Here is a 54,644-nt window from a genome sequence, read left to right as displayed (position 1 = left end):
CGCGAACAGGTCCCCGTAGAAGGTCGAGTCCTCGGCGAGGAGGGTCTCCAGGTCGAGGTTGCCCTTGGTGGTGACCAACTGGTCGAGGCGGACCGGACGTGGGGCGACGTCCGCCCATTCACGGGTGCTTTTCCGGCCGTGGTCGGGGTACGGCCGCCCGCTTCCGATGCGCTTGAAGATCACACGGAAAGCCTACCGGGCAAGGGCGTACGGGCGCAGCAACGGCGCAGGAGTGCGATGGTGGGCAAATACGGTGATAGCGGGAGCAGTGGAGCAGCCCATGACCACGCCGAGCCCGCCCGGCGCCGCCCGGGCCATCGCCGAGGGGTACGCCTTCACGGGGCCGGCCCTCGAACTCGGCGCCCTGCTGTGGGAGGACCGGGTGCTGCCGGAGGCGCCCGTGCGCGTCCCGCTGGCGGTGCTCAACCGGCACGGGCTCGTCGCGGGGGCCACCGGCACCGGCAAGACCAAGACGCTCCAACTCGTCGCGGAGCAACTCTCGGCGCAGGGCGTGCCGGTCTTCCTCGCCGACGTCAAGGGCGACGTCTCCGGCATCTCCTCCCCGGGGGTGCCCGGTGACCGCGTCGCCCGGCGGGCCGCCGAGGTGGGCCAGGAATGGAGCCCGGCCGGCTGCCCCGCCGAGTTCTACGCCCTCGGCGGCATGGGCCGGGGCATCCCGTTGCGGGCCACGGTGACGAGCTTCGGTCCCGTGCTGCTGTCCAAGGTGCTCGGGCTCAACACCACGCAGGAGCAGTCGCTCGGCCTGATCTTCCACTACGCCGACACCAAGGGCCTGGAACTGCTGGACCTGAAGGACCTGCGGGCCGTGGTCACCTTCCTCACCTGCGACGAGGGCAAGCCCGAGCTGAAGGGGATCGGCGGGGTCTCGCCGGCGACGGCCGGGGTGATCCTGCGGTCGCTGACGGCCTTCGAGGCACAGGGGGCGGGGGCCTTCTTCGGCGAGCCCGAGTTCGACACCGCCGAACTGCTGCGGACGGACGGCGACGGGCGGGGCGTCGTCTCCGTGCTGGAACTGCCCGCCGTGCAGGACCGGCCGCAGCTGTTCTCCACCTTCCTCATGTGGCTGCTGGCCGACCTCTTCGAGGACCTGCCGGAGGTCGGCGACCTGGACCGGCCCAAGCTGGTGTTCTTCTTCGACGAGGCCCACCTGCTGTTCACCGGGGCCAGCAAGGCGTTCCTGGAGGCCATCACGCAGACCGTGCGGCTGATCCGCTCCAAGGGCGTCGGCATCTTCCTGGTGACGCAGACGCCCAAGGACGTGCCCTCCGAGGTGCTCGGCCAGCTCGGCAACCGGGTGCAGCACGCGCTGCGTGCCTTCACCCCGGAGGACGCCAAGGCGCTCAAGGCGACGGTGCGCACCTTCCCCACCTCCCCGTACGACCTGGAGGAACTGCTCATCGGGCTCGGCACGGGCGAGGCCGTGGTCACCGTCCTCGACGAGGACGGCGCCCCCACCCCGGTCGCCGCGGTGCGGCTGCGGGCCCCGCGGTCGCTGATGGGTCCCGCCGACCCCGCGGCGATGGACGCGGCGATCGGGAACTCGGCGCTGTACGGGCGCTACGCGCAGGCGGTGGACCGGGAGTCGGCGTACGAGCGGCTGGCCGGGCGGCAGGCGCCGGCGCCCGTGCGGCCGTCCGCACCGGGTCCTGCCGGGCGAGGGCGCGGGGAACGGCCGCAGGAGGGGACGGGTGTGGTGGAGCAGGTGATGGGCAGCGGTGTCTTCCAGTCGCTGGCCCGCTCCATCGGCACCCAGATCGGGCGGGAGATCACCCGGTCCCTCTTCGGCACGTCCAAGCGCCGCCGTCGTTAGGGTCAGGACTCCTTCGCGGCCTTCGCCTCCTTGGCGGCCCGCTTCTGCTCCTGCTTGAAGGCCCTCACCTTGTCCAGCGACTCCGGGCCGGTGATGTCGGCGACCGACCGGTGGGAGCCCCGCTCCCCGTACGCGCCCGCCGCCTCGCGCCACCCCTTCGGCGTCACGCCGAGCTGCTTGCCCAGCAGCGCCAGGAAGATCTGCGCCTTCTGCTTCCCGAAGCCGGGCAGCTCGTTGAGCCTGGTCAGCAGCTCGCGGCCGTCGGACACCTTGCGCCAGACCGCCCCGGCGTCACCGTCGTAGTGCTCCACGAGGTACCGGCACAGCTGCTGGACCCGCTTGGCCATCGACCCCGGGTAACGGTGGACGGCGGGCTTCTGCGAGAGCAGCTCGGAGAAGGCCTCGGGGTCGTAGGCCGCGATCTCCCCGCAGTCGAGGTCGTCGCGGCCCATGCGCTGCGCGATGGTCCAGGGGCCGGAGAAGGCCCATTCCATGGGGATCTGCTGGTCGAGCAGCATGCCGACCAGGGCCGCCAGCGGACTGCGGGAGAGCAGGGCGTCGGCCTCGGGCTGCTGGGCGAGGTGGAGTGTGGTCGTCATGCACCGATGATCTCGCCTGCCGGGGTTTGCCGCCCGTGGGTCACCCGGACGGCGCAGCGCGGATGGCCGTATGCACCGGCCGGGCGGACCGTGTGGAGTGTCCGGGCAGCGAGCCCGGGCGGCGAGGGACGGGAGCCATCTCATGAGCCAGCAGACACAGCCGGTCACCGGGCGCCCGCATTCGGGCCTGGCGTCGGGCGGTACCACCTTCGCCGGTGTGCTGCTCATCGTCTCCGGTGTCGTGATGATCTTCGAGGGCATCTCGGCCATCGCGCAGGACGACATCTGGGTCCGGCTCGGCGACTACGTCTTCAAGTTCAACCTGACGGCCTGGGGCTGGATCCACCTCGTGCTCGGGGTGCTCGTCATCGTGGTCGGCGCCGCCCTGCTCCAGAACGCCCCCGACTGGGCCCGGGTCGCCGGTGTCGCCCTGGCCGCGTTCAACATCGTCGTGAACTTCGCGTGGATGCCGTACACCCCGGTGTGGGCGATCATCGTCATCGCCATCGACGTCTTCGTCATCTGGGCGTTGTGCAGGAGCTGGGGGGAGCACCCGAAGCGGGCCTGACCTCCGCGGACGACGAGGGCCGGCCCGGCGCACGGGCCGGCCCCCGGCCGTTCCCGGGGGTGTTCCCGGAGTGTTTTCACCCGTTCGTATGGGTTGTCCGTCATGCCGGATAGCGCCCCCGGCCCCGGGTAGCGCTGAACGAGTGACGCAGCCATTTGAACTGCCCGACTTCTACCTGCCGCACCCGGCGCGACTCAATCCCCACGTGGAGCGGGCCCGGGAGCATTCCCGCAGCTGGGCACGGGAGATGGGGATGCTCGAAGGCTCGGGCATCTGGGACACCGGCGACCTCGACTCGCACGACTACGCGCTGCTGTGCGCGTACACGCACCCGGACTGCTCCGGACCGGCCCTGTCCCTGGTGACGGACTGGTACGTATGGGTCTTCTTCTTCGACGACCACTTCCTGGAGGCGTTCAAGCGCACGCAGGACCGCGAGGGCGGCAAGGCGTACCTGGACCGGCTGCCCGCCTTCATGCCGATGGACCTGGCGCAGGGCATGCCCGAGCCGCGGAACCCGGTGGAGGCGGGCCTCGCCGACCTGTGGGCGCGCACGGTGCCGGCGATGTCCATGGACTGGCGCAGGCGCTTCGCCCAGAGCACCGAGCACCTGCTCAACGAGTCCCTGTGGGAACTGTCCAACATCAACGCGGGCCGGGTGCCCAACCCCGTGGAGTACATCGAGATGCGCCGGAAGGTCGGCGGCGCGCCCTGGTCGGCGGGGCTGGTGGAGTACGCCGCCGGAGCCGAGGTGCCGGCCGCCGTCGCCGGGGCGCGGCCGCTGCTCGTGCTGCGGGACGCCTTCTCCGACGCGGTGCACCTGCGCAACGACCTCTTCTCGTACCAGCGCGAGACCGAGGAGGAGGGCGAGCTCAGCAACGGCGTGCTGGTCCTGGAGACCTTCCTCGGCTGCACGACGCAGGAGGCCGCGGAGTCGGTCAACGACCTGCTGACCTCCCGGTTGCAGCAGTTCGAGAACACCGCGCTCACCGAATTGCCGCCGCTGTTCGCCGAGCACGCGCTCGACCCGGAGCAGTGCGCGCGTGTGCTGGCGTACGCGAAGGGCCTGCAGGACTGGCAGTCCGGCGGCCACGAGTGGCACATGCGCTCCAGCCGCTACATGAACGGCGGCGGGGCGGGGGCCGCGGACGCCGGATGGTCGCCGTTCGCGCTGCCCGGCGGGCTCGGGCTGTCGGCGGGCACCGTGCGGACCACCGGCCGGGCCGAGGTCGCCCGCGCCCGGGGCTTCACCCATGTGCCGCGGCGCACCGGGCCGACGCCGCTGCCCGACTTCCTCATGCCCTTCCCGGCCACGCTCAGCCCGCACCTGGACGCCGCCCGGCGCCACGTCGTCGACTGGGCGCACCGGATGGGCCTGCTGCTGCCGCAGCCCGGGGTCCCGCACTCCCACGTGTGGGACGAGCACAAGCTGACCGCCTTCGACTTCCCGCTCTGCGCCGCCGGCATCCACCCCGACGCGACCCCGGAGGGGCTGGACCTCACCTCCGGCTGGCTCACCTGGGGCACCTACGCCGACGACTGGTTCCCCGCCGTGTACGGCCGCACCCGCGACCTGGCCGGCGCCCGCGCGGCCAACGAGCGGCTGTCGGCCTTCATGCCGGTCGACGGCTCCGCCGCCCCGGCCCCGGTCAGCGCCCTGGAACGGAGCCTGGCCGACCTGTGGGCGCGGACGGCCGGGCCGATGGAGCCGCAGGCGCGGCGCCGCTTCCGCACGGCCGTCGAGAACATGACCGCCGGCTGGCTGTGGGAACTGGCCAACCAGGCGCAGAACCGCATCCCCGACCCGGTCGACTACCTGGAGATGCGCCGCCACACCTTCGGCTCCGACCTGACGATGAGCCTGTGCCGGCTGGGCCACGGCGAGCGGGTGCCGGAGGAGGTCTACCGCAGCGGGCCGATGCGGTCGCTGGAGAACTCCGCCGCCGACTACGCCTGCCTGATGAACGACGTCTTCTCGTACCAGAAGGAGATCGAGTACGAGGGCGAGATCCACAACGCCCTGCTGGTCGTGCAGAACTTCTTCGACTGCGACGAGCAGGCCTCGCTCGCCGTCGTCCACGACCTGATGACCGGGCGCATGCGGCAGTTCCAGCACGTCGCCGCGAACGAACTCCCGGTCCTGTACGAGGACTTCGGGCTCGGCGCGGACGCGCGGGCGGTGCTGGACGGTTACGTGCGCGAGCTGCGGAACTGGCTCGCGGGCATCCTGACCTGGCACCGCGGTTGCCGCCGCTATGACGAGGAGGAGCTGCGCCGCCCGGTGGGGGGAGGCCGGCTGCCCACCGGGCCGACCGGACTGGGCACCTCCGCGGCGCGCCTGGCGGTCCTGGCCGCGCGCTGACCGCCGCGCGGGGGCGGGGGCGCCGGGCCCCGCCCCCCGTCCCGGCGCTGCGCGCCCCGGGCGTCAGTCCATCCAGGCCTGGTACGACATGACGTCGCCGGCCCTCACCCGGTACTCGGGCTGGTCCTGCGTGTACGTCTCCTCGATCCCCAGGACGCGCCCGTCGGCCGGGTCGAGGACGACCATGCGGCGCAGCCCGGCGGCGTCGTGGACGTAGGCCTGGCCCCGCCTGCCCAGCCGGTCGGTGACGGTACCGGCAGGCCGCAGGCCGGGGGCGGCGGCGAGGAGCTCGTCGACCGCGGCGGTGCCGGCGGGCCCCGGCGTCCAGTCCCGCAGCAGCGAGGCCAGCGCGTCCACCAGTTCCGGGGTGCCGGCGCAGGCGCAGCCGTACACCTGGGACAGGTACGCCCGCAGCTCCTGCGCGGAGTCCGGGGGCTCGGTCCCCGAGCGGCCGTACGGGGGGAGGGTGCCCGGCGGGTACGCGGCGCGGTGCAGCACCTCGCCGTCCGCGACGGTGTGCGGGGAGCCGCCGGAGTCGCTGATCACCGGCTCCCCGGGGTGCCGCGGGTCGGTGGCGACGACCAGTTCGGTGCCGCTGCCGTCGGCGTTCCAGCGGGTGAGGTGCTCCTCGGGCAGGGTGACGGGCGGGCGGGCGCCCGGGCCCGCTTCCATGCCCATGCTCCACATCATCACGTGGCTCCCGCGGCGGGTGCCCGGGCCGCCGCCCCGCGCCGCCGCCTCCCTGGCCGCGCCGGCCACCTCGGTCAGCGGGACCTCCCGCGACCCGGCCAGCGGACGCAGCGCCACGGGGGCGGCGACCGCCGGGGTGGTGCCGGCCCCGGAGAGCACGACGACCAGGACGGCCACCACGGTCGCCGCCACCGCGGCCAGGCCCGTGACGAGGCCGCCCACCCGGCGGGCGGTCCGTCGGGGCGCGGGGACGGGTGCCGCTCCGGCTGCTGCTCCAGGTGCCGGTCCGGAGGCCAGCAGCCGCCGCAGCCCGAGTTCGGCCCGCGCGTCCAGGGGGCGGTCGCGCCAGCGCGGATCGCCGGCAGGCACGGGATCGGCCCGGCGCAGCAGCTCCAGCTCCGGCTCCAGCTCGGTCATGGCCCCTCCTGGGTCACGGTCATCCCCATGCGGTCGATCTGCTCGCGCAGCCTGCGGCGCGCCCGGTGCAGGCGCATGGCGGCCGCGGAGCGCCCGCAGCCCAGGGCCACCGCCAGTTCCCCGACGTCCAGCTCCTCCCAGGCGGTCAGCCGCAGCACCTCCTGGTCGGCCGCCGCGAGCCGCCCCAGTGCCTCGTGCACCCAGGCGCCGGGCGCTTCGGTGCCGGGGCTCGGCACGAGGTACGCGCCGTGCGCCGTCTCGTGGTTCCCGATCCGGTCCAGCAGCCTGCGCCGCCGCCCCTGCCCGCGCACGCTGTTGGCCAGGCAGTTGCGGGCGACGCCGTACAGCCAGGGCAGCGCGTACGAGGGGAGCTCGGCGCGCCGCCGCCAGGCGACGGCGAAGACCTCCGCCACCACTTCCTCCACCTCGTCGTACGCCGCCCGCCCGCCCGTCCGCCGGGCGACGTAGCGGCTGACCGCCCAGTAGTGCTCGCGGTAGGCAGCGGCGAACGCCTGTGACCGCGTCTCGTCCGTGCTCATGACCGCTTGGTGTCCGCCATGGGACCGATCATCACACCCCGCCGCTGTGACGTTCCCCGCGTGACGCCGCGGGCGGGCCCGGACACCTACCGGGCATGAGGCTCACGTTCCCGCGACGCACGGCGTCCGCCGTGGCATGGCTGACCACGACCGACCACAAGGCCATCGGCACGCTCTACCTCGGTACGGCGTTCGCCTTCTTCTGCGGTGGCGGGGTGATGGCCCTGCTGATGCGCGCCGAGCTCGCCCGCCCCGGGCTGCAGGTCATGTCGAACGAGCAGTTCAACCAGCTCTTCACGATGCACGGCACGGTGATGCTGCTGATGTTCGCGACCCCGCTGTTCTCGGGTTTCGCGAACTGGATCATGCCGCTGCAGATCGGTGCCCCCGACGTCGCGTTCCCCCGGCTCAACATGCTCGCGTACTGGCTCTACCTCTTCGGCTCGCTGATCGCGGTGGGCGGTTTCCTCACCCCGCAGGGCGCGGCCGACTTCGGCTGGTTCGCCTACTCACCGCTGTCGGGCGCGGCGCACTCGCCGGGCGTGGGCGGTGACCTGTGGATCATGGGGCTGGCGCTGTCAGGCTTCGGGACCATCCTCGGCGCGGTCAACCTGATCACCACGATCATCTGCATGCGTGCCCCGGGCATGACGATGTTCCGGATGCCGATCTTCACCTGGAACGTGCTGCTCACCGGTGTGCTGGTGCTGATGGCCTTCCCGGTGCTGGCCGCGGCGCTGCTCGCGCTGGAGCTGGACCGCAAGTTCGGGGCGCACATATTCGACCCGGCGAACGGCGGGGCGCTGCTGTGGCAGCACCTGTTCTGGTTCTTCGGGCACCCCGAGGTCTACATCATCGCGCTGCCCTTCTTCGGGATCGTGAGCGAGGTCATACCGGTCTTCTCGCGCAAGCCGATGTTCGGCTACACCGGCCTGATCGCGGCGACGATCTCGATCGCCGGACTGTCGGCGACGGTCTGGGCGCACCACATGTACGTCACGGGCGGCGTGCTGCTGCCCTTCTTCTCCTTCATGACGCTGCTCATCGCGGTACCGACCGGGGTGAAGGTCTTCAACTGGATCGGCACGATGTGGAAGGGCTCGCTCAGCTTCGAGACGCCGATGCTCTGGGCGACCGGCTTCCTCGTCACCTTCGTCTTCGGCGGGCTCACCGGGGTGCTCCTGGCGTCGGCGCCCCTGGACTTCCAGGTCTCCGACTCCTACTTCGTGGTGGCGCACTTTCACTACGTCGTCTTCGGCACCGTCGTCTTCGCCATGTTCTCCGGACTCCACTTCTGGTGGCCGAAGTTCACCGGCAAGATGCTCGACGAACGCCTGGGGAAGATCACCTTCTGGACGCTCTTCGCCGGTTTCCACGGCACCTTCCTCGTCCAGCACTGGCTGGGCACGCAGGGCATGCTGCGGCGCATCCCGGACTACCTGGCCGCCGACGGCTTCACCACGCTGAACACCATCTCGACGATCAGCTCCTTCCTGCTGGGCCTGTCGTTCCTGCCGTTCCTCTACAACGTGTGGAAGACCGCCAAGTACGGCGAGCCGGTCGGGATGGACGACCCGTGGGGCTGGGGCCGTTCGCTGGAGTGGGCGACGAGCTGCCCGCCGCCGCGGCACAACTTCCTCACGCTCCCGCGCATCAGGTCCGAGTCGCCCGCCTTCGACCTGCGCCACGGCGCGGCAGGGGTGCCGGGGGCCGTGTCGGGAACGGTATCCAAGCTGCCGGATACGCCACTGCCGACGAGCCGGGCCGACGCCTAGCGTCGGTGCCATGACGACGTACGAGGCCGCCACCGCCACCCGTTCGCGCACCCACACCTGGGAGCCGCGCCCCGAGCCCACCCCAGAACTCCTGGCGCTGACCGGGCGCGAGGTCCTGCAGGGCGCGATCGACGGCCGCTTCCCCGAGTCCTCGATCATGAGCACCCTGGGCTTCCGCTTCGTCGAGGTCGGCGACGGGCGCGCGGTCTTCGAGGGCGACCCCGGCGACCACCTGCTCAACCCGATGGGCACGGTGCACGGCGGCTTCCTCGCCACCCTGCTGGACTCGGCGCTCGGCTCGGCCGTGATGAGCCGCCTCCCGGCCGGATCGGCGTACACCACAGTGCAGTTGGGGGTGCACATGATCCGGCCGGTGCTCCCCGGGACGTCCACGCTGCGCTGCGAGGGCGTGGCGCTCCATGTCGGCCGGACGACGGCCACCGCCGAGGCCCGGGTGACCGGCGCGGCCGACGGGAAGCTCTACGCGCACGGCACGACGACCTGCGCGGTGCTGCGCCCCCGCTGACCGCTCAGCCGGCCGCCCGCACCGCGCCCTCGCTGACGGCCAGGGCCAGCGCCATGATGCTGAGCTGCGGGTTCACCTCGGGGCAGCTGGGCAGCGCCGAGGCGTCGGCGATCAGCACCCCGTGCACACCGCGCAGCCGGCCCGCGGGGTCGGCCGGCGCCACCTCCGGGTCCGCGCCGAGGGCGACGGTGCCCGTGGGGTGGAAGGCCGACAGGTGCAGCTGCCGTGCCGTCACCCCCTCCAGGGCCGACGCGAACTCCCGTGGCGTACGGGCCCGCGGCGCGGCGGGGACGCCGGTGAGGACCTCCTCGGCCCCGGCGGCGAAGAGCAGGTCGCCCATCGCGCGGACGGCGCGCAGCAGTCGGCGGCCGTCGCGGGGGTCGAGGTCGTAGCGGAGCAGGCCGCCCTCGCGGCCGAGGACGCGTCCGCCGGGCCGGTCCGCGATCATCGCGCCGAACGTGGCCAGCCGTCCGGAGTCCTCCAGCTCGGCGCGCAGTTCCCGGCCCACGCCCGGCAGCACGAACGAGCCCATGCCGGGCGGCGGGGCGGTCGCCTCGACGAGGATGCCGTCCTCGTGCAGCTCCTCCACGCCGACGCTCTGCAGCACCGCCGGGCCGCCGTCCGTGACCGGCTCGGCGAACCGCCCGGCGACGCTGGTGGCGGGGTGCACGGCCAGGTTGCGGCCGGTCCGGGGGTGGCCGCCGAGGCCGGAGCGGCGCAGCAGCGGGGGAGTGCGCAGGGCGCCCGCGGCCACCACGACCAGCGGGCTGAGGATCTCCAGTTCGCTGCCGTCCGCCCGCCGTACCGCCACACCGCAGGCGCGCGGGCCGCCCGGCCGGTCGGGCTCGGTGAGCACCCGCCGCACGTGGGCGCCGGTCACGATCCGGGCCCCGGCCGCGCACGCCTGCGGCAGCACCGACAGCTGGACGCTCTGCTTCGCCCCGGACGGGCAGCCCACCACGCACTGGCACGAGCCCCGGCAGCCGGGGGCGTTGCGCCGCAGGGGCGCCGCGCGCCAGCCGAGGCCGCCCGCGCCGAGCAGGGCGAGGGCGCCGTTGCGGCCCAGCACGTCCTGCGGCTGGCGGGCCACGCGCAGGGTGCGCTCCACCTCGTCCAGGTACGCGCCGAAGGCCACCGGGTCCGCGAGGTCCCCGAGCCCGTGCTCCTCGCGCCACCGGGCCAGCACACGGTCCGGAGTGCGGTAGCAGGTGCCGGAGTTGACGACCGTCGTGCCGCCGACGGCGCGCCCGGTCGGCACGACCATCGGGGGGTTGCCGAGGGCGAGGGTCGCGCCGCCGTCCCGGTACAGCTCGGCGAACCGGTCGAGCGGGGCCCGCCGTCCGAACTCCGCGGTGATGTGCCGCCGGCCCTCCTCCAGGACGACCACCCGCAGTCCCGCCCGTGCCAGGGTGCGCGCCGCCATCGCCCCGCCGGCGCCCGAGCCGACGACGACGGCGTCCGCGCGGGAGCGGTCCGGCCACTCGCCGGCGGGCACGCAGTCCAGCGCAGGGTCCTCCGGCGCCACGGGCGCCGTGGCGCGGGGCGGCTGTGCCAGCAGCCGTTCGGTGCCGGCCGCCAGCAGCACTGGCACCTTCACCACGTCGAGCAGGGACAGCAGCGCGGGCCGCGCGGCGAGGCCCGCCAGCACCCGTTCCCGTTCCCCCGGGCCCAGCCGGTCCAGACGCCGCCCGGTGCGTGCCGCCGCGTAGACGTCCACCGCGGCCGCCGCGGCGCGGAAGCCGTGCCGGGTCCGCGCGGGCATCGCCGCCAGCAGGCCGTCCAGCCGGTGCGGCACGCCCGTGGTCCAGTCGCCGTCGCCCGCGTCGGCGAGCAGCGCCGCCACCAGGCCACGGACGGCGGCGCTCACCGGTCGCCCACTTCTGCGTGGGCGGTGCCGGCGAGCGTCCACTCCGCCTCGGTGCGCCAGCCGCCGCGGCCCCTGCGCTCCAGCACGACGTGGGCGTCGGCGGTCTCGCTGTTGCGGCACACGGCGGGGGAGCCGTCGGGGTCGGCGTAGTCGAGGGCGAGGGTGCGCTCGGCCGGCTGGTCGACCCGTACGGTGATCCGGCGCCCGCCCGCGCGGCCGGTCACCGTCCAGCGCGGCAGGCCGATCTCGGCGGTGAAGCGGCCGAGGCCGGCGCGCCCCAGGGCCGGGCGCAGGCCGCCGCGCGGCCAGTCGCGGCCGTCCCTGCGCAGCCGCAGGAACACCAGCGGAGGCAGCCGGTCCAGGCCCGGGCGGGTGGAGACGGCGGCGACGACCTCCAGCACGTCCCCGTCGCCGAGGTCGGCGTGCAGCCAGGCCCAGCGCCGGGCGTTGCCGTGGCCGTAGATGCGGGCCGAGGCCCCGGACGCGGCCCGCAGGCCGAGTTCGCCCCCGCCGTGGCGGACGGTGCCCGTGTACCGGGCGCGGGGCGACGGCACGATCTGCGCGGCGGGCAGCAGCGGATGCCGCCACGACCAGCGCGGGAAGGTGTACAGCGGCTGCTCGGTGCCGGCGTCCTCGGTGAGGTCCCAGGCGAGGTCGCCCGCCGTGCCGCGCAGCCGGCCGGGGACGGCCTCGACGCCGTCGACCGTGAACCCCTCGGCGCCCGTCGCGGGACGCCAGGGCGACGGGCCGAAGCGGGCGTGCTCCACCGGGCCCTTGCCGTCCGGGGGGAAGACGGCGGCCCAGCCGTGGGCGAAGGCGGGGGATCCGTCGGCGGGGGCGACGAGTTCGTGGTGGAGCCACAGGCCGGTGCCCGTCGCGGGGTCGGTGGCCGTGGTGTACCAGACCTCGGTGCGGCCCGCGGCGCCGTCCCAGCGCGGTGCCCACTGCGCCCGGGGGTCGTCCCGGCGGGGGAAGCGGAAGCTCGCCAGGAACGGCCCGAGCGAGGTCGCCGTGCGGAAGCGCAGCGTGCCCGTGCCGGCCGGTTCCGGGACGTCCCCGGCGGTGAGGGTGAAGGGCAGCGTGGTCATCGAGGCCAGCGGCCGCCGCGGGGTGACGGACTTCCAGCCCTCCAGGAGGCAGCGCTCGCCGTCGAGTGCGAACTCCAGCCGGTAGTGGATGCGCCGCCGGGCCAGCGGTGAGACCTCCAGCGTGCCGGTGGCGGCGGCGTCGGCGCGGCCCGCGATGCGCAGCCGACCGGTGGCGCGGGCCACGGTCGTACGGTGCGGCAGCAACAGGTCGTCGCTGCGCGCCGTCAGCTCCAGCCGTACCGGCCGCTCCCGGTCCTCGCCGCGCAGCCGTACGGTCCCCGTCATGGTCTCGGCGAAGACCGTCCCCCGTCCCGCGCTCACCGGGACTTCAGTCCCTCGCGCATGATCTCCTCGGTCGCCGTCAGATACGCCTCCGCCGCCGCGCGGGCGGCCGCACCGTCCCCCTCTTCCACCGCGGCGACCACCGGCGCCAGCCGTCCGTACGCCTCCTCCGCGTCCTGGAAGGGGCCGGCGAGGTGACGGCGCATCGGCAGGTAGGCGTTGAACAGGGTGTTGGTGAGGAGCACGTAGACGCGGTTGCCGGTGGCGCGGGCCAGCGCCCGGTGCACCTCGGCGTCCGCCAGTTGCACCGCGTCCGGGTCCCCGGCGGTGCGCACGGCCTCCACCAGGTCGCGCAGCCGGGTCCGTGCGGCGCCGCTCGCCCGGGTCGCCGCCGCGCCGGCGATCAGGGCGCCCACCCCGCGCCGCACCTCGAAGATCTCGGAGAGCCAGCGCGCGTCGTGCCGGACGAGCATGGGCAGCAGGTCGGCGCCGCCGAGGCGTTCGTAGTCCCGGACCCGGGTACCGACGCCGTGCCGCGTCTCCAGCAGTCCGGCCTGGACCAGCCGCCCGAAGGCGTGCTTGAGGGTGGTGCGGGTGACGCCGTACCCCTCGGCCAGGGTGCGCTCGGGCGGCAGCAGGGTCCCCGCGGGACGGCGGCCGGTGAGGATCTCCTCGCGGATCCGGTCCTCCAGGACGTCCACGATCGACGTGCGCGGCAGCGCTTCCATCACACCTCCATGGGTCAGTGGATGAGCCACTCAACCAATGACCCGACGCACCGTCAAGACCCGCCCACGCGACGGACGTCACCCGCTCGGCCGCGCGCCGCCCGCCGCCCGGTCGCCGCACCGCGGCCGGCGGCTTACGTTCGCGATGGCGTGCCCCCGCCCCGCCCCGTCCCCACGGCCGAAAGGCACTGACATGACGCACCCGTGCGCCCGTCCGCCCAGGCTCCGCGGCACCGTGCGCAAGGCCGTCGCCGCGGTCCTGGCCGCCGCCGCGCTCCCCACGGCCCTGGCGTGCGGCGAGCCCGCGGACACCACCCGCTCCCCCGAGGCCACCCGGACGGCGAGGTCGGCTCCGGCCTCGCCGCTCGCGCGGGCCGAGGAGGAGGACCGCACGGCGGGCCCGGCCCCCGCCTCCCCGGCGTCCGCGTCCCCCGCGCAGGCCTCCCCCAGCGGGTCACCGGGCGCCGGCGGGAACTTCCCGGCGCTCTCCGGCGACGTCGTCGAGAAGCTCGACGGCGCGATGGCGGACACCCTGAAGAGGACCGGTGTGCCCGGCGCGATCGTGGGGCTGTGGGCCCCCGGCAAGGGTTCCTACGTACGCGCCCTCGGCGTGGCGGACACGAAGTCGAAGGCGCGCATGTCGCCCGACCTCAACATGCGGATCGGCAGCGAGACCAAGACCTTCACCGTGACGGCGCTGCTGACCCTCGTCGACCGGAAGAAGGCCGGACTCGACGACCCCGTCTCGCGGTACGTGGACGGCGTGCCCGGCGGCGACGGCATCACCTTGCGGCAGCTCGCCGAGATGCGCAGCGGGCTCTACAACTACACCGACGACCCGAACTTCCAGAAGGCCCTCAAGGCCGACCCCAACCGGGGGTTCGTCCCCGCCGAGCTGCTCGCCTACGCCTTCCAGCACCCCTCGCAGGCCACCCCGGGCTCCCGCTTCCAGTACTCCAACACCAACACCGTCCTGCTGGGCCTGGTGATCGAGAAGGCGAGCGGCATGCCGTTCGGCGACTACCTGCGGCGCGACGTGCTCGATCCGGCCAAGCTGAAGCACACCGTCTTCCCCGCGGGGCGCGCCTTCCCGAACCCGCACGCCCGCGGCTACACCCGGCAGACCAAGGACGGGAAGGAAGGCGACGCCACCAACTGGGACCCCTCCTGGGCCTGGGCCGCCGGCGCGATGATCTCCGACCAGCAGGACCTGCGGGCCTGGGCCCGCATCGTCGCCGACGGCACCCTGCTCAGCAAGGCCACCCAGGCGCAGCGCACGACCTTCCTCCCCACCTCGTACCCGGGCATCGGCTACGGCCTCGGCCTCTTCGACAACCACGGCTGGATCGGGCACAACGGATCGCTGCCCGGCTACCAGAGCACCGCCGTGTACCTGCCCGACGCCAAGGCGACCATGGTCGTGCTGCTCAACACCGACACCGCCGTGGGCGGCAACGAGCCCAGCAGCCTCTTCGCCGAGGCGATGACCAAGATCGTCACCCCGGGCCACGTCTACGCCTTCCCGCCCACCAACGGCACCGGCACCAGCCCGAGCAGCAGCTGAGCGCGGGCTGCCCCGCTCGCGCGGGGAAGGGGTCAGCCGACCAGGAACGGCGGCCTGCGGTCCCGCCACGGGACGGCCTGCTCCAACTGCGCGGCCACGCCCAGCAACAGGTCCTCCCGGCCCTGGGCGGCGACGAGCTGCACCCCGACCGGCAGCCCCTCGCGGCTCTGGCCGAGCGGCAGGCTCACCGCCGGATGCCCCGAGACGTTGAAGGCCGCCGTGAACGGCCCGTACGCGAACAGCTCCCGCAGCCAGGAGCGCACCGTGTGCCGGGGGTCGTCGTGGCCCAGGGTGCCGTGCGGCGCGGGGAGCGCGCCGAGCGTCGGCGTGACGAGCAGGTCGTACGCGGTGAAGAAGCGGCCCGCCGCGCGGGTCACGCGGTGCTGCGCGTCGACCGCCGCCATCAGCCCGAGCGCCGTGCACGCCTCGGTCTCGGCGAGCACCGCCCGCGACACCGCCTCCAGCAGTGAGCGGTCCAGGCGCGGCGCCGCCCGCAGCAGCGCGCCGCCACTGGCGAACGCGCCCAGCGCGGTGGCCTCCACGAGGTCGTCCGCGTCCAGGCGCGGTGTGTCCTCGGTGACGCGGTGCCCGATCCACTCCAGCACCTTGCCCGCGTCGACGGTGACGGCGGCGACCTGCGGGTCCACGGGCGTGCCCGTCCAGGCGGCGGTGGTCAGGGCGATCCGCAGCCGCCCCGGGTCGGAGCGCGCCGCCCGCGCGTACGGCGACGGGGGCGCAGGGAGGGGGTACTTGTCGCCGTACGAGGGCCCGCCCACGGCGTCGAGCAGCGCCGCGGCGTCCCGTACCGTCCTGGTCACGGCGAACTCCACCTGGAGCCCGAACGCCGCCTCGCCCGCGAGCGGCCCGCACGGGGTGCGCCCCCGGCTCGGCTTGAGCCCGACCAGCCCGCAGCAGGACGCCGGGATGCGGATCGAACCGCCCGCGTCGTTGGCGTGCGCCACCGGCACCGCCCCCGCGGCGACCAGCGCGGCCGACCCGCCGCTCGACCCGCCCACCCCGCGCCCCGGGTCCCAGGGGTTGCGCGTCGGCCCGTAGCGCACCGGCTCGGTGGCGAAGCTCAGGCCGAACTCCGGCGCGGTGCTCTGGCCGAGCGCCACCAGGCCCGCCCCGCGGAAGCGGGTCATCAGATCGTGGTCGGCGTCCGCCACGGCACCCCGCAGGGCCCGGCTGCCGAGGGTGAACGGCACGCCCCGCACGAAGGGCCCACCGTCCTTGATCACGAAGGGCACACCGCCGAACGGCCCGTCCGCCCGGTGCGCGGGCGCAGGGTCGAACAGCGGCAGCGTCAGCGCGTTGAGCTCCGCATCCGCCGCCTCCAGGGCCCTGCGCGCGACGGCTTCGACCTCGCCCGCGCTCACCTCCCCGGCGCGGATCAGCTCCCGCAACCCCGTCGCGTCCCGCTCCGCGTACTCGTGCAGCTCCAGTGCTCCGCCCTCCCGTGCCCGTCCCCGCGGTCAGCCTGGCACGCGCCGCCCTGCCGCCACCACGGGGTTTGCGCGGGCGGACGGGGCGCGTGTCATGGGGGCGTGCGGGTCAGACGACCTTCCGGCGGACCAGCGCGCCCAGGACCAGCGCGCCGGGGACGAGGGGGAGCCACACCGTGACGATGCGGTAGCCGAGCACGGCCGAGGTGGCCGCGGCGAGGGAGGCGCCCGTGGCGACGAGGGTCACCACGAGGGCCGCGTCGACGGAGCCGACGCCGCCGGGGGTGGGCAGCGCCGCCGCCGCGACGCTGGCCACGAGGTAGGCGACGGCGACGTGGGCGAAGGGCACCGGGACGCCCAGGGCCATCGTGACCGCGACGAGGCCGGCGGCCTGCAGGGCGGGGAAGGCGAGCGAGCCGCCCCACAGCGCGAGGGCCCGCGACGGCCGGGCGTGCAGCGTCCGCGCGTCGGTGAACGCCGTGGCCAGGAACGTGACCACCACCCGCCGCAGCCGCGGTACGGCGACCAGCACGACCGCCGCGACCGCGCAGACCCCGGCGGCCGCCCCCGCCGTCGGGCCGACGGGTACGGAGATGCCGTCGGGCAGCAGTCCGTCGAGCCGCAGCGCGTGCGGGAACGCGGCCAGCAGCACGGCCAGCAGCGTCCCGCGGCCGACGCATTCGGCCAGGAAGTACAGCGCGATGGCCGCCGCCGACCGGGCGGGCGGCAGCCCGCACGCCCGCATGAAGCGCAGGTTGACCGCGCTCGCCCCGATGCCCGCGGGCAGCAGGTGGTTCGCGGCGCCCGCGGCGAACTGCGTCGCCAGCAGCCGTCCCGCCGGCAGCCGTTCCAGGACGGTGCCCTGCCGCATGAACGACACCGCCACCCAGGCCAGCCCGGTCGCCGCCACGGCGGCCAGCAGCCAGCCCCGGTTGGCGTCGAGCAGCCCGCGGCCCCCGTCGGCGATCAGCTGCCAGTGCCGGGCCACCCACCACCCGACCAGCACGATCGGGGCCAGGCAGGCGATCCGGCGCAGCGTGGCGCCGCTCAGGAGGTGTGGAGTCGTCGTGGTGGTGATGCCCATGGTCCGCTCGCCCCCGCGCGTCGCGCGCCTGTCCGCAGGTGTTGTCGCCAGGTGTTGTCGCCCCTTCATGCCCTGTCCGCGCGACCTGCGGGTGTCCTGCGGCTGACGTCCGTCCCGTCCCCGGATGGCGGAACGGCGCCGGGCCGGGCGCGGGCCGGGTGCGGGCCGGGCGCGGCGAGGCAGGGGTCAGCCGCGGAAGGCCCGCCGGTACGCGTGCGGGCTGGTGCCGACGACCCGCTTGAAGCGCTCGCGGAAGGCGGTGGGGGAGCCGAACCCGGCCTGGACGGCGATCCGGTCCACCGAGTGGTCCGTGGTCTCCAGCAGGTACTGGGCCCGGCGGACACGGGCCCGGTGCAGCCACTGCAGCGGGGTGGTGCCGGTCTGCTCGCGGAAGCGGCGGTTGAGGGTGCGGGTGCTCGTCCCGGCGTGCGCGGCGATGTCCTCCAGCGCCAGTTCGCGGTCCGCGTTCTCCTCCAGCCAGCGCAGCAGCGGCTCCATGGTGGTCCCGGCCGGCGCCGGGGGCTGCTCGTGGACGATGAACTGGGCCTGGCCGCCCTCGCGTTCCAGCGGCATGACGGACAGCCGGGCGGCGTCGGCGGCCACGGCGGAACCGTGGTCCTTGCGGATCATGTGCAGGCACAGGTCGAGCGCGGCGGCGGCGCCCGCGGAGGTGAGGAACTGGCCGTTGTCGACGTAGAGCACGTCCGGGTCGACGGTCACCTCCGGGTGGAGCTCCGCCAGCCGTCGCGCGCCCACCCAGTGCGTGGTGATCCGCAGGCCGTCCACCAGCCCGGTGGCCGCGAGCACGAAGGCCCCGGCGCAGACCGAGGCGATCCGGGTGCCGTTCGCGGCGGCCGCCCGCAGCGCCCGCAGCACCTCCCCGGGCACCGGCACCGAGGGGTCGGCCGTGCCCGGCAGGACGATCGTGTCGGCCTCGGCCAGCGCCTCCAGTCCGTACGGGGCGCGCAGTACGAAGGGCCCGGCGTCGACCTCGGGCGAGGGGGCGCAGATCCGCACCCGGTAGGCGGGGCGGCCGTCGGGAAGGCGGGTGCGGGAGAACACCTCGATCGGGGCCGCCAGGTCGAAGGGGATGACCTGGTCGAGGGCGAGGACGACCACCGTGTGCATGGCTCCACGGTAGAGGGGCGACGAATTCCGGCCAAGCCTGTGAGCTGGGCAGCGTCCCACATGTGCTGATGACAGGGCTGGCGGGAATCCGTCGGGAACTGGCAATCCGGCCACTTCTGGCGATGCGGTTCCGGGCCTAGCGTCGGGAGCGTCCCGCACCGCTCCCGGAAGGCCCCAGATGCTCGCTCAGTTCGTGTTGTACGACGGGTTCGACCCCCTGGACGTCATCGCTCCCCTGGAGGTGCTGACCGCCGGCGGCATCCGCGCCGGGCTCGTGTCGGCGGAGGGGGCCCGCGTGGTGCCCGCGGGCCTGGGGCTGCCGTCGCTGCGGGCGGCCGCCGCGTTCGACCCGGGCCGCGGCGGCCTGGTGGTCGTACCGGGAGCGGCGGGCCGGATCCCCGCGGCGGACGGCGACGGCGACGGCGAGGACGGCGACACGGTCCCGGCCGTCCTCGCCCGGGCGCTGCGGACCGGGCTGCCGCCCTTGCTGCGCACCGCCCTGGAGCGGCCGGACGTCACCGTGGCCACGGTGTGCGGCGGTTCGCTGCTGCTCGCCATGGCGGGCCTGATCGGCGGGCGCCCTGTGACGGGCCACCACCTCGGGACGGCCGGTCTCCGGGCGGCGGGCGCCACCGTCGTGGACGCCCGGGTGGTCGACGACGGGGACCTGGTGAGCTCGGCCGGCGTCACCTCCGGGCTCGACCTCGCCCTCCACCTGCTGGAGCGCGAAAGCGGCCCGCGCGTGGCCCACGTCGTGGAACGGCTGCTCGCCCACGAACGCCGGGGCGTGGTGTGGCGCGCCGAGGGCCCCGTCCTCGCCGGCCCGGCCGGCGCGTGAGGAGGGGGAAGCGCACATGACCAAGTTCCTGCTCGCCGTCCACGTCCTGGCCGCGATCGTCGCCGTCGGACCCGTCACGGTCGCCGCCAGCATGTTTCCCCCCGCCGTCCGCCGCGCCCCCGACACGGCGGGACTGCTGCACCGGATCTGCCGCGTGTACGCCGCCGTCGGCGTGGTCGTCCCGGTCTTCGGCCTCGCCACCGCGTCGAGCATGGGGGTGCTCGGGGACGTGTGGCTGATCGTCTCGATCGTCCTCACCGCGCTGGCCGCCGCCCTTCTCGCCGGGGTCGTCCTGCCACGGCAGCGCGCCGTCCTGGCCGGGCTCGCGTACGGGACGGCGCCCGCTCGCACGGCCGCCCGACTGGGCATGGCCACGGGGATGTTCAACCTGCTGTGGGCGACCGTCACCGTGCTGATGATCGTCCGCCCCGGCTCCTCGACGGGAGCGTGACCGTGGCCTCCTCCCCGACCGGTTCCCCGGCCGCGCCCGCAAGGACCGCGCTGCGCCCGCTGCGTGCGGCCGCCGCCGTCGAACTGCTCTCCCTCGCCGTGCTGCTGGTCAACCTCGCCACAGCGCACTGGAGGCCCGTCTCCTCCCTGATGGGCCCCGTCCACGGCTGTGCCTACCTCCTCACCGTCCTCGCCGCCGTGCGCGCCGAGGGCTCGACGACGGCGGTGCGGCTCCTCGCCGTGGTCCCCGGCGTCGGGGGCCTGCTGGCGCTCCGGCGGCTCGCCGCCCCCTGACGGCCGATCACCACCGGGCCACGGTTCAGGGGTTTGCGCACCGCCTCCTCGGGCAGGCGCTCCCCGTGCTTCGGAAGGGAGGCACGCACGCGCGGGGCGCCCCGGCCGGGCCCCGGAGCGCGGAGCGTGTCCTCCCGTACGGCACGCCCTGCGCGGCGCGGCTCCCGGACCCCCGCAGGAAGGCGCAGGACCAGCCATGGCCGCCCGACAGCCCCGTACCAGGCATCCGCACCCGCACCCGGGTGCCCGCCCGCGCCCGCATGACGACACCCCGGACACCGCGGAGGCGTTGCGGCGGATCGCGGCGCTCCCGGACGGCCCGGAGAAGGACGCGCTGCGCGAGCAGGTCGTGATCGCCTGGATGCCGATGTCGGATCGGCTCGCACGCCGCTTCCGGCACCGCGGCGAGTCCACCGAGGACCTCCGGCAGGTCGCCGCGCTCGGCCTGGTGAAGGCGGTGCAGCGCTACGACCCCGCACGCGGCAGCGCCTTCGAGAGCTTCGCCGTCCCCACCATCGTCGGCGAGGTGAAACGTCATTTCCGCGACCACCTGTGGGGCGTCCACGTCCCCCGCAGGGTCCAGGAGCTCCGGAGCCGGGTCCGTACCGTCCACCACGAACTCGTCGGGACGAAGGGGCGCACCCCGACCGTCGCCGAGATCGCCGCGCACGCCCGCATGAGCGAGCAGGACGTGCTGGTCGCCATGGAGGCCCTCGACAGCTTCGTCCCCGCCTCCCTGGACTCCGCCACCCCCGGCACGGAGGGCCGCACCTTCATCGACACCCTGGGCGCCGAGGACCCGTGCCTGGACTCCGTCGTGGACCGCGTGGCCGTCGCGCCGCGGCTGCGCGAACTCCCGCCGCGCGAGAGGAAGATCCTCTACCTGCGGTTCTTCCGCGACATGACGCAGACCCAGATCGCGGACCAGCTGGGTCTGTCCCAGATGCACGTCTCCCGGCTGATCAGCCGCACCTGCCGCCGCCTCCGCGAGGAGGTCGAGGCGGCAGAGGACCACAGCGGGAACAGCGGGAACAGCGGGAACACCCGGGCGGCCGGCGAGGCCTGACGCGGAACGCCCGGTCAGCCGGACGGACGCATGGCCCGTCCGAGGGCGTGCCGGACGTCCGCCGGCAGGGGCCGGCCCCCCGCGCTCGCCACGAGCGCGGCGGCGACGTCGCGGAGCTTGACGTTCCCGTACTGGGAGGCCCGGACGAGGACCGCCCAGGCCACGTCGCCGGGGCAGGGCGTCAGCGCCATCACCATGCCGACGGCCTGGTCGATGACCGACCGGCTGCCCAGGGCGCGACGCAGTTGCTCGTTCTCGGCGCGCAGCCGCCCGATCTCGCTCTCCGCGTCGTCCTCGGGACCGGCCGGCAGGGGGACCATCGTCAGCACCTCCTGAGGTCCGGATGCCCCGAATGTACGGTCCCATACGGGTACGGGAGGTGATGACCCGGCAGCCCGGGCTCAGGCGCGCAGCGCGATCCCGGACGAGGGCGCGACGAGGGTGCCCATGTTGCGCTCCATCATCCGCAGCGCGGCGTCCGCCAGGTCCCGGTGGATGTGCGCGACCGCGTCCGGCGCCACCGCGGTGGGCACGCGGCGGATGTGCGCGTCCAGCGCGGAGTAGAGCACGCACTGTTCGGTCACCTGTCCGCACAGCACCAGGCGGCCCACGCCCAACTGCCCCAGCAGGTACTCCAGCGGGGTCTGGAAGAAGATCGAGTGCCGGGCCTTCACGACGAACAGCGAGTCCGCGTCGGGCCGTACCGGCTCCACCAGGTCGGCGTGCGGGCCGTCGAGGGCGATGTCGAGGATCTCGTCGTGGTGCGAGCGCCAGCGGCCGAAGTTGTCGTTGACGTAGATGACGTCCACGCCCTCCTCCCGGGCCCGCGAGATCAGCCGCCGCACCCCGGGCAACGCCTCGCGCACCGCTGGGAGCAGCAGTTCGGCGTCCTCGTGCTCATAGGTGTTGATCATGTCGATGACCACGAGCGCGGTCGCGTCGCCGGTGTCGTGCATGCCTGGGCGTCCTCGGGTGCGGGAGGGGGCGCCGGGCAGCGTACGCCCGTTCCCGGCCCCCGCCGTGGAGCCCGCGCCGGGCGCGGCGCCCAGGTCAGGCGGGCGGTGGGGCCCGTCGGCGGGCGGCGTCCGGGGACCGTTGGGCCGCACGGGCGGCGCGGCACGGCGCGCGCGGCGTCGCGGGCCCGGGGGCCGGGGCCCGGCTGGTAGCTTCGCCAGCCTCGCGGGTCCGCCGGGTGCCGGCTCCCGCGCGCCATTCTTCTCGGGGACGGAGACCTGTGTGACGGGACCGGTGGACGACCAGGACAACGAGCACGGGACCGCGGTCACCCTCGACCGCCGGGGCTTCGTCAAGTCGGCCGCGGCGGCCGCCGTCAGCCCCGCCGTCCTCGGCACCGCCGCCCACGCGGCCCCGCTCGCACCGTCGCTGCCGGCGGCGGCGGTCCCGGCCGCGGCCGCCGCGGCACCGATGGCCGCCCCCGGCGTCGCGGCGGCCGCCGCCCACGGCATGGTCGCCCGTCTGCTGGCCGTCCCCGCGCCGTCCCGCCGTGACGACTGGCTGCGGCAGGCCCTGCAGGTGGCCGTGGAGCTGGAACTCGCCACCATCCCGCCGTACCTGTGCGCTTGGTGGTCGGTGCGGGACCGGTCCGACACGGTCGCCAACCTGATCCGCGGCATCGTCACCGACGAGATGTTCCACATGGGGCTGGCCTGCAACATGCTCGTCGCCGTGGGCGGGCGGCCGCGGATCGCCTCCGTCACCCCCGAGTACCCCGCGCCCCTGCCCGGCGGCGTGCGCAGCAACCTGACGGTGTACCTCTCCGGGCTCACCCGCGCGTACGTGCGGGACGTCCTCATGGCCATCGAGACCCCGGAGTCCCCGCTGCCCGAGCCGTCCGCCGGGCCGCCGACCATCGGCGACTTCTACGACGGTCTCGTCACCGCCTTCCTCGACCACCGCCCCGAGCTCAGCGTCCGCGGTCAGCTGGGCCAGCGCATCGGCCCCGACGAACTGCGTCCGATGCGGAACCTGGACGACGTCGTCGCCGCCGTGGAGATCATCAAGGAGCAGGGCGAGGGCAGCTCGGTCTCCCCCGAGGCGCCGTCCGGCGAGGCCACCGGGGGCCACCGCGACGTGGCGCACTACTACGCCTTCGCCGAGATCTACCACGGCCGCACCCTGGAGGAGGCCGACGGCGTGTGGGCGTTCAGCGGGCCGCCCGTCCCCTTCCCGGACGTCCACCCCATGGGCGTGGTCCCCCGGGGCGGCTGGCCCCACCCGCCGCGCGAGGCCGCGACGCTGCTGCGCCGCTTCGACAGCGCCTACGGCGAACTGCTGCGCGACCTGGAGGCCGCCTGGCAGTCCGCGGACCACGGCGCGCTCAACCGCGCGATCAAGACGATGGAGCAGCTGGAGGAGCCCGCCCTGGCCCTCATGGAGATCCCGCTCGGCGACGGGCGCCACACCTACGGCCCCCAGTTCCGCCCGGTCGCTCCGGATGCGGGGCAGCCCCCGTCCGCGGGCAGCGGGTCCCGGGGACGCCGGGCGTGAGCGCGGCGGCGGCGCCTGCCCGGTGCCCCGCCGCTACGGGCCCAGGAACTCGTGGACGAGCTCGATCCGGCCCACGATGTGCCGGTTGAACTCCGGGAGTTCCTCCGCCGGGACCCACAGCTCGAGGATCGTCCGGCCGCCCACCTGGCGCACCGGGTAGCGGGCGGCGAACCCGGCCTCGACCTCGAAGCGCGTCACGTAACCGGCGCCGGAGGCGGGGACGTTCCAGTCGCGGGCGATCCGGATCGCGTAGTCCTCGTCGAGCACCGGGTAGAAGACCGGCTGCTCGGGCAGCCGCGGCGGCCACTCCCGCCACCCCGACGCCTCGACCAGGGCCAGCTCCTCCGGCCCGGTGGGGCGCCACAGCGTCATCGTGTCCGTCATCGTTCTCCTCCCCGCTCGGTCCGGCCGTCCACCGTACGGGCCGCGACGGTCCCCGGCCCACCGGATTACGTCCCGGCATAGGATCGAGGACACGGCATCGCGTGCCGGTCACCGGCCGGGTGAGGCATGGAGGTGCCCGTGAGAATGCCTTACGGAGGCATCCCACCGTGTCAGTCGAGTTGAACCACACCATCGTCCACGCCCGGGACAACCGGGAATCCGCCGACTTCCTCGCGCACATCCTCGGCCTGCGGGCCGGCGAGGCATGGGGCCCGTTCGTCCCCCTGCAGCTGAGCAACGGCGTCACCCTCGACTTCGCCGCCGTCCCGGCGGAGACGATCGTCATGCAGCACTACGCCTTCCTCGTCCCCGAGGCCGCGTTCGACGGCATCCTGAGCAGGATCCAGGAGGCCGGACTCACCTACTGGGCCGATCCGCACGGCAAGCGGCCCGGCGAGATCAACCACAACGACGGCGGCCGCGGCGTCTACTTCATGGACCCGGCCGGGCACGGCATGGAGGTCATCACCCGTCCCTACGGGAGCGGCAGCACCACCGGCGAGAGCTGAGCGGGCGGCGGGGAGGGGTCGCAAGATCCCTCCCCGTCCCGGATCTTGATGGAGCGTCAGGGCCCCCGTACCCTGCCGACAGCGCGCCTCGCGCCCGTCGAGGGGAGTGGTCGTCATGGCCGAGGACCCGTCCGGTGCACCGTCCGACGACGAGATGCTCCAGGCCCTGGCGCGGCACCTGTCCGGGGACGGCGGCGCCGTCCGCCCCGGCTCCTGCGCCGGAGCGGACCTCACCTGGCACTCCCTCCTCGACTGCCGCATCCGCCGCACGACAGAGACCCGCACGGAGACCGCCAGGACCGAGAAGGGCCGCAAGGACCTCTCCGCGCTCGCCACCTACACGCACCTCGACGGCCACCGGCCCGGCCCGCCCGGGGAGCACGGCACCCTGCGCCGGATCGAGCTCGTGCGCGAGGGATCCGTACGCCACAACACCTGCGAGTGCGGCAACGGCGAATGGGCCTGCAGGCGTTGCGAGGGCCGCGGCCGGCTCCCCTGTGACCCCACCACGGCCTGCCCCGACTGCCGCGGACTGGAGTCCTGCGCCGAGTGCGACGGCACCGGCAGACCGCGGCCGCGTAGCAAGGACCGCGCCGGCGACCGCGCCGCGGCGGCGACCGCGTCCCGCACCGTCCCCAGACGCGTCCGCTGCGCCAAGTGCCGGCGCCCCGACGCCGCGTGCCCCACCTGTGCCGGGCGGGGCCGCACGCAGTGCGCCCAGTGCAAGGGGACGGGACTCGTCGACTGCCCCAAGTGCAGGGGCGGCGGCACCGTCGCGCACGACGCCTGCGGGGGGAGCGGGGTCGTCACCACCTGGGTCGGCGGCCTCATCGAGCAGCGCAGCCGCGAGGAACTGGTGCGCCGTCCCCGCAAGCGGCCCCCCTTCCTCGTCCGCCGCCGCACCCATCGGTCGGGCCGGTGGCGCAAGGAGGTGCTGACCGGCGACGACCCGCTGCCCGGCGACCTCGACGCCACGCACACCGAGGCGCTCGTCCCGCACCTCGCCCCGCGCGCCGGCGAGGCCCACCGCCGCGTCGTCCTGCGTCACTTGCCCCTCGCCCGCATCACCCTCCCCACCGACCCCGACCGCGTCTTCTATGCCTTCCCCGGGACCACCGGCATCGAGGTGCTCGGGCTGCCCTCCCGCAGCCGGGTCGCCCGCGGCCTGGCGGTCGCGGCGGGCGCGCTGGTCGTCCTCGTGCTGCTGCTCAGCCTCCTCGCGTAGCCGGCCCGGTCGCGCGACAGGACCCGGGCTCGCGGTACGGGATTCCGGATCGGGGCGGTGAGCATGACGAAGGCCCCGGCCTCGTCGGAGGCCGGGGCCCTCGTGCCGCCCGGGGCGGCCGCGAAGTGCGGTGGATCAGTTCATCACGGGCTTCCCGCCGATCTCGCAGGCCTGGCAGGGCGGCCTGCCGCAGGTGCACTGCGTGATCGCCTCGAGCACGCCGCGGTCGTGGTAGAGGCACTCGTCGCGGCAGGTGTGGCGGGGGATGAACCCGGCCTGGATCTCGCCGGGCCAGGGCTCGTGGCCCTCGCGGCAGCGGACGAAGCGCTCCGGGTCGGTCTCGTGCAGCTCGTGCATCGCGGAGCGGGCCCGGTCCTCCAGTTCCCGTACCCGGGTGACCAGGGCCTTGAGCTCGGCGGCGAGGCCCTCGTAGTGCTCTGCGCCGGTCCGCACGTGGGCGGCCCGCAGGGCCATGGCTGCGTTGCCCAGGAACCTGCCGGCGTCCTGGAGGTCGGTGACGTGGTGCATCTGGAGCCCGTTCACGCCACGGACCCACACGGCGTCCATGCTCATTGTCCACCTCTCCGGCGTTCGCCTTGTTCCGTGCGAAGCGTTGTGTGCCGTCCGATGAGCGCGGCGCCATTGCCACTGCATTCACGGAAAAGGCCGATGCATATGAACGCTAAAGCCGCGAGTGGTGTCCGTCCAGAAAAAGCACAGTGAACCGCCTCACAGCGGTCATACCGCCCGGGTCGGGCGCCCCGCTCCCCGGGCAGGGCGGCGCGACCGGTACGGTCCGGCCCCGGCGGGCGGGTGGGCGGCGCGCCGGGAAGGGCTCCGGGCGCCCCCTCCGCGAGACCCGGAATGCGGTCGCGCCGGCGATGAGGTATTCCCGGCGAGCGGACCGGGAGAAGGGCGAGTGAATGGAATCCGGTGTTTCCGATGGCGTCGGAAAGGGAACTCCGGAACTCCCCTCGGACGCGCTCCGGACGTCTCCTGCCGACCTTGACAACTGTCTTGCCGTGGCGTCTCCTTGATATAGGGATTGTTTCCCCGGCGTGCGCTCAACGGGGTGTGTCGCAGACGTCAAGGTTGACCTGGGTGCGCCGACGACCGGAGGCAACTTCATGGCGACCTATGAATACCTTTGCAGCAACTGCGGGCCTTTCGACGTCAAACTCGCGATAGGTTCCGCACCCGACGCGTACGACTGTCCCGCCTGCGCGGGCGAGTCCAGGCGCGTGTTCTCCTCGCCCTCCCTCGCCCTCACGCCGCACGGGCTCGCCACCTCCCGCGAACGGGAGGAGAAGTCCCGTGAGATGCCGGACGTCGTGTCCGCCCCACCGCCGCGCGAGCGGCCGGAGCCGCGGCCCCATCCGGCGCTGTCCCGGCTGCCCAAGTCCTAGTCCGAGGGCGGTGATCGGCGCGTCAGAGGTGCTCAGGGGGGCCGACGCCGGAGCGCGGACGCTCCTCCCGCCCAGGCGGGACCAGCAGGCGCGCCGGCGGCAATCCGTCCCCACGCGGACTTAGGAGGTGCGTCCCCGTGGCGAACGTGGGACTGCTCTTCGTCGGTGCGGTGCTCTTCATGAACGGCCTGCTGCTCCTGCAGAAGGTCGACCCCAAGTCGGCGGCGGTGTTCAACCTCTTCGTGGGTGCACTGCAGGTGCTGACCCCGACGTACCTCATCTTCACGGCCGGCGGTGACCAGGACAAGATCCTGGCGGCATCCGGGATTTACCTCTTCGGATTCACCTACCTGTACGTGGGTATCGTCATCCTCGCGAACATCGACAATGTCTGCGTCGGCTGGTACTCCCTGTTCGTGGCGATTGTCGCCCTCGGGTACTCGTTCGCCAATTTCCATCTCCTCAAGGACTACCCGTTCGGTGTCATCTGGCTGTACTGGGCGTTCCTGTGGGGTCTGTTCTTCCTGCTGCTCGGTCTCAGGAAAACGGAGCTCGGCACTTACGTCGGCTGGGTGACGGCGATCGAGGGCTGGGTCACCGGTGTGATCCCCGCGGCGCTGCTGCTGTCCGGCTACTGGAAGCACACCACGGAGATCGCCATCGCCCTGGGTGCCTTCGGCGTGGTCGTGTTCGCGGCGCTGTGGCCGCTCACCAGGAAGTCGCGCGCACAGGCCCGGGCCGCCGCGTCGTCCGGGTCGCCGGGTTAGGCGTCCGCCCGCCCGGCCCGTCGGGCCGGAGGCGTGGGCGCACCGTCCTGACCGGATCAGAAAAAGAGAGGCTGTCATGCCCGAAGTAGTTTTCAGCGTGGACCAGACCAAGTCGATGCGCGATCAGGACACCCCAGGACACAACAGGTGGCACCCTGACATCCCCGTCGCCGCCATGGTGAAGCCCGGAGCCGAGTTCCGGATGGAGTGCCGGGACTGGACCGACTGCCAGGTGGGCAACAACGACTCCGCCAACGACGTCCGCGACATCGACCTCACCATCCCCCACATGCTCAGCGGCCCGATCGGCGTGGAGGGCGCCGAGCCGGGCGACCTGCTCGTCGTCGACATCCTCGACCTCGGCCCCGTACCCCAGCAGAGCGGGGACGCCGCGGGCCAGGGCTGGGGGTACACCGGCATCTTCGCCAAGGCCAACGGCGGAGGCTTCTTGACCGACTACTTCCCCGACGCCTACAAGGCGGTGTGGGACTTCCACGGTCAGCAGGCGGTCTCCCGGCACCTGCCCGGGATCCGCTTCACCGGCATCACCCACCCCGGGCTGTTCGGGACCGCCCCCTCCGCCGAACTGCTGGGCCGGTGGAACGCGCGCGAGAAGGCGCTCATCGACACCGACCCCGAACGCGTCCCGCCGCTGGCCGTCCCCCCGGACCCCTCCCACGCGCTCGCCGGCACGGCCACCGGGGACCTCGCCACGCGCATCTGCGCGGAGGGCGCCCGCACGGTGCCGGCCCGTGAGAACGGAGGCAACCACGACATCAAGAACTTCACGCGGGGTTCCCGGGTCTTCTACCCGGTGCACGTCAAGGACGCCAAGCTCTCCGGCGGCGACCTGCACTTCAGCCAGGGCGACGGGGAGATCACCTTCTGCGGCGCCATCGAGATGGGCGGGTTCATCGACTTCCACGTCGACCTGATCAAGGGCGGCATGGAGAAGTACGGCATCTCGACCAACCCGGTGTTCATGCCCGGCAACGTCGAACCGCGTTACTCGGACTTCCTCACCTTCATCGGGATCTCCGTCGACCACGACACGGACACCAACTACTACCTCGACGCGACGCTCGCCTACCGCCGCGCGTGCCTCAACGCCGTCGAGTACTTCAAGAAGTTCGGCTACAGCGGCGAGCAGGCCTACCTGCTGCTCGGCTCGTCCCCCATAGAGGGACGCATCAGCGGCATCGTCGACATCCCCAACGCGTGCTGCTCCCTGTACGTGCCGACCGCCATGTTCGACTTCGACGTGCGGCCTTCGGCCACCGGACCGACGCGGGCGGACCGCGGCCGGGCCGCGCTGACCTCCTGACCCCTGACCGCTGCGCGCACCGGGTCCCGGCCCGTTCTCGGGCCGGGACCCGTGCACGCCCTTGCCGCCGCGGGCTCAGGGGCGGTAGAGCGACTGGAGCCTGACCACCTCGCCGTTCAGGTCGAAACTGACGTCGTAGCCCAGCCACCCGCGTTCCGGGGCGGGCTGGGCCCACCACCGGGTGATGAACTGCGCCTGGGAGTAGGTGTGGGGGGCGGAGTCGTCGCCCAGCGGGACCGACAGCAGGACCCGGCCCTCCGGGGCCATGCGCACCGTCGTGTACGGGCCCTTGCCGGGGATGATGTCCCACCCCTCGATCGGTCCCGTGAGGGGTTCCTTGCGGGCGGAGCGCACCGAGAGGTACGTGCGCCCGTCCTTGATCCACGCGTTGTCGATCTGCACGAACTGCTTGCCGCCGGCCCAGCGCGCAGGGGCCTGCGGCGACCGCGCGTCCGACGGGCCGTCCGATGCCGGGGGCTGGGCAGAGTACGAGGAGGAGGGCGCGCCGGAGCGCTGCGCCGAGGGCGAGGCGGGGGCCGAAGCCGTCGCCGGTGCGGGGGAGGAGGCGGCCGCGTCGGCACGGGCGGTGTCCCCGTCGCCCTTCCCCTCCCCGGAACAGGCGCCGAGGGCGAGGGCGGCGAGGGCGAGGGCGGTGATCCGGGCGGCGGCGCGGCGGCGCGGGGAGGACGAGGCGAACACGGTGGGTCCCATCGGGTCGGGTACGGGCGGCGTGCACAGGCTCTACGCACCGGCCCGCCACTTGGGTTACACCGGGAATGTCATGGACCGGTAACAACTCCCCGCCGCGCTAACCGGCCTCCCGCAGGGACTCCACCCGTCCCTCGCCGTCGTAGTCGATCTCGAACGTCCACCGCGGCCCTCCGGCCAGCCGGCCGACCAGCTCACCCAGTTGACGGTCCGCGGGCTGTCCGCCCGACAGCCGGCGCGTCTCCACGAGCGTCGTGCGCGGCAGGGTCAGCGTGTGCACCACGCCGGTGGGCGTCGGCGTCCCGCCCGCGGCCGCCCGGAGCTGCCGCACGGTGACCCGCACGCTGTCGCCCTGGGCCACCGCGTCGTGGACGTACCCCAGTTCGCTGGCGTACTCCTCGCCCGGTGCGGGGGTCGGGCGGACGAAGGGGGAGGGCGGCGGTGACGGGGTGACCGCCGCCGGTTCCGGTACCCGGGCGGTCCCGGCCAGCGCGAGGCCGCCGCCCAGCAGCGCGCAGGCGAGCACCGCCACGACGGACGCCCGTACCGTCCGCGCGCGGCGGCGGCGCCTTTCGCCGCGGGCCCGTACCTGGTGCGCGGCCGCCGGTACGGTCCGCCCCCGGCCGGACTCGGCGAGTTCGGTGAGGAGCCTGCCCAGCTCGGTCCCGTCAGCCATGCTTCCCCTCCGGAAGTCGGCCCGCCCCGGGGTCCAGTTCCGTGTGCGCCAGCAACCGCGCGAGCGTCGCCCGCCCGCGGCTGAGGTGCACCTTGACGGTGCCGACCGGGGAGCCGGTCTCGGCGGCCACCTGCTCCACCGGCAGGTCGCACAGATGGTGCAGGACGACGGCCCGCCGCTGCCCCTCCGGCAGCTGCCGCAAGGCCTCGACCAGCACCACGTGGTGCGGTTCCGGCGGCGGCACGACCGGGGGCGGGCCCTGCCGGCGGGCCAGCGTCAGCGCGGTGCGCACGCGTCGCCAGCGGCTGACGGCCAGGCGCCACGCCACCGTGCGCACCCAGGCCTCGGGCGCGCCGTGCAGATCGAGTTCGGCCCGGTGCTCCCAGGCCCGGGCGAACGCCTCCTGCACCACGTCCTGCGACTCCGCGAGGTCGCCCGTCATCGCGTACAGCTGGCCGATGAGGCGGCCCACGCTCGCGCCGTAGAAGGCGTCGAACTCACGCTCCCCCATCGCGCGCCCCGGAGGGTCCTCCGGCAGTCCCATACCTCATCCCCCGGCCGGACGCCGTGCGTCCGGGCACACACGTGATCAACGCCGCGGGACCATTCTGATGCCCGGGGCGACCACGCTCAAGCGGCGGCGGCTACGGCGTCGTCGCGGCGGGCTCGGCGCCCGTGGTGTGGCGGTCCACGTTCGCCGTCAGCCGGCGCAGCAGGTCCTGTGCGGTCCCGATCTCCTCCCGGGTCAGCCCCATGGCCTCCCCGATCGCCAGGGGCACGGTGCGGATCCGCTCCCGCAGCGCGGTCCCCTCCGGGGTCAGCGCCACCTCCACCACCCGCTCGTCGTCAGCCCGGCGCTGCCGCTCGAGCAGGCCGTGCGACTCCAGGCGCTTGATCAGCGGCGTGAGCGTCCCGTAGTCCAGGTGCAGGGCGGCCACCAGCTCCTTGACGGACACGGTGCCGTGCTCCCAGAGCACGACCATGACCAGGTACTGGGGGTAGGTCAGGCCCACCGCGTCCAGCAGGGGCCGGTAGACGCCGGTGACCGCGCGCGAGGCCGCGTACAGCGTGAAGCAGAAGTGGTCGTCCAGCAGCAGCGAGGGCTCCGCGGTGCCGCCGTTCCCGGGTGCGCGGGTGTCGTCGTTCACGATTCCCTCCCCCTCCTTGGTCGTCGGTGGTTCTCCCGGCGGACATTGTCGCACCTTCCGTGCGGGCTAGTAACTCGTAGTCGATTAGCTTGCGCACAAGTTAAACGGACGCTAGATTTCTCGTCATCGCCCGGAGCGGACGCCCCGGACCGACCGCCTGCCCGGCGTGCCAGCCGGGCGCCGTACGCCAAGGAGCCACCGTGAACCTCAAGACCGTCCTCCGCCCCACCCGCAAGAGCGTCGCCGTCCTGGGCGCCGCCGCCGGCGTCGCGGCCCTCACGCTGACGGCCACGGCCCCGGCCAGCGCCGCCAAGGCCGCGCACCGCCCGCAGGAGAAGAAGCCCACGGTCGTCCTGGTGCACGGCGCGTTCGCGGACTCCTCCAACTGGAACGGCGTGGTGTCACGCCTGAAGCACGCGGGCTATCCGGTCGTGGCCCCGGCCAATCCGCTGCGCGGCCTGGCGAGCGACTCGGCGTACGTGCACAGCTTCCTGAAGAGCGTGAAGGGCCCGGTCGTGCTCGTCGGCCACTCCTACGGCGGCTCGGTGATCACCGAGGCCGCGGCCGACTCCCCCAACGTCAAGGCGCTGGTCTACATAGCCGCCTTCGCCCCGGACAAGGGCGAGACCGTCACGCAGATCTCCGACAAGTTCCCCGGCGGCACCCTGGGCGAGACCCTCAACGCCGTGCCCTTCCCGCTCCCCGGCGGCGGCACCGGCACCGACCTGTACATCAAGGCCGACAAGTTCCGCGCCCAGTTCGCCGCCGACGTGCCGAAGTCCGTCGCCGAGCAGATGGCCGCCACCCAGCGCCCCGTGGCCGCGTCGGTCTTCGACGAGAAGGCCGCGGGCGCCGCCTGGCGGACCATCCCGTCCTGGGACCTGGTCACCACCCAGGACAAGAACATCACCCTCGCCGCCCAGCGCTTCATGGCCGAGCGGGCCCACGCCCACACCGTCGAGGTCAAGGCCTCCCACGCCGTCTCGGTCTCCCGCCCCGGCGCGGTGACCCGCATCATCGAGCAGGCCGCCCGCTCCACCGTCCGCTGACCCACCCCGCGTACGACCTCGAAGGCCTGACGGGGTCTTGCGGCCCCGGACACCGAGAACGTCGAAGGGCCCCACCGCGACCGGTGGGGCCCTTCGACAACGTGCCCGGTGAGGCACTGGCGGAGGATACGAGATTCGAACTCGTGAGGGTTGCCCCCAACACGCCTTCCAACTGTCCGCATGACCGTACGGGGACGTCCGTGGAGGTGCTCGCGGCAGGTTGGACGGGGTGCGCGTACAGCCGCGAACGGTGGCGGCCGTCAGCGCACTGGACAAAGACCAGGACAACGAGCGCTCTGAGCCGAGGTCTCAGCTCAGACACGACGGACGACGCCAACGAACTCCGCTCCCTTGTGGTTGGTTGCCCATGTTGAACGCGAAGCCGTGTCCATCGCTGCACGTGAGGTCGACGCGCGCGTACCCGCTGCGGTGCGAGTTCTCGTAGTTGTCTCGGTCAGGCTGCACGGTCACCGCCTCGCGGCCGCCGGTTACGTCAGCTCGTTCACCGTGGCCGTTGCCGAGGCTGGACCCGCCACCAAACCAGTCACCAGAAGCGATGCCGGCCGCACCGGTGGGAGCCGCCTCACAGCATGGGCGCCAACGTCCTGTGACACCTGGGGCCGCCCGGACGCCTGATCTCATGATGGTTCGAGTGAATCGGGCCTGAAGATGAGGCCTCGGGCCTCCTGGACGATGGAGTATGAGTGCGGTATACGCGCGCTATAGCAATCATCGGTATCTCGATCGCGGTCACTCTGCCCTTCCTGGGCACCGCCTCCGCGCTAGATCTCAGCTCATCGTCCACTGTCGACAGCAGCACAGCAGGCAGGCTCGTCGTCTCCGAATGGACCTCCGACACGCGTGGGACGTTCGAGGTGAACCCGAAGAGCGGAGCGGTCACGAAGACCCTCACCACTGCCGGCGTGGACGGAGTAGTGTCGCCGGATGGTTCGCAGGTCGCGTTCGCCGGTACACCCGGGTGCCAGCCTGTCAACAGTTGCGGAATGCCCACTTCCCTGATGGTTTCCGCGGTCGGTGGAGCGGATCAGCGCACCCTGTTCACCGCCGGTGCGGACGAGGCCGGCTTCACCAGTCTTGAATTTCCTGACTGGGCTCCAGACGGTCAGCACATCGTTTTCGACAGCACTCAGGGAATGGGATGGGTAAAGCCCGACGGAACGGGCTTCGAGTCCCTGGGCCCGGGACTCCGCCCGACCTTCTCGCCCGATAGCACGCAGATCGCCTTCCACCAACCCGTGGAGTACCTGGATGATTTCGGGAACACGGAATACGGCGTCGACCTGTTTGTCATGACTCTGGCCACCCGCCAGGTACGCCAGCTCACTACGGACCACCGGGTCTGGAACGCACCTGCCAGCTGGTCACCGGACGGACGCCACATCATCTACCCCACCGACAGTGGGGCGAGTGTGGTCGACACCACGACCGGCGACAGCACACCCGTCATCTCCGGCCTCATGGGCGTCTCGCCGGTGTACTCGCCCGACGGCAGTCAGATCGCCTACTCGGCCTATGACCCGGGCACAGGGCAACACGGGCTGTACGTGGCGGATGCAGACAATCACAATGCACGAATGATTTCCGATCTCCCCGGAACGGAATTGACCGAGTGGATCGAGAACTGACCCGTCGGGGTGCCGTAGCTCACTGACCCGTAACGACACCTTGGGCCGCCCCACCATCACCACCGACGGCATTGCAACCATCGGCTGACCAGCCACCACGCCGGTCCGGCCCGCGGCACCACCGCGCGGGCCCGGACCGGCGGGTGAGACCTCCTGGTGGCCCTGAGGGTGCACCGCACCCGACGGTGGTACCGCCCGCCTTTGCAACGTCAAGGGCCCCGGATCTTTCCGGGGCAACGAGGGTCGGGCAGCATGACGAAGGGCCCCGCTGACGATCAGCGGGGCCCTCGTTTTGCCTCTTCAAGCGGCTGCGGAGGATTCGAGATTCGAACTCGTGAGGGGTTGCCGGCAACACGCTTTCCAAGTCTGTCGGTGTATGTGAGCGGGCCGACCGTGGCAGTCCACCGCCGTTCAGCCTGGTTCGGCGTAGCGGTTCATCCCTGATGTGGTCCTCAGGTGAACGGGCCTGGACGCCGATGAATGAGACGGAAACTGAGACGGGCTGCCGTCTAGAGTGGAGGGCGGCCTCGGATGCTGGCGGCTTGCTGGCGGGCTGCCGCTGCTTCAGCGATGGCCCCACGCCGATCAGCTTCAAAGGGTAGGACGCCGGCCAGCGACTCCAACGCTGCAGCTATCTGCTCTCGCCACTCGGCGTATGCGTCGCCGTCGCCTTCGGCTGGCCTGAGCCGTTTTACCCTTCGCAACTCTACGAGGGCGGCTTTCAGATCGGGTTCGATGGACCCTGCCAAGATTCCTTCTTGCGTTGTCGTCAGGAGGCAGGCTACCGCGGGCGCTCTGAGCTTGGGAATCACCGGGCCGTCACGGAGGGGGTTGACGCTGACCAGCGCAAACGGCCTCTGGTGATTAGTCGCGAGGCGTCGCGCTTGACTGCTCTTGACCGCTGGGATCCGCTCTTTCTGGCACGGATGTGGCACGGGCTTCCATCCGCTCTGACGGGTCGCGTCACCGACCTCGCACCCGACAACACTGTCACCCGAATGGCCCAACATGACGTGCCACCCATATGGGTGAAGATCAAGCTGGCTAGTGCCCCAACCGAGGCAATCTGTGAAAGGCGAACCAAATGCGCATTCGACGAATCCTCGCCGCAGTCTTCGCCACGGCAGCCCTCGCCGGACTCGGCCTCACAGGCGCCGCCACCGCCACCGCCGGCGGCGTCACCCCGGCCAGCGTCACCCCGGGTGAGTGCACGGACGGCGGCGGAACGATCGATCGGTCGACGCCCGTGCTCCCGACCTGCAGGGGCGGTATGTACGACGGGCAGACGGTCGACTAAACCCCACTAAGGGCCCGTTGTGAAAGTGGCTCGGCGCCCCGCAGCCAGCGTTGCGGGGCGCTCCCTCGCGAGCGTTCCCCCTCGGCTGACGGCTCAACGTGACGATCGCACACGGGCCCGATGAGGTCGGCGGGAGCGGCTTTGGGCTGGGGCTGCCATGGGGCGAGAGATCGAACGATGCCTCCTCCGAAGAGGATCGCCCAGACCGCTACCTCGAAGACCATGGCTTGCCCCCTGTATCCGAACGACGGCACGTTGATGCCCTGCCGTGACCGTGGATCCGCACAAGATCGTAGAACAGCGTCCACGCGATGCCGAACTGTCAAGCATCAACCCATACTTGGCAGTCCGCTGGGATTGACAGGCGACCCTGAGGGGCCTTAGGCGGAGGTTGAGTCAGTAGTGACGAGCCGACTCGTGAAGCCGTGGTGGCGCAGTCGTTCGTAGGCGGCCATCACGTCGTCCGGCACCGGTTGGCTGATCATGAAGCCCTGTCTACGAGGTGGATGTCCGCGTCCACCTCGTGCCGGGCCTGGGAGCGCACCGTCTGGACCGGCTGGAGCCAGAGCACCTGGAGCGCTTCTACCGGAAGATGCAGGACAGCGGCAGCGCCGCCGGTACGGCACACCATGCCCACCGCACCATGCGCACGGCTCTCGGGGAGGCCCTGCGCCGCGGGCACGTCCCTACGAACGCCGCAGAGATCGCAAGGGCACCTCGCCTCGAAGAAGAAGAGATCGAGCCGTACACGATCGAGGAGGTTCAGAGCCTGCTCTTGCAGGCGTCGAAGCGTCGCAACAGCGCTCGGTGGGTGATCGCGCTCGCCCTCGGGCTGCGACGGGGAGAGGCTCTGGGTCTGCACTGGGAGGACATCGACCTGGAGACCGGATACCTCCGCACCCGCAAGAACCGCCTTCGCCGGCGGCGACTGCGGCAGGAAAGCCGGGTACTGCCCCCAGCGCGAGCAGGTACGCCGCGAGTACAAGTCGACCAAGTCCCGGGCCGGCCGTCGCACCATCGGCCTGCCGGACCCGCTGATCAAGCTGCTCCGTCGCCACCTGGAGGAGCAGGAGCGCGAAAGGATCGCTGCCGGCGACGCTTGGCAGGGCACGGGGTACGTCTTCGCGCAGCCTGACGGCTCGCCACTGGTGCCGAACGCGGACTACCACCACTGGAAGGAGCTGCTTCAGCTCGCGGAGTACGGGATGGTCGGCTGCACGACGCTCGCCACACCGCGGCGACGGTCCTCCTTCTGCTCGGCGTCGCTGATGTCGTCGTGGACGCGATCATGGGCTGGGAACCGGGCGGCTCGGCCCGGATGCGCTCGCGGTACATGCACGTGACCGGACCCGTGCTGAAGAACGTGGCTCGCCAGGTTGGCGACGCGCTGTGGAGCTCGCCGGATACCAACTGAGACGGAAACTGAGACGGAGAACGTCGAAGGGCCCCACCGCGACCGGTGGGGCCCTTCGACAACGTGCCCGGTGAGGCACTGGCGGAGGATACGAGATTCGAACTCGTGAGGGGTTGCCCCCAACACGCTTTCCAAGCGTGCGCCCTAGGCCTCTAGGCGAATCCTCCGCGGCAAACATTACTAGACCGGAGGGAGTGCTCGCGAACTCGTTCCCGGGTGATCCGATCAGGTAGGGTGGGCGTAGCCCCTCACGTGGCGCTATCTCGCTGAACTCCCCCAGGGCCGGAAGGCAGCAAGGGTAGGTGGGCTCTGGCGGGTGCGTGAGGGGTCTTTTGTTACCCGCGGGCCTGTGGGAACGCGGCCCGGGGCGGCCGCGGGGGCCGCCGGTGTGGGGGCCGTCACACGCGCGGGGCCCGGGTGTCGGTGGGGGCCGATATCGTCGTAGGCGTGTCCCTCGCTCTGTACCGCCGCTATCGTCCCGAGTCCTTCGCCGAGGTCATCGGGCAGGAGCACGTCACGGACCCGCTGCAGCAGGCGCTGCGGAACAACCGGGTCAACCACGCGTACCTGTTCAGCGGGCCGCGCGGCTGCGGCAAGACGACCAGCGCCCGCATCCTGGCGCGCTGCCTGAACTGCGAGAAGGGCCCGACGCCGACGCCGTGCGGGGAGTGCCAGTCGTGCCGCGACCTGGCCCGCAACGGCCCGGGGTCGATCGACGTGATCGAGATCGACGCGGCGTCGCACGGCGGCGTGGACGATGCCCGCGACCTGCGGGAGAAGGCCTTCTTCGGGCCGGCGAGCAGCCGCTACAAGATCTACATCATCGACGAGGCGCACATGGTCACCTCGGCGGGCTTCAACGCCCTGCTGAAGGTGGTCGAGGAGCCCCCGGAGCACCTGAAGTTCATCTTCGCGACCACCGAGCCCGAGAAGGTCATCGGCACCATCCGGTCGCGCACCCACCACTACCCGTTCCGGCTGGTGCCGCCCGGCACGCTGCGCGACTACCTGGCGGAGGTCTGCGAGCGGGAGGCGATCCCGGTCGAGGCCGGGGTGTACCCGTTGGTGGTCCGGTCCGGGGCCGGCTCGGTGCGTGACTCGATGTCCGTGATGGACCAGTTGCTCGCCGGTGCGGGCGAGGCCGGTGTGACGTACGCCATGGCGACCTCGCTGCTCGGCTACACCGACGCCGCGCTGCTGGACGACGTCGTGGACGCCTTCGCCGCCGGGGACGGCGCGGCGGCGTTCGAGGTCGTGGACCGCGTGATCGAGGGCGGGCACGACCCGCGGCGCTTCGTGGCCGACCTGCTGGAGCGGCTGCGGGACCTGGTGATCCTCGCCGCGGTGCCGGACGCGTTGGAGAAGGGGCTGATCGACGCCCCCGCCGACGTCGTGGAGCGGATGCGGGCCCAGGCCGGGGTGTTCGGGGCGGCGGAGCTCAGCCGTGCCGCGGACCTGGTCAACAGCGGGCTCACGGAGATGCGCGGGGCGACCTCGCCGCGTCTGCAGCTGGAGTTGATCTGCGCCCGCGTGCTGCTGCCGGCGGCCTACGACGACGAGCGGTCGCTGCAGGCCCGCCTGGACCGGCTGGAACGCCGCGCCTCCGCCGGTGGTTTCGCGGCCCCCGCGGGCGGCCCGGCGGCCCCGGTCGTGGAGTTCGGCGAGCCGCTCCCGCCCGGCGGCGGCCCCGCCGCGGCGCGCGCGGCGATGGGCGGACCGGCCCGGCCCGCCGAAACCGCGCCCGCCGCCACACCCGCACCCACACCGGCCCCGGCGGCCGCCCCCGAGCCCACGCCGGCGCCCGCCGCCCCGCCCGCGCAGCCCCCGGCCGCGCAACGTCCCGGCGCCTGGCCGACCGCTGCCGCCCCCGGCGGCGGGCAGCGTCCCGGCGCCTGGCCGACCGCGGCATCGGCGTCGGCCCCGGCCCCGGCGTCCGCCCCCGCGGCGCCGCCCGCACAGGACCCCGCTCCCGCACCGCCCGCGGCGGGCGCGCAGCCCATCGGCGACGCCTCACGCGTCCACCAGATGTGGCCCACCGTCCTGGAGGCGGTCAAGCGGCTGCGCAAGGTGACGTGGATACTGCTCGACCAGAACGCCCGGCTCGTCGGCTTCGACGGCTCGACCCTGCAGATCGGCTTCGACAACCCCGGTGCCCGCGACAGCTTCGCCAACCGCGGACACGAGGAGGTGCTCAAGCAGGCGATCAGCGAGGCCCTGGGCGTCCAGTGGCGCATCGAGGCGATCGTCAGCCCGGGCGGCGGCCCCGGAGGCGGCGGCCCGGGCCCGGCGGGACCCGGCGGTGGCCCCGGCGGCTCGCGTCCCGCCCCCACGTCCCCGGCACCGTCCGCGCAGCAGCAGCAGCAGCCGCACCAGCACCAGCAACCGCAGCAACAACCCCACCAGCAGTCCCAGAGCCCGGCGCCGTCCCCGTCGCCGCCCGCCGCCGCGGCGGCCCGTGCCGCCGTCAACGCGGCGCCTGCGGCGTCCGCGTACCCGCCCGTCACCGACGAGCCGCCGCCCATCGAGTACGACATGCCCGAGGACGACGACCCGGACCTGGACGAGACGGCGCTCAGCGGCCACGACCTCATCGTGCGCGAGCTGGGTGCCACCGTGATCGAGGAGATCGCCAACGAGTAGCCGCGGCGCCCCCGTTCCCCTGTGCGGAACGGTACGGCGGGGGCGGAACGGGCGACGCGCGCCGCTCGTTCCCTCGTACGGGTAGCGCGAGCGGGCCCCCGAGCACGTAGGCTCGCCCTACCCGCACAACCGACGTCGTGAGGCAGGAGCGAGACCGTGATCCCCGGTGGTGGTCAGCCGAACATGCAGCAGCTGCTCAAGCAGGCACAGAAGATGCAGCAGGACCTCGCGGCGGCCCAGCAGGAGCTCGCCGAGACCGAGATCGAGGGAACGGCCGGCGGTGGTCTGGTGAAGGCGACCGTGACCGGAGCCGGGGAGCTGCGGGGGCTGGTCATCGACCCCAAGGCGGTCGATCCTGAGGACACGGAGACGCTGGCCGATCTGGTCGTCGCCGCCGTGCACAACGCGACCGCGAGCGCGCAGGAGCTGCAGCAGAGCAAGCTCGGCCCGCTCGCCCAGGGGCTCGGGGGCATCCCCGGCCTTCCTTTCTAGTTCCAGGCGACGAAGAGGGCACAGCGTGTACGAGGGCGTGGTTCAGGACCTGATCGACGAGCTGGGCAGGCTGCCCGGCGTGGGTCCCAAGAGCGCGCAGCGGATCGCCTTCCACATCCTGCAGGCGGACCCCGCCGACGTCCGACGGCTCGCGCACGCCCTCAGCGAGGTGAAGGCGAAGGTCAGGTTCTGCGCGGTCTGCGGCAACGTCGCCGAGGCCGACCAGTGCCGGGTCTGCCGTGATCCGCGCCGCGACCCGGCCGTCATCTGCGTGGTCGAGGAACCCAAGGACGTGGTGGCGATCGAGCGGACCCGCGAGTTCCGCGGCCGCTACCACGTGCTCGGCGGCGCGATCAGTCCGATCGAGGGGGTCGGCCCGGACGACCTGCGCATACGGGAGCTGCTGGCGCGGCTCGCGGACGGTAGCGTCACCGAGCTGATCCTGGCCACCGACCCCAACCTCGAGGGGGAGGCGACGGCCACGTATCTCGCACGCATGGTCAAACCGATGGGACTGAAGGTCACCCGTCTCGCGAGCGGTCTGCCGGTCGGCGGCGACTTGGAGTACGCCGACGAGGTCACGCTCGGCCGGGCCTTTGAAGGAAGGCGGCTGCTTGATGTCTGACAACGCCCTGGACCCCGACGACTTCGCCTCCTCGATCTCGGACCAGATCGAGAGCTTCATCCTGTCGGTACGGGAGGTCGCCAAGGGCGACGACCCCGACAGCGCGGTGCCCTACCTGCTGCTGGAGGTCTCCCAGCTGCTGCTGGCCGGGGGCCGCCTCGGGGCGCACGAGGACATCGTCCCGGAGGAGCGCTACGAGCCCGACATCGGCCCGGAGCCCGACGCCGACGAGCTGCGCCAGCGGCTCGCGGTGCTGCTGGAGCCGATCGACGTCTACTCCGAGGTCTTCGACCCCTACGTGCCGCGCAGCACGCCGGTGGCCTGCCGGATCTCCGACGACCTCGCGGACGTGGTGACGGACCTCGCGCACGGCCTGGCGCACTTCCGCGAGGGCCGGGTCAGCGAGGCGCTGTGGTGGTGGCAGTTCTCCTACCTGTCCAACTGGGGGCCGACCGCCTCGGCCTCGCTGCGGGCCCTGCAGTCCCTCGTCGCCCATGTGCGGCTGGACAGCCCGCTGGACGCACTGGACGGACTGGACACCGACCACGGCGCGGACGACGAGGACAAGCTCGCCGCCGAGGCCGGCCGGGTCATGGCCGCCGAGATCGCCAAGCCGCTGGGGCTGCGCCCCAGCCGCTGAACCCCCACCGCGCCCGCCCCTCCCGAGGGGCGGGCGCGTGTGCGTGGTCGGGTCTCCCAGGCGGTGACCCGGGGCCGTAGTGACCCGGAGCACGCCGCCCGGTGTGCATAGGTCGGCGTGTCGTTGGGCAGATGGCTCGCAGAGTGGGCCCGGCGTCTCAGCATGTGGTATTGAGAGGTCGGTTCCGGCCTGCTCGTTAGACTGAGCCGAACGCAGTACCGGATTTGAGGAGCGCACGTGGGCCTTGTCGTGCAGAAGTACGGCGGCTCCTCCGTTGCGGATGCCGAGGGCATCAAGCGCGTTGCCAAGCGGATCGTCGATGCCAAGAAGAGCGGCCACCAGGTGGTCGTCGTGGTCTCGGCGATGGGTGACACGACGGACGAGTTGATCGAGCTCGCCGAACAGGTATCTCCGATGCCTACCGGCCGCGAGTTCGACATGCTGCTGACCGCCGGGGAACGGATCTCCATGGCCCTGCTGGCGATGGCGATCAAGAACCTCGGACACGAGGCGCAGTCGTTCACCGGTAGCCAGGCGGGTGTCATCACCGACTCCGTCCACAACAAAGCACGGATCATCGACGTCACGCCGGGCCGCATCCGCACCGCCCTCGACCAGGGCAACATCGCGATCGTGGCCGGCTTCCAGGGCGTGTCCCAGGACAGCAAGGACATCACGACGCTGGGCCGGGGCGGCTCCGACACCACCGCGGTGGCGCTGGCGGCGGCCCTCGACGCCGGAGTGTGCGAGATCTACACCGACGTCGACGGCGTGTTCACCGCCGACCCGCGCGTGGTGAAGAAGGCGCGGAAGATCGACTGGATCTCCTCCGAGGACATGCTGGAGCTCGCCAGCTCCGGCTCCAAGGTGCTGCTCCACCGCTGTGTGGAGTACGCCCGCCGTTACAACATCCCGATCCACGTCCGGTCGTCGTTCTCCGGCCTCCAGGGCACTTGGGTCAGCAATGAGCCGCGAGAGGACCAGACGGGCATGGAGCACGCGATCATCTCCGGTGTCGCGCACGACACATCCGAGGCCAAGGTGACGGTCGTCGGTGTGCCCGACAAGCCGGGCGAGGCGGCCGTGATCTTCCGGGCGATCGCGGACGCCGAGATCAACATCGACATGGTGGTGCAGAACGTGTCGGCCGCGGCCACCGGCCTGACCGACATCTCCTTCACCCTCCCCAAGGCCGACGGCCCGAGGGCGATCGAGGCCCTGAAGCGCGTCCAGGGCACCATCGGTTTCGAGACGCTCCGCTACGACGACCAGATCGCCAAGATCTCGCTGGTCGGCGCCGGCATGAAGACCAACCCCGGTGTCACGGCGCAGTTCTTCGAGGCGCTGTCCAACGCGGGCGTGAACATCGAGCTGATCTCGACCTCCGAGATCCGCATCTCGGTCGTCACCCGCGCCGACGACGTCAACGAGGCCGTGCGCGCCGTGCACTCCGCGTTCGGCCTGGACAGCGAAACCGACGAAGCGGTCGTCTACGGAGGAACAGGCCGCTGAGCACCCCGATTTCGGTCGGGTGACCCAAATCTCTGGTCTGGACCGCTTGATCGGAAGCCTGTAGGCGCCAGACAATTTCAGCTCCCTGTGTGTCGCAACCGTGCGACGCGCAGGGAGCGTCTTTGTGTCAGCGCACTGCCCTACTGTGCTGCAGGCCGGGCGCGGCGCAACAGCGCCAGCAAAAGGGGCATTGGGGAAGAGTTGGTACGCATGCGCATATGTGCTACACCGTCAAAAACGGTGCCTCGGGCGTACAACCCTGACGGGGGGACGCGTGTCCAACAGGCGTGGCAGAGGCACTCGGCATCGAAGCACCCCTCGTGGGGCGGGGCAGCGCTCCGGCGCGTCCGCACGTCCGGCGGCCGTCGCGCGCAGTCGGCGGCATCCCGGTGATCGCGCCCTGGCCTGTGGTGCAGGCGCCCTCGGACCGCGACCGCGGCGACACTGACGCCGCGATGTCAGTCGGGACCACCGTCGACCACCTCACCGAGACCTACCGGGCCCACTACCGCTCGCTGCTCGGCCTCGCCGCACTCCTGCTGGACGACACCGCCTCCTGCGAGGACGTCGTCCAGGAGGCCTTCATCCGCGTCCACTCGGCCCGCAAGCGGGTCCGCGAACCCGAGAAGACCCTCGCCTACCTCCGGCAGACCGTCGTCAACCTCTCCCGCTCCGCGCTGCGCCGCCGCATCATGGGCATGCGGCTGCTGTCCAAGCCCATGCCCGACATGGCGAGCGCCGAGGAGGGGGCGTACGAGGCGCTGGAGCGCGACGAGTTGAAGGCGGCCCTGCGCAAGCTGCAGCGCCGGCAGCGCGAGGTCCTCGTTCTGCGCTACTTCGCCGACATGACCGAAGCCCAAGTAGCCGAGACCCTCGGCATTTCCCTAGGCTCGGTGAAGGCGTACGGCTCGCGTGGTCTCGCGGCGCTCCGCGTCGCGATGGAGGCCCCGGCATGACCAACCCGAACCCACCCGGCGGTATGGAAACCGAGAACGACATCGGCGGTGGCAGCCCCGAGGAGCGGCTGAACCCCGACGAACTGGCGCTGCGCCGGCTCATGCGCGACGCCGTGAGCGACATCCAGCCGGGCCAGGAGGCGCTGGAGCACCTGCGCCGCGCGGTCCCCGCCCGGCGGGCGCACCGCCGGCAGTTGCTGGCCGGCAGCGCGGCCGCGTGCCTGCTGGCGCTGGTCGCGGTCCCCGCCGCCCTCCACGCGGCGGACCTCTCCGGATCCGCCAGGACCGGCACCGCCAACGCCTCCAGCGCCGAGGACACCGGTGGCACCGACGGCGACGCGAACGGCCCCGCCGCCGGCGCCGGCACGCCCTCCCCGTCCGACGGCGACGGCCGTCGCGACGAGGACCCCACGCGCACCGGCGGCTCCCACGGGCACGTCACCCCCGGAGCGACGGGCTCCGCGGACCCCTCCGACACGCTCGCGGCCAACGCCCCGCTGTGCACCGCCGGCGACCTCGGCAGCGCCTCCGGGTACGCCGGCGCCGCCGACGGCTCGGGCCGGGTCGACGGCTGGTTCCAGGTGGCGAACACCTCGAAGGGCTCGTGCACCGTCGACGGCGGCGGTTCGGTCAGCGTCTCCTCCACCCAGGGCGCGGCCGACTCCGCCCGCATCAACGTCGTCGACCACACCCCGAACGACGGCACCACACTGCCCGACTCCCTCGGCACGACGCTGATCCTCAAGCCCGGGCAGAGCTACCGGGTCGAGTTCACCTGGGTCCCGGCCGCCGGCGGCGACTCGGGCGGCTGCACTCCCCCGGCCACGCCGACGCCCACCGAGACCGCCACCAACACCCCGTCCGGCGAGGCGTCCGCGCCCCCGGCAGGTATGGACGGCCCCGGCCAGGGCGGCCCGGCGGGCAGCATCGTGCTGAGCCACACGCCCGAGGCCGGAGCGCCCGTCGTCATGGCGACGATCGGCGGTGCCTGCGCCGGGACGGTCTACAGGACCGGCGCCATCGCCGCGCAGTAGCGGGGGGCGGTTCCCGGGGACGCCCGGGCGCCCCGTACCGTTGACGGCGTGTACCGGTTCCTGCTGTCCCCCCGCTGGCTGGGCGGGCACCTCTTCATGGTGTGCGCCGTGGTCCTCTGCACCTTCATGGGCAGCTGGCAGCTGAGCCGGTTCGAGGCCCGCGTCGACAGCCACCGCGCCGCCCAGGACAAGCCCGCGGCCACCGCCCGGGACGCGGCGCCGCTGGAGCGCCTGCTGCCGCGGGCGACCTCCGCGTTGACCACCGAGACGGCCGGCCGCACGGTACGGGCCACCGGCCGCTACGACACGGCGCACCAGTTCCTCGTGCCCGGCCGTGAGCTCGACGGACGCACCGGCTACTACGTGCTCACCCCGCTGCTGACCGGCGACGGCGCGGCCGCCCTGCCCGTAGTCCGCGGCTGGCTGCCCGGCGACGCGGACCGCGCGTCCGCCGCCGGCGTGCCCGCACCGCCGGCCGGCGAGGTCACCGTCACCGGGGCCCTGCAGGCCCCCGAGAGCGCCGGCACCGACGGCGCGATCGGCCGCGGCGGGCTCGCCGAGGGACAGCTGGGGATCATCAGCGCGGCGTCCCTGGTCAACCTCGTCCCGTACCAGGTGTACGGCGCCTGGATCACCCAGACCGAGGCCGTCCCCGCGCCCCTGCGGGCCGTCCCTCCGGTCGCGCCGAGCGGCACCGGCCTGGACCTCAAGGCCTTCCAGAACCTCGGCTACACCGGCGAGTGGTTCGTCTTCGCGGGCTTCGTGGTCTTCATGTGGTTCCGGCTCGTCCGGCGGGAGGCCGAGACCCGGCGCGACGCCGAGCTCGGCCTCACCGGGGAGGAGGGGCCGGCCGCGGCCTCAGCCGCCGAGGTGGCGCCGGACGAAGTCCAGCTCCAGTCGTAGCTGCTTGATCCGCTCGTCGACGACGAGCGAGCCGTGCCCGGCGTCGTAGCGGTAGACCTCGTGCGCCTTGCCCAGGCCCGCCAGCCGCTCGACGTAGTTGTCGATCTGCCGGATGGGGCAGCGCGGGTCGTTGAGGCCCGCCGAGACGTAGACCGGGGCCTTGACCCGCGCCACGTACGTGATCGGCGAGGACGCCTCGTAGCGGTCCGGGACCTCCTCGGGGGAACCGCCGAACAGGGTGCGGTCCAGCGCCTTCAGCGCCTCCATCTCGTCGCCGTACGCCGTCACGTAGTCCGCGACCGGCACCGCCGCGAGGCCCACCGTCCACAGCTCGGGCTGGGTGCCCAGCCCCAGCAGCGTCAGGAAGCCGCCCCAGGAGCCGCCGGACAGCACCAGCCGGGCCGGGTCGGCGAAGCCCGACTCCACCGCCCACGTCCGGACCGCCGCGATGTCCTCCAGCTCGATCAGGCCGACGCGGTGCTTGAGCGCGTCCGTCCACTCCCGGCCGTAGCCCGTGGAACCGCGGTAGTTGACCCGCACCACCGCGTACCCGTGGTCCAGCCAGGCCGCCGGGCCGGCCGCGAAGGCGTCCGAGTCGTGCCAGGTGGGCCCGCCGTGGATCTCGAACACCGTCGGGTACGGGCCCTCGCCCCGCGCGGGCCGCTGGATGAGCGCGTGCACCGGCCCGCCGGGCCCGTCCACCCACACGTCCTCCACCGGCAGCGAGCCCGGGGCCCGCTCACCCGGCGCCTCCAGCACCACGGCCCCGGTCGTCGACCGCACCTCGGAGGGCGCCGCCGCCGACGACCACAGGAACTCCACCGTGCCGTCGGGGCGGGCCGTCGCGCCGCTCACCGAACCCGCCGGGGTGTCCAGCCGGGTCAGCTCCCCGTCCGCCAGCCCGTAGCGGTAGATCTCGCTGCGGGCCCGGTACGAGTGCACCACCAGCAGCGCGGTGCCGTCCGGGTACCACTCCGCCGCGACGTCACCGGGCAGGTCGATCGCCAGGGCGGTCTCCGTGCCCGCCGCGACGTCCCAGACCATCGGCTCCCAGCGGCCGCGCCGCTGGTGCGCCACCAGCAGCCGGGCGTCGCCCGGCACGGGGGCGAACCCCAGGCACTCCAGGCCCAGTTCCTTCGTGCCGCCCTCGCTGTCGTCCAGCTCCGCGACCGTCGTGCCGTCCGTCGTGACGACCCGCAGCGCCGAGTGCATCGCGTCGCCGTGCTCGGTGTGCTCGACGACGACCAGCGTGCCGTCCTCCGACAGCGCGCCGACCCCACCCGACTCCTCGTGCCGGTAGATCTCCACCGGTTCCGCCCCGGGACGCACGACGTGGATCGTCGTGCCCTCCTCGTCGGTGGAGCGGCCCACCACCGACAGCCCGCCCCGGCCCAGCGCCAGCCCCGCGGGGTACGAGGGCTCCAGGCCGGGCGCGGCCGGCTCGTCCGGGCCGCCCGCGAAGGGCTGCCGCATCCAGACCCCGAACTCGTCCCCGTCGGTGTCCGCGAACCACCACACCCACGCGCCGTCCGGCGTCAGCGTCCCGTCCGACGTGCCGTTCGGCCGGTCGGTGACCTGCCGCTGCGCCCCGGTCGTCCGGTCCCACGCGTACAGCTCGTAGGTACCCGTCGCATTCGACACGAACAGGCTGCGGTGGGGGGCGTCCTCCGCCCACTCCGGCAGTCCGACGCGTGGCGCCCGGAAGCGCTTCTCCCAATCCGGCATACCAGCCATGACGTCGCTCATGCCACCATCAAACCCGATCGCGCCCCGCAGCGGACCGTGGCCGTCGTCACCAGCTGCGATCACGCCCCGGAACGACGATCAGCGCCGTCCCCCGCCCCAGGTCCACCCGCGACCGCGGGGGCGCCCCGTCGCCCTCCTCGTCGCGCAGCATCAGCGTCGCCCGGCGCTCGTCCAACTCGCTGCGCTTGCCCGGCGAGAAGCTCGCGTGCAGCTGCTCGAAACCGGTCGCGGAGACGTGCCCGCTCCGTCCGCCCCACCGGCCCGCCCGCAGCACCTGGTCGACGAAGGCCACCCCGACCAGCAGGATCACCAGGCCCGGCAGCGTCATGAAGACCACGAACTCGACACCCATGGCCCAACCTTCGCACGGCGGCGGCGCACCGGCGACGGCCCGGGCGGCACCCGGTTACCCTCGCGCCATGACCGACACCGAACAGCCCCTCGTCCCGCCGGACTTCGTCGTCCCGGACCCGCCCGCCACCGACCGCTTCCGCCTGGAGCCCCTCGGCCCGCGGCACAACGCCGCCGACCACGCCGCCTGGACGTCCGGCATCGACCACATCCGCGCCACCCCCGGCTTCGAGGGCCGCTCCTGGCCGCCGCCGGACGGGATTAGCCTCGAAGCCAACCTGGAGGACCTGCGCAAGCACGCGGAGGACTTCGAGCGCCGCACCGGCTTCACCTACACCGTCCTGTCCGTCCCCGGCGGCGACGTCATCGGCTGCGTGTACGTCTACGGCTCACGTACCGAGCCCGGCGTCATCGACGTCCGCTCCTGGGTCAGCGCCCCCCACGCCGCCCTGGACGCCGCGCTGCACCGCGTCGTCAGCGACTGGCTGGCCGGCGCCTGGCCCTTCGAGCGCATCGCCTACGCGCCCCGCTGAACCCCTGTCCGGGCCCTTGGGAAGTTCACGCGTTCGGCCCACTCGGGCCGCCACCACGTACGACGTGTGATGGGGTGGTGACGCAGCGGAGCCGCGGGGGGTGCGTCCGAGCGCTCCGCGACACGACCGGACCCTGATTCCCCGGGGCGGCCCGGGCGCCGCGTCCGGCGGTCCCCCCGTCACACGGGCGTACGAGGAAGGCGTGGCGATGATCGCTGTACGGGACACCGACGGGATACCCCGGCGCAGGCTGCGGGGCGTGCTCGCGGTGCTGAGCACCTGCGGGCTCCTGCTGACCGCTGCCTGCGCCACCGCCGGCCCGTTGCGGCTGTCCCCCGAAGCCGGCCGGGCGGCCGCGGACCCCGCGGCGGGCGTACCCCCCGAGCTGCGGCGCTACTACGAGCAGCACCTCGACTGGGAAGCCTGCCAGGACGTGCCCGGCTTCCAGTGCGCGACCGTGACGGTGCCCCTGGACTACGCCCACCCGGAAGCGGGCGACATCACCCTGACCGCCGCCCGCGTGCGGGCCACCGGCGACGCCGCCGCCCGCGTCGGCTCGCTCCAAATCAACCCCGGCGGTCCCGGCGAGTCCGCCGTCGACTACCTGGTCGCCGCCGCCGGCACCTTCTCCCCGGCCACGCGCTCCGCGTACGACCTGGTCGCCGTCGACCCGCGCGGCGTGCAGTACAGCACCCCCGTGGAGTGCGCCACCGACACCCCGGCCACCCCCATGGGCTTCGGCCTGCGGCTGTCCGGCGACGCGGCCGAGATCACCGACTCCTACGAGGCGTTCGAGGAACTCGCCGACGCCTGCGAGGAGCACGCCGGGGAACTGCTGCCCCACCTCGGCACCCCGGACGCGGCACGCGACATGGACGTCGTCCGCGCCCTCCTCGGCGACGAGCGCCTGCACTACCTCGGCTACTCCTACGGCACCTACCTCGGCGCGACCTACGCCGAGCTGTTCCCCTCGCGGGTCGGCCGCATGGTCCTCGACGGCGCCGTCGACCCGGCGATCGACGGCTACCGCGAGAACCTGGACAGCACCGCCGGGTACCAGCTGGCCTGGGACTCCTTCGCCGCCGACTGCGCCGCCCGCCCCGACTGCCCGGTCGGCCACTCCGTCGCGGAGGCCGGCCGCGTCCTCGACGGCCTGCGGGACAAGCTGGACGCCGGCCCGCTGCGCCAGGGCAAGGACATCACCGTCACCGGCGAGGACCTCCTCACCGCGGTCATCACGGCCCTGCGCGAGGCCTCCTGGGAGGAACTGCGCACCATGCTGCGCCAGATCCTGGCCGGCGACACCACCGAGCTGCAGCAGTTCGGCGGCACGGACGAGGGCGACTCCGGCAACGCCGCGGACGCCCTCCTCGCCGTCGACTGCCTCAGCTCCACCCTCGGGGCCCGCTTCTCCGAGGCCCAGGCCCAGGCCGCACTGCCCGCCTTCCTGCACGCCTCGCCCCAGTTCGGCACCTCACTGGCCACGTTCCTGGTGCTGTGCACCCACTGGCCCGTCCCGGCGACCCAGACCCCGCACGCCATCGCCGCCTTCGGCGCCGCCCCCATCCTCGTCGTCGGCACCACCCGCGACCCCGCCACCCCGTACCCCTGGGCCCAGTCCCTCGCCCGTCAACTCGACTCCGGCCACCTCCTCACCTACGACGGCGACGGCCACACCGCCTACCACCGCGGCAGCCCCTGCATCGACGACGCCGTCGACCTCTACCTGACCCACGGCGAACTCCCCGCCCCCGGCACCATCTGCGGCTGACCCGCGCCGCTGCGCGTCCGGGCCTTGGCCGTGGGCCCGCACCGGGTCAGACTCGTGCCCGTGGAGGAAGCGATCCCGCTCGGCCGGGGCGATGTGCGCTGGGTGTTCCCGGATCCGGCTGACGCCGAGGCCGTGCAGGAAGCGCTGAGCACGGCCGGTGCGCTCGTCTCGCGGTTGGCCGAGCACCTCGGCGTCCGGGCCGGTCACACCGGAAGTGGCCTGGAATACCACCGCGTTGAGGGCTTCGAGCTCACGGGAGTCTTCGGCTCCGTGGAGGTCCGCGAGGTCTCCTTCCATGCGCGGCTGTACGTCCCGCGCCGATGCCTCTGGGACCTGCGCGGGGGTCCGCCGTGGGAGGTCGAGGCGGAGGTCAGGGTGGCGTGCGACCGCGAGGTGGATTGCGGCGGGCACACCGTCGCCGAGAGCGGGCGCTCCTGCGACACCCCCCTGGACGCGGCGCGCGGCCTGGTGCGGGCCGCGGCGTGGCTGCTTGCGCAGGGTGTCGGTGAGCCGCCGCACGGTTGGCGCTCGCGGGACCCTGGGTGCCCCCCCGGGTCCGGTGGACTGAGAGGACGGCCTCGGGGCGGCCGGCAAGCGGCGGCCATCCCTATTAGTATTGAATGATACGATCGCGTTCGTAACAATAGGTGGAGCTGACGCGATAGGTGTGGCCCGTTCCTTCCTCTCGTGCAGCACCGGGAGGACAGGAGCAGTCATGAAGATCGCAGTCGCCGGCGGTACCGGGGTGGCCGGACGTTTCGTGGTGGAGGCCGTACGGGCCCGCGGACACGAGCCCGTGGTGCTGTCACGCGGACAGGGCGTCGACCTGGTGAGCGGGTCGGGGCTGGAAGCGGCGCTGACCGGGGCCGACGCGGTGATCGACGTCAGCAACGTGACCACGAACCGCAAGTCGGTCGCCGTCGGCTTCTTCGAGAAGGCGGGACGGAACCTCATCGGTGCGGCCGAACGCGCCGGGGTCCGGCACCTCGTGACGCCGTCGATCGTGGGGGTCGACCGGGTCGGGCACCCGTACTACACGGGCAAGCTGCGGCAGGAGGAGATCATCCGGGGCGGGCCGGTGCCATGGACCATCATGCGGGCGACGCAGTTCTACGAGTTCGTCGGTCAGGCGCTGAGCGGTGTCCCCGGACCGATCGCGCTGGTGCCGACGGCGCCGGTCCAGCCCATCGCCGTACGGGAAGTGGCCGAAGCCCTCGTCGACCTCGCCCTCGAAGCGCCGAAGGGGATGGCCCCCGAGCTCGCGGGCCCGCAGGTCGAGTCCCTGGTCGACCTGGCCCGGCGCCTCATCGCCGCGGGCGGCGCGCGCCGCCGTCCGGTCGTGCCCCTGTACTTCCCTGGCGGGATGCGCAGCGGCGGCCTGCTGCCGACCGGCCCCGGCCCCCGCGGCACCCAGACGTTCGCCGAGTGGCTCAAGGCGCAGAGCGCGGCGAAGGCCTCATGAGCGGCCCCGGCTTCGGCCGGGACCGCGAGCGGTGGTCAGGCGGATAGTCACATGAGACGAGTCAGGGCTCCCGGGAAAATTCCTGGGAGCCCTGATCTGCATCTACGAAGTCGGGGTGGCGGGATTTGAACCCACGGCCTCTTCGTCCCGAACGAAGCGCGCTACCAAGCTGCGCCACACCCCGGTGTCGCGTCGTGGCCTCGGGCCCGGCGCGACGAGGATTACTCTAGCGGACCTCCCGCTGGAGACGAAATCCGGTTTTCCGCGGCGGCTCAGGCGCCCGGTGTCAGGGTGAGCAGGGTGGCCTCGGGCGGGCAGGCGAAGCGGACCGGGGTGTAGCGGTTGGTGCCGCAGCCCGCGGAGACGTGCAGGTAGGAGCGGCGACCGGCGGCCTCGTGGGTGGACAGGCCCTTGACCCGGTCCGCGTCGATGTCGCAGTTGGTGACGAGGGCGCCGTAGAAGGGGATGCACAGCTGGCCGCCGTGGGTGTGCCCGGCGAGGATCAGCGGGTAGCGGTCGGCGGTGAAGGCGTCGAGCACGCGCAGGTACGGGGCGTGGACGACCGCGAGCGAGAGGTCGGCGTCCGTGTCGGGACCGCCGGCGATGGCGGCGTAGCGGTCGCGCCGGATGTGGGGGTCGTCGAGGCCCGCGAAGGCGATCTCGATGCCGTCGTCGAGCTTGAGGCGGCCGCGGGTGTTGTTGACCCCGACCCAGCCGGCCACGTCGAAGGCGTCGCGGATCTCCTCCCACGGGTTGCGGATGACGCCGATGGCGGGGTTGTTCTGGCCGTTGAGACCGTGCGTGCCCCGGAGGCGCTCGGCGAGGTAGCGGGCGGGGTTGCGCGGGGTGGGGCCGTAGTAGTCGTTGGAGCCGAAGACGTAGGCGCCGGGGAGGTCGAGCAGCGGCCCGAGGGCGTCCATCAGCTCGGGGACGCCCTGGGGGTCGGAGAGGTTGTCGCCGGTGTTCACGACGAAGTCGGGGCGGAGCCCGGCCAGCGACTGCAGCCAGCGGCGCTTCTTGTTCTGGCCGCGGACCATGTGGATGTCGGAGACCTGCAGGACGCGGATCGGCCGCATCCCGGCCGGCAGCACCGGGACCGCCACCCTGCGCAGCCGGAACGACCGTGCCTCGATCCCGGCCGCGTAGGCCACGCAGGCCGCACCGGCAGCTGTGATGCCCAGGGGTACTCCGTATCGCGCGCGCATGCCCTCCATGGTGGCAGACGGCACGTCAGGGATAAATCCGCGGCCCTCCCGGTGGCGACCTGGCAGACTCGACGCCATGACCACCACGCTCAAGAAGCGTCTGCACGACGACCTCACGGCTGCCATCAAGGGGCGGGACGAGCTGACCTCGTCCACCCTCCGTCTGACCCTCACCGCGATCACCAAGGAGGAGGTCGCGGGCAAGGAGGCGCGCGAGCTCTCCGACGACGAGGTGCTGAAGGTGATCGCCCGCGAGGCGAAGAAGCGCCGGGAGGCCGCCGACGCCTTCGAGCAGGGCGGCCGCAAGGAGGCCGCGGAGCGTGAGCTGGCCGAGCGCGAGGTGCTGGACGCCTACCTGCCCAAGCAGCTGGACGACGCGGAGCTGGCCGGCATCGTCGCCGCGGCGATCGAGGAGTCGGGCGCCGAGGGGCCGAAGGCGATCGGCGCGGTCATGAAGATCGTGAACCCGAAGGTCGCCGGCCTGGCCGAGGGCGGCCGGGTCGCCGCCGAGGTGCGCAAGCAGCTCGCGGGCGGCTGACGGGGCCGACGGGCCCCGACGCCACGGAGGGCGGCGTGGCCCGCCGGGCGCCCTCCACCGGAACGCCGAAGGGGCGCCGGGACCGATCGGTCCCGGCGCCCCTTCGGCGTCACGTCGTCTCCCGCGGGGATCAGCCCGGCCCGGTGCCGCCCGTCTCGGGGGTGCCGGTCCCGGGACCCGTGGTGCTGTTGTTCCCGCCGCCGCGGCCGTTGCCACCGCCGGTGGTGAAGCCGTTGGCCCCGTCGCCGCCGAGGGTGTCGCCGCCGAAGATCCCGCCGAGCAGGCCGTCGTCGCCACCGTTGCCGTTGCCGCCGTTGTCACCGCGGCCGTGGTGGTCGTCATCGTCGTTGCGCGGCTTCTCGGGATCCTTGATGGCGACCGTCGGCAGGCCGGGCGAGACGGTGCCGGCCAGGGCGCCGGACATCGCGTCCTTCCAGATCGGACCCGGGGTGTCGGCGCCGTATACCTCGGCGTGGTAGTGGCCGCCGATGGTGATGTTGGTCATCCTGCGCTTGTGGGCCGGGTCGCCGACCCAGACGGCACCCGCCATGTCCGAGGTGTAGCCCACGAACCAGGCGGCGTACCGGAAGTCCGTCGTACCCGTCTTGCCCGCGCTGTCGCGGTCGCTGAGCCCGGCCTGCTGACCGGTGCCGTCCTCGACCACGCCCTTGAGCAGGGTGCTGATCGTGGAGGCGGTCTGCTCGGACATGGCCCGCTCGCACTCGGTCTTGGGCACCGGCAGCTTCTTGCCGTTCGCGTCGCTAATCGACTCGATGGCGACCGGGGTGCAGTACTCGCCCTTGTTGGCGAAGGCCGCGTAGGCGGCGGCCATCTTCAGCGGCGACATCTCGTTGACGCCGAGGGTGAAGGAGGCACCGAGGCCGAACTTCGTCCCGCCGGCGCGCTTGGTGATGCCGAGGGAGTTGACCATCCGCGTCACGTCGCACAGGCCGGCGTCGGCCTCCAGGGAGACG

At 73.0% G+C, this 54,644-nt stretch carries 54 protein-coding genes, 2 tRNA genes, 1 other RNA gene and 2 pseudogenes (2 of these 59 only partly in view); 34 read left to right on the top strand and 25 right to left on the bottom strand.

Annotated elements, in window-relative coordinates:
• A protein-coding gene (locus ACFYYN_RS34750) for a type II toxin-antitoxin system VapB family antitoxin (protein WP_499513003.1) crosses the window boundary here: on the bottom strand, positions 1-183 show its 5' portion. Its footprint begins 114 nt before the window's first position; the window shows 183 of its 297 coding nt (coding positions 1-183); it begins with the start codon at positions 181-183; its stop codon lies beyond the left edge, outside the window.
• Positions 184-280: 97 nt separating this feature from the next.
• Between ACFYYN_RS34750 and ACFYYN_RS34745 the strand changes: the two genes are divergently transcribed.
• On the top strand, positions 281-1,831 hold the full coding sequence (locus ACFYYN_RS34745; RefSeq protein WP_500548874.1) for a helicase HerA-like domain-containing protein: 1,551 nt from the start codon (positions 281-283) through the stop codon (positions 1,829-1,831).
• A 2-nt stretch (positions 1,832-1,833) separates the two neighbouring features.
• Here ACFYYN_RS34745 and ACFYYN_RS34740 read toward each other — a convergent pair whose 3' ends face one another.
• Positions 1,834-2,430, bottom strand: a complete 597-nt coding sequence (locus ACFYYN_RS34740; RefSeq protein ID WP_500548873.1) for an HhH-GPD-type base excision DNA repair protein — start codon at positions 2,428-2,430, stop codon at positions 1,834-1,836.
• A gap of 142 nt (positions 2,431-2,572) precedes the next feature.
• Between ACFYYN_RS34740 and ACFYYN_RS34735 the strand changes: the two genes are divergently transcribed.
• Together ACFYYN_RS34735 and ACFYYN_RS34730 are read left to right on the top strand one after the other, a co-directional pair.
• The gene (locus tag ACFYYN_RS34735) at positions 2,573-2,998 is read left to right on the top strand and encodes a DUF7144 family membrane protein (protein ID WP_499513006.1); all 426 of its coding nucleotides are present in this window, start codon (positions 2,573-2,575) and stop codon (positions 2,996-2,998) included.
• A gap of 142 nt (positions 2,999-3,140) precedes the next feature.
• The gene (locus tag ACFYYN_RS34730; RefSeq protein WP_500548872.1) at positions 3,141-5,360 is read left to right on the top strand and encodes a family 2 encapsulin nanocompartment cargo protein terpene cyclase; all 2,220 of its coding nucleotides are present in this window, start codon (positions 3,141-3,143) and stop codon (positions 5,358-5,360) included.
• A 63-nt stretch (positions 5,361-5,423) separates the two neighbouring features.
• On the opposite strand, the gene ACFYYN_RS34725 is transcribed toward ACFYYN_RS34730, so the two are convergent.
• Together ACFYYN_RS34725 and ACFYYN_RS34720 are read right to left on the bottom strand one after the other, a co-directional pair.
• A complete protein-coding gene (locus ACFYYN_RS34725) occupies positions 5,424-6,467 on the bottom strand; it encodes a CU044_5270 family protein (protein WP_500548871.1) in 1,044 nt (347 codons plus the stop codon).
• The gene (locus ACFYYN_RS34720; protein WP_500548870.1) at positions 6,464-7,006 is read right to left on the bottom strand and encodes a sigma-70 family RNA polymerase sigma factor; all 543 of its coding nucleotides are present in this window, start codon (positions 7,004-7,006) and stop codon (positions 6,464-6,466) included. The genes ACFYYN_RS34725 and ACFYYN_RS34720 overlap by 4 nt, the downstream gene beginning before the upstream one ends.
• A 95-nt stretch (positions 7,007-7,101) precedes the next feature.
• On the opposite strand from ACFYYN_RS34720, the gene ctaD reads away from it, so the two are divergent.
• Positions 7,102-8,781: an aa3-type cytochrome oxidase subunit I gene (ctaD, locus tag ACFYYN_RS34715; RefSeq protein WP_500548869.1), complete on the top strand. Its 1,680-nt coding sequence runs from the start codon at positions 7,102-7,104 to the stop codon at positions 8,779-8,781.
• A gap of 10 nt (positions 8,782-8,791) precedes the next feature.
• Positions 8,792-9,307, top strand: coding sequence for a PaaI family thioesterase (locus ACFYYN_RS34710; protein ID WP_499513011.1), 516 nt, complete (start codon positions 8,792-8,794; stop codon positions 9,305-9,307).
• A 4-nt stretch (positions 9,308-9,311) separates the two neighbouring features.
• Here the strand turns inward: ACFYYN_RS34710 and ACFYYN_RS34705 are convergent, their stop codons facing one another.
• The 3 genes from ACFYYN_RS34705 to ACFYYN_RS34695 are packed head-to-tail and all read right to left on the bottom strand — an operon-like array spanning position 9,312 to position 13,272.
• Positions 9,312-11,174 carry a GMC family oxidoreductase gene (locus tag ACFYYN_RS34705; protein ID WP_500548868.1) on the bottom strand — a complete coding sequence of 621 codons (1,863 nt, stop codon included), beginning with the start codon at positions 11,172-11,174 and terminating at the stop codon, positions 9,312-9,314.
• Positions 11,171-12,583: a tocopherol cyclase family protein gene (locus ACFYYN_RS34700; protein ID WP_500548867.1), complete on the bottom strand. Its 1,413-nt coding sequence runs from the start codon at positions 12,581-12,583 to the stop codon at positions 11,171-11,173. Before ACFYYN_RS34700 ends, ACFYYN_RS34705 begins: the two co-directional genes overlap by 4 nt.
• Positions 12,580-13,272, bottom strand: a complete 693-nt coding sequence (locus ACFYYN_RS34695) for a FadR/GntR family transcriptional regulator (RefSeq protein WP_500548866.1) — start codon at positions 13,270-13,272, stop codon at positions 12,580-12,582. The genes ACFYYN_RS34700 and ACFYYN_RS34695 overlap by 4 nt, the downstream gene beginning before the upstream one ends.
• A 193-nt stretch (positions 13,273-13,465) precedes the next feature.
• Between ACFYYN_RS34695 and ACFYYN_RS34690 the strand changes: the two genes are divergently transcribed.
• On the top strand, positions 13,466-14,836 hold the full coding sequence (locus tag ACFYYN_RS34690; protein WP_500548865.1) for a serine hydrolase domain-containing protein: 1,371 nt from the start codon (positions 13,466-13,468) through the stop codon (positions 14,834-14,836).
• A 32-nt stretch (positions 14,837-14,868) separates the two neighbouring features.
• Here ACFYYN_RS34690 and ACFYYN_RS34685 read toward each other — a convergent pair whose 3' ends face one another.
• From ACFYYN_RS34685 to ACFYYN_RS34675, 3 genes are all read right to left on the bottom strand, one after another.
• Complete coding sequence (locus tag ACFYYN_RS34685) at positions 14,869-16,242, bottom strand: amidase (protein WP_500548864.1); 1,374 nt, start codon at positions 16,240-16,242, stop codon at positions 14,869-14,871.
• A gap of 148 nt (positions 16,243-16,390) precedes the next feature.
• Entirely contained in the window at positions 16,391-17,365 is a 975-nt protein-coding gene (locus ACFYYN_RS34680) for a lysylphosphatidylglycerol synthase transmembrane domain-containing protein (RefSeq protein ID WP_499513017.1), read from the bottom strand.
• 186 nt (positions 17,366-17,551) lie between these two features.
• The gene (locus tag ACFYYN_RS34675) at positions 17,552-18,493 is read right to left on the bottom strand and encodes a GlxA family transcriptional regulator (RefSeq protein WP_500331891.1); all 942 of its coding nucleotides are present in this window, start codon (positions 18,491-18,493) and stop codon (positions 17,552-17,554) included.
• Positions 18,494-18,671: 178 nt separating this feature from the next.
• Between ACFYYN_RS34675 and ACFYYN_RS34670 the strand changes: the two genes are divergently transcribed.
• From ACFYYN_RS34670 to ACFYYN_RS34655, 4 genes are all read left to right on the top strand, one after another.
• On the top strand, positions 18,672-19,331 hold the full coding sequence (locus ACFYYN_RS34670) for a DJ-1/PfpI family protein (protein ID WP_500548863.1): 660 nt from the start codon (positions 18,672-18,674) through the stop codon (positions 19,329-19,331).
• A 16-nt stretch (positions 19,332-19,347) separates the two neighbouring features.
• A complete protein-coding gene (locus tag ACFYYN_RS34665; RefSeq protein WP_500548862.1) occupies positions 19,348-19,782 on the top strand; it encodes a hypothetical protein in 435 nt (144 codons plus the stop codon).
• Between the two features lie 2 nt (positions 19,783-19,784).
• A complete protein-coding gene (locus tag ACFYYN_RS34660) occupies positions 19,785-20,075 on the top strand; it encodes a DUF3817 domain-containing protein (protein WP_500548861.1) in 291 nt (96 codons plus the stop codon).
• A gap of 196 nt (positions 20,076-20,271) precedes the next feature.
• On the top strand, positions 20,272-21,141 hold the full coding sequence (locus ACFYYN_RS34655) for a SigB/SigF/SigG family RNA polymerase sigma factor (protein WP_500548860.1): 870 nt from the start codon (positions 20,272-20,274) through the stop codon (positions 21,139-21,141).
• Positions 21,142-21,155: 14 nt separating this feature from the next.
• Here the strand turns inward: ACFYYN_RS34655 and ACFYYN_RS34650 are convergent, their stop codons facing one another.
• Positions 21,156-21,461 (bottom strand): ANTAR domain-containing protein, encoded by a 306-nt coding sequence (locus ACFYYN_RS34650; RefSeq protein ID WP_500359594.1) that lies wholly within the window; start codon positions 21,459-21,461, stop codon positions 21,156-21,158.
• Positions 21,462-21,542: 81 nt separating this feature from the next.
• Positions 21,543-22,097 (bottom strand): cysteine hydrolase family protein, encoded by a 555-nt coding sequence (locus tag ACFYYN_RS34645; protein ID WP_500548859.1) that lies wholly within the window; start codon positions 22,095-22,097, stop codon positions 21,543-21,545.
• Positions 22,098-22,377: 280 nt separating this feature from the next.
• On the opposite strand from ACFYYN_RS34645, the gene ACFYYN_RS34640 reads away from it, so the two are divergent.
• Positions 22,378-23,649 carry a ferritin-like domain-containing protein gene (locus ACFYYN_RS34640; protein ID WP_500548858.1) on the top strand — a complete coding sequence of 424 codons (1,272 nt, stop codon included), beginning with the start codon at positions 22,378-22,380 and terminating at the stop codon, positions 23,647-23,649.
• Positions 23,650-23,682: 33 nt separating this feature from the next.
• Here the strand turns inward: ACFYYN_RS34640 and ACFYYN_RS34635 are convergent, their stop codons facing one another.
• A complete protein-coding gene (locus ACFYYN_RS34635) occupies positions 23,683-24,033 on the bottom strand; it encodes a hypothetical protein (RefSeq protein WP_500548857.1) in 351 nt (116 codons plus the stop codon).
• A 167-nt stretch (positions 24,034-24,200) separates the two neighbouring features.
• On the opposite strand from ACFYYN_RS34635, the gene ACFYYN_RS34630 reads away from it, so the two are divergent.
• Both ACFYYN_RS34630 and ACFYYN_RS34625 read left to right on the top strand, forming a co-directional pair.
• The gene (locus tag ACFYYN_RS34630) at positions 24,201-24,602 is read left to right on the top strand and encodes a VOC family protein (protein ID WP_499513022.1); all 402 of its coding nucleotides are present in this window, start codon (positions 24,201-24,203) and stop codon (positions 24,600-24,602) included.
• A gap of 115 nt (positions 24,603-24,717) precedes the next feature.
• Positions 24,718-25,827, top strand: a complete 1,110-nt coding sequence (locus tag ACFYYN_RS34625) for a hypothetical protein (protein WP_500548856.1) — start codon at positions 24,718-24,720, stop codon at positions 25,825-25,827.
• Between the two features lie 135 nt (positions 25,828-25,962).
• On the opposite strand, the gene ACFYYN_RS34620 is transcribed toward ACFYYN_RS34625, so the two are convergent.
• The gene (locus ACFYYN_RS34620) at positions 25,963-26,394 is read right to left on the bottom strand and encodes a hypothetical protein (RefSeq protein WP_500548880.1); all 432 of its coding nucleotides are present in this window, start codon (positions 26,392-26,394) and stop codon (positions 25,963-25,965) included.
• Between the two features lie 560 nt (positions 26,395-26,954).
• Here ACFYYN_RS34620 and ACFYYN_RS34615 point away from each other — a divergent pair.
• From ACFYYN_RS34615 to fmdA, 3 genes are all read left to right on the top strand, one after another.
• A complete protein-coding gene (locus ACFYYN_RS34615) occupies positions 26,955-27,233 on the top strand; it encodes an FmdB family zinc ribbon protein (RefSeq protein ID WP_500548855.1) in 279 nt (92 codons plus the stop codon).
• Positions 27,234-27,370: 137 nt separating this feature from the next.
• The gene (locus tag ACFYYN_RS34610; protein WP_500331869.1) at positions 27,371-28,000 is read left to right on the top strand and encodes an AmiS/UreI family transporter; all 630 of its coding nucleotides are present in this window, start codon (positions 27,371-27,373) and stop codon (positions 27,998-28,000) included.
• Positions 28,001-28,076: 76 nt separating this feature from the next.
• Entirely contained in the window at positions 28,077-29,324 is a 1,248-nt protein-coding gene (gene fmdA / locus ACFYYN_RS34605; RefSeq protein ID WP_500548854.1) for a formamidase, read from the top strand.
• A 75-nt stretch (positions 29,325-29,399) separates the two neighbouring features.
• Here fmdA and ACFYYN_RS34600 read toward each other — a convergent pair whose 3' ends face one another.
• The 4 genes from ACFYYN_RS34600 to ACFYYN_RS34585 all read right to left on the bottom strand — a co-directional run bounded on the left by ACFYYN_RS34600 (position 29,400) and on the right by ACFYYN_RS34585 (position 31,856).
• On the bottom strand, positions 29,400-30,035 hold the full coding sequence (locus ACFYYN_RS34600; RefSeq protein ID WP_500548853.1) for a hypothetical protein: 636 nt from the start codon (positions 30,033-30,035) through the stop codon (positions 29,400-29,402).
• Positions 30,036-30,132: 97 nt separating this feature from the next.
• Positions 30,133-30,708: a hypothetical protein gene (locus ACFYYN_RS34595; RefSeq protein ID WP_500548852.1), complete on the bottom strand. Its 576-nt coding sequence runs from the start codon at positions 30,706-30,708 to the stop codon at positions 30,133-30,135.
• Positions 30,701-31,252, bottom strand: a complete 552-nt coding sequence (locus ACFYYN_RS34590; RefSeq protein ID WP_500548851.1) for a SigE family RNA polymerase sigma factor — start codon at positions 31,250-31,252, stop codon at positions 30,701-30,703. Before ACFYYN_RS34590 ends, ACFYYN_RS34595 begins: the two co-directional genes overlap by 8 nt.
• 100 nt (positions 31,253-31,352) lie before the next feature.
• Complete coding sequence (locus tag ACFYYN_RS34585; protein ID WP_500331859.1) at positions 31,353-31,856, bottom strand: MarR family winged helix-turn-helix transcriptional regulator; 504 nt, start codon at positions 31,854-31,856, stop codon at positions 31,353-31,355.
• 200 nt (positions 31,857-32,056) lie between these two features.
• Here ACFYYN_RS34585 and ACFYYN_RS34580 point away from each other — a divergent pair, with 200 nt between their 5' ends.
• From ACFYYN_RS34580 to ACFYYN_RS34570, 3 genes are all read left to right on the top strand, one after another.
• Entirely contained in the window at positions 32,057-32,905 is an 849-nt protein-coding gene (locus tag ACFYYN_RS34580) for an alpha/beta fold hydrolase (RefSeq protein WP_500548850.1), read from the top strand.
• 1,004 nt (positions 32,906-33,909) lie between these two features.
• On the top strand, positions 33,910-34,551 hold the full coding sequence (locus tag ACFYYN_RS34575) for a TolB family protein (RefSeq protein WP_500548849.1): 642 nt from the start codon (positions 33,910-33,912) through the stop codon (positions 34,549-34,551).
• A 1,084-nt stretch (positions 34,552-35,635) separates the two neighbouring features.
• A complete protein-coding gene (locus ACFYYN_RS34570) occupies positions 35,636-35,848 on the top strand; it encodes a hypothetical protein (RefSeq protein ID WP_500548848.1) in 213 nt (70 codons plus the stop codon).
• A 380-nt stretch (positions 35,849-36,228) separates the two neighbouring features.
• On the opposite strand, the pseudogene ACFYYN_RS34565 reads toward ACFYYN_RS34570, so the two are convergent.
• Positions 36,229-36,342 (bottom strand): annotated as a pseudogene (locus ACFYYN_RS34565) (YdcF family protein); the annotation flags it as partial.
• 2 nt (positions 36,343-36,344) lie between these two features.
• On the opposite strand from ACFYYN_RS34565, the pseudogene ACFYYN_RS34560 reads away from it, so the two are divergent.
• Positions 36,345-37,262, top strand: a pseudogene (locus ACFYYN_RS34560) (tyrosine-type recombinase/integrase); the annotation flags it as partial.
• 79 nt (positions 37,263-37,341) lie between these two features.
• Here the strand turns inward: ACFYYN_RS34560 and ACFYYN_RS34555 are convergent.
• Positions 37,342-37,429: transfer RNA gene (locus ACFYYN_RS34555), tRNA-Ser, on the bottom strand.
• A 72-nt stretch (positions 37,430-37,501) separates the two neighbouring features.
• Here ACFYYN_RS34555 and ffs point away from each other — a divergent pair.
• From ffs to ACFYYN_RS34510, 9 genes are all read left to right on the top strand, one after another.
• An RNA gene (ffs, locus tag ACFYYN_RS34550) (signal recognition particle sRNA small type) lies at positions 37,502-37,598 on the top strand.
• A gap of 111 nt (positions 37,599-37,709) precedes the next feature.
• Positions 37,710-39,902 carry a DNA polymerase III subunit gamma and tau gene (locus ACFYYN_RS34545; RefSeq protein ID WP_500548847.1) on the top strand — a complete coding sequence of 731 codons (2,193 nt, stop codon included), beginning with the start codon at positions 37,710-37,712 and terminating at the stop codon, positions 39,900-39,902.
• A gap of 156 nt (positions 39,903-40,058) precedes the next feature.
• On the top strand, positions 40,059-40,394 hold the full coding sequence (locus tag ACFYYN_RS34540) for a YbaB/EbfC family nucleoid-associated protein (RefSeq protein ID WP_431958833.1): 336 nt from the start codon (positions 40,059-40,061) through the stop codon (positions 40,392-40,394).
• Between the two features lie 25 nt (positions 40,395-40,419).
• The gene (gene recR, locus ACFYYN_RS34535) at positions 40,420-41,019 is read left to right on the top strand and encodes a recombination mediator RecR (RefSeq protein ID WP_018558314.1); all 600 of its coding nucleotides are present in this window, start codon (positions 40,420-40,422) and stop codon (positions 41,017-41,019) included.
• Complete coding sequence (locus tag ACFYYN_RS34530; protein WP_500332022.1) at positions 41,012-41,659, top strand: DUF5063 domain-containing protein; 648 nt, start codon at positions 41,012-41,014, stop codon at positions 41,657-41,659. The genes recR and ACFYYN_RS34530 overlap by 8 nt, the downstream gene beginning before the upstream one ends.
• Positions 41,660-41,896: 237 nt before the next feature.
• Positions 41,897-43,171, top strand: coding sequence for an aspartate kinase (locus tag ACFYYN_RS34525; RefSeq protein WP_499513036.1), 1,275 nt, complete (start codon positions 41,897-41,899; stop codon positions 43,169-43,171).
• Between the two features lie 287 nt (positions 43,172-43,458).
• Positions 43,459-44,127, top strand: a complete 669-nt coding sequence (locus ACFYYN_RS34520; protein WP_500332021.1) for a SigE family RNA polymerase sigma factor — start codon at positions 43,459-43,461, stop codon at positions 44,125-44,127.
• Positions 44,124-45,161 carry a hypothetical protein gene (locus ACFYYN_RS34515; RefSeq protein WP_500548846.1) on the top strand — a complete coding sequence of 346 codons (1,038 nt, stop codon included), beginning with the start codon at positions 44,124-44,126 and terminating at the stop codon, positions 45,159-45,161. Before ACFYYN_RS34520 ends, ACFYYN_RS34515 begins: the two co-directional genes overlap by 4 nt.
• 48 nt (positions 45,162-45,209) lie before the next feature.
• Positions 45,210-46,064 carry an SURF1 family protein gene (locus tag ACFYYN_RS34510; RefSeq protein WP_500548845.1) on the top strand — a complete coding sequence of 285 codons (855 nt, stop codon included), beginning with the start codon at positions 45,210-45,212 and terminating at the stop codon, positions 46,062-46,064.
• Here the strand turns inward: ACFYYN_RS34510 and ACFYYN_RS34505 are convergent.
• Together ACFYYN_RS34505 and ACFYYN_RS34500 are read right to left on the bottom strand one after the other, a co-directional pair.
• Entirely contained in the window at positions 46,020-47,810 is a 1,791-nt protein-coding gene (locus ACFYYN_RS34505) for a S9 family peptidase (RefSeq protein ID WP_500548844.1), read from the bottom strand. The genes ACFYYN_RS34510 and ACFYYN_RS34505 overlap by 45 nt on opposite strands.
• 46 nt (positions 47,811-47,856) lie before the next feature.
• Complete coding sequence (locus ACFYYN_RS34500; RefSeq protein WP_500548843.1) at positions 47,857-48,162, bottom strand: DUF6191 domain-containing protein; 306 nt, start codon at positions 48,160-48,162, stop codon at positions 47,857-47,859.
• 67 nt (positions 48,163-48,229) lie between these two features.
• On the opposite strand from ACFYYN_RS34500, the gene ACFYYN_RS34495 reads away from it, so the two are divergent.
• The 4 genes from ACFYYN_RS34495 (at position 48,230) to ACFYYN_RS34480 (ending at position 51,927) form a co-directional block, all read left to right on the top strand.
• Positions 48,230-48,694 carry a GNAT family N-acetyltransferase gene (locus ACFYYN_RS34495; RefSeq protein ID WP_500548842.1) on the top strand — a complete coding sequence of 155 codons (465 nt, stop codon included), beginning with the start codon at positions 48,230-48,232 and terminating at the stop codon, positions 48,692-48,694.
• 208 nt (positions 48,695-48,902) lie between these two features.
• Positions 48,903-50,465: an alpha/beta hydrolase gene (locus ACFYYN_RS34490; RefSeq protein WP_500548841.1), complete on the top strand. Its 1,563-nt coding sequence runs from the start codon at positions 48,903-48,905 to the stop codon at positions 50,463-50,465.
• Positions 50,466-50,525: 60 nt separating this feature from the next.
• On the top strand, positions 50,526-51,089 hold the full coding sequence (locus tag ACFYYN_RS34485; RefSeq protein ID WP_500548840.1) for a hypothetical protein: 564 nt from the start codon (positions 50,526-50,528) through the stop codon (positions 51,087-51,089).
• 91 nt (positions 51,090-51,180) lie between these two features.
• The gene (locus tag ACFYYN_RS34480) at positions 51,181-51,927 is read left to right on the top strand and encodes an SDR family oxidoreductase (RefSeq protein WP_500548839.1); all 747 of its coding nucleotides are present in this window, start codon (positions 51,181-51,183) and stop codon (positions 51,925-51,927) included.
• A 110-nt stretch (positions 51,928-52,037) separates the two neighbouring features.
• On the opposite strand, the gene ACFYYN_RS34475 is transcribed toward ACFYYN_RS34480, so the two are convergent.
• Both ACFYYN_RS34475 and ACFYYN_RS34470 read right to left on the bottom strand, forming a co-directional pair.
• Positions 52,038-52,111 (bottom strand) — tRNA-Pro (locus tag ACFYYN_RS34475).
• A gap of 88 nt (positions 52,112-52,199) precedes the next feature.
• The gene (locus tag ACFYYN_RS34470; RefSeq protein WP_500548838.1) at positions 52,200-53,132 is read right to left on the bottom strand and encodes a metallophosphoesterase; all 933 of its coding nucleotides are present in this window, start codon (positions 53,130-53,132) and stop codon (positions 52,200-52,202) included.
• 76 nt (positions 53,133-53,208) lie between these two features.
• Here ACFYYN_RS34470 and ACFYYN_RS34465 point away from each other — a divergent pair, with 76 nt between their 5' ends.
• Positions 53,209-53,670, top strand: coding sequence for a GatB/YqeY domain-containing protein (locus tag ACFYYN_RS34465; protein WP_500332011.1), 462 nt, complete (start codon positions 53,209-53,211; stop codon positions 53,668-53,670).
• Positions 53,671-53,800: 130 nt separating this feature from the next.
• On the opposite strand, the gene ACFYYN_RS34460 is transcribed toward ACFYYN_RS34465, so the two are convergent.
• A protein-coding gene (locus ACFYYN_RS34460) for a transglycosylase domain-containing protein (protein WP_500548837.1) crosses the window boundary here: on the bottom strand, positions 53,801-54,644 show its 3' end. It continues 1,451 nt past the right edge of the window; only the last 844 of its 2,295 coding nucleotides appear in the window; the start codon falls outside the window, past its right edge — the gene reads right to left on this strand; it ends in the stop codon at positions 53,801-53,803.

The organism is Streptomyces sp. NPDC001902 (assembly GCF_042891295.1).
In the GTDB taxonomy this organism is placed as follows: Bacteria; Actinomycetota; Actinomycetes; order Streptomycetales; family Streptomycetaceae; genus Actinacidiphila.
This window is presented reverse-complemented; position numbering and strand designations above follow the sequence as displayed.

Bases quoted from the DNA above. Each gene is read 5' to 3' on its own strand.
- ACFYYN_RS34745 (WP_500548874.1), top strand. From the start codon at position 281: ATGACCACGCCGAGCCCGCCCGGCGCCGCCCGGGCCATCGCCGAGGGG.
- ACFYYN_RS34740 (WP_500548873.1), bottom strand. From the start codon at position 2,430: ATGACGACCACACTCCACCTCGCCCAGCAGCCCGAGGCCGACGCCCTG.
- ACFYYN_RS34735 (WP_499513006.1), top strand. From the start codon at position 2,573: ATGAGCCAGCAGACACAGCCGGTCACCGGGCGCCCGCATTCGGGCCTG.
- ACFYYN_RS34725 (WP_500548871.1), bottom strand. From the start codon at position 6,467: ATGACCGAGCTGGAGCCGGAGCTGGAGCTGCTGCGCCGGGCCGATCCC.
- ACFYYN_RS34720 (WP_500548870.1), bottom strand. From the start codon at position 7,006: ATGAGCACGGACGAGACGCGGTCACAGGCGTTCGCCGCTGCCTACCGC.
- ctaD (WP_500548869.1), top strand. From the start codon at position 7,102: ATGAGGCTCACGTTCCCGCGACGCACGGCGTCCGCCGTGGCATGGCTG.
- ACFYYN_RS34710 (WP_499513011.1), top strand. From the start codon at position 8,792: ATGACGACGTACGAGGCCGCCACCGCCACCCGTTCGCGCACCCACACC.
- ACFYYN_RS34695 (WP_500548866.1), bottom strand. From the start codon at position 13,272: ATGGAAGCGCTGCCGCGCACGTCGATCGTGGACGTCCTGGAGGACCGG.
- ACFYYN_RS34690 (WP_500548865.1), top strand. From the start codon at position 13,466: ATGACGCACCCGTGCGCCCGTCCGCCCAGGCTCCGCGGCACCGTGCGC.
- ACFYYN_RS34680 (WP_499513017.1), bottom strand. From the start codon at position 17,365: ATGGGCATCACCACCACGACGACTCCACACCTCCTGAGCGGCGCCACG.
- ACFYYN_RS34675 (WP_500331891.1), bottom strand. From the start codon at position 18,493: ATGCACACGGTGGTCGTCCTCGCCCTCGACCAGGTCATCCCCTTCGAC.
- ACFYYN_RS34670 (WP_500548863.1), top strand. From the start codon at position 18,672: ATGCTCGCTCAGTTCGTGTTGTACGACGGGTTCGACCCCCTGGACGTC.
- ACFYYN_RS34665 (WP_500548862.1), top strand. From the start codon at position 19,348: ATGACCAAGTTCCTGCTCGCCGTCCACGTCCTGGCCGCGATCGTCGCC.
- ACFYYN_RS34655 (WP_500548860.1), top strand. From the start codon at position 20,272: ATGGCCGCCCGACAGCCCCGTACCAGGCATCCGCACCCGCACCCGGGT.
- ACFYYN_RS34650 (WP_500359594.1), bottom strand. From the start codon at position 21,461: ATGGTCCCCCTGCCGGCCGGTCCCGAGGACGACGCGGAGAGCGAGATC.
- ACFYYN_RS34645 (WP_500548859.1), bottom strand. From the start codon at position 22,097: ATGCACGACACCGGCGACGCGACCGCGCTCGTGGTCATCGACATGATC.
- ACFYYN_RS34635 (WP_500548857.1), bottom strand. From the start codon at position 24,033: ATGACGGACACGATGACGCTGTGGCGCCCCACCGGGCCGGAGGAGCTG.
- ACFYYN_RS34625 (WP_500548856.1), top strand. From the start codon at position 24,718: ATGGCCGAGGACCCGTCCGGTGCACCGTCCGACGACGAGATGCTCCAG.
- ACFYYN_RS34620 (WP_500548880.1), bottom strand. From the start codon at position 26,394: ATGGACGCCGTGTGGGTCCGTGGCGTGAACGGGCTCCAGATGCACCAC.
- ACFYYN_RS34615 (WP_500548855.1), top strand. From the start codon at position 26,955: ATGGCGACCTATGAATACCTTTGCAGCAACTGCGGGCCTTTCGACGTC.
- fmdA (WP_500548854.1), top strand. From the start codon at position 28,077: ATGCCCGAAGTAGTTTTCAGCGTGGACCAGACCAAGTCGATGCGCGAT.
- ACFYYN_RS34600 (WP_500548853.1), bottom strand. From the start codon at position 30,035: ATGGGACCCACCGTGTTCGCCTCGTCCTCCCCGCGCCGCCGCGCCGCC.
- ACFYYN_RS34595 (WP_500548852.1), bottom strand. From the start codon at position 30,708: ATGGCTGACGGGACCGAGCTGGGCAGGCTCCTCACCGAACTCGCCGAG.
- ACFYYN_RS34590 (WP_500548851.1), bottom strand. From the start codon at position 31,252: ATGGGACTGCCGGAGGACCCTCCGGGGCGCGCGATGGGGGAGCGTGAG.
- ACFYYN_RS34575 (WP_500548849.1), top strand. From the start codon at position 33,910: ATGCCCACTTCCCTGATGGTTTCCGCGGTCGGTGGAGCGGATCAGCGC.
- ACFYYN_RS34570 (WP_500548848.1), top strand. From the start codon at position 35,636: ATGCGCATTCGACGAATCCTCGCCGCAGTCTTCGCCACGGCAGCCCTC.
- ACFYYN_RS34530 (WP_500332022.1), top strand. From the start codon at position 41,012: ATGTCTGACAACGCCCTGGACCCCGACGACTTCGCCTCCTCGATCTCG.
- ACFYYN_RS34515 (WP_500548846.1), top strand. From the start codon at position 44,124: ATGACCAACCCGAACCCACCCGGCGGTATGGAAACCGAGAACGACATC.
- ACFYYN_RS34505 (WP_500548844.1), bottom strand. From the start codon at position 47,810: ATGAGCGACGTCATGGCTGGTATGCCGGATTGGGAGAAGCGCTTCCGG.
- ACFYYN_RS34500 (WP_500548843.1), bottom strand. From the start codon at position 48,162: ATGGGTGTCGAGTTCGTGGTCTTCATGACGCTGCCGGGCCTGGTGATC.
- ACFYYN_RS34495 (WP_500548842.1), top strand. From the start codon at position 48,230: ATGACCGACACCGAACAGCCCCTCGTCCCGCCGGACTTCGTCGTCCCG.
- ACFYYN_RS34490 (WP_500548841.1), top strand. From the start codon at position 48,903: ATGATCGCTGTACGGGACACCGACGGGATACCCCGGCGCAGGCTGCGG.
- ACFYYN_RS34480 (WP_500548839.1), top strand. From the start codon at position 51,181: ATGAAGATCGCAGTCGCCGGCGGTACCGGGGTGGCCGGACGTTTCGTG.
- ACFYYN_RS34470 (WP_500548838.1), bottom strand. From the start codon at position 53,132: ATGCGCGCGCGATACGGAGTACCCCTGGGCATCACAGCTGCCGGTGCG.
- ACFYYN_RS34465 (WP_500332011.1), top strand. From the start codon at position 53,209: ATGACCACCACGCTCAAGAAGCGTCTGCACGACGACCTCACGGCTGCC.